Annotated in this window: 54 protein-coding genes, 1 tRNA gene and 1 pseudogene (2 of these 56 running past the window's edge); 21 read left to right on the top strand and 35 right to left on the bottom strand. The window is 55.0% G+C overall.

The genetic code is table 11. From position 1 onward, the window contains the following. Window positions 1–1,458: the 3' portion of an FtsX-like permease family protein gene (locus P1X16_RS09100; protein WP_277227732.1), read on the top strand. It extends 1,110 nt beyond the left edge of the window; only the last 1,458 of its 2,568 coding nucleotides appear in the window; the start codon falls outside the window, past its left edge; the stop codon is at window positions 1,456–1,458. Between the two features lie 95 nt (window positions 1,459–1,553). Here P1X16_RS09100 and P1X16_RS09095 read toward each other — a convergent pair whose 3' ends face one another. Continuing rightward, window positions 1,554–2,540 carry an aldo/keto reductase gene (locus tag P1X16_RS09095; protein ID WP_277227729.1) on the bottom strand — a complete coding sequence of 329 codons (987 nt, stop codon included), beginning with the start codon at window positions 2,538–2,540 and terminating at the stop codon, window positions 1,554–1,556. 268 nt (window positions 2,541–2,808) lie between these two features. Between P1X16_RS09095 and P1X16_RS09090 the strand changes: the two genes are divergently transcribed. Continuing rightward, window positions 2,809–3,363 carry an NUDIX hydrolase gene (locus P1X16_RS09090; RefSeq protein ID WP_277227726.1) on the top strand — a complete coding sequence of 185 codons (555 nt, stop codon included), beginning with the start codon at window positions 2,809–2,811 and terminating at the stop codon, window positions 3,361–3,363. A 406-nt stretch (window positions 3,364–3,769) separates the two neighbouring features. Further along, window positions 3,770–5,350 carry an alpha/beta hydrolase-fold protein gene (locus P1X16_RS09085; protein WP_277227723.1) on the top strand — a complete coding sequence of 527 codons (1,581 nt, stop codon included), beginning with the start codon at window positions 3,770–3,772 and terminating at the stop codon, window positions 5,348–5,350. Between the two features lie 25 nt (window positions 5,351–5,375). Here P1X16_RS09085 and P1X16_RS09080 read toward each other — a convergent pair whose 3' ends face one another. The 6 genes from P1X16_RS09080 to P1X16_RS09055 all read right to left on the bottom strand — a co-directional run bounded on the left by P1X16_RS09080 (window position 5,376) and on the right by P1X16_RS09055 (window position 13,577). Next, a complete protein-coding gene (locus P1X16_RS09080; protein ID WP_277227720.1) occupies window positions 5,376–5,951 on the bottom strand; it encodes a GNAT family N-acetyltransferase in 576 nt (191 codons plus the stop codon). A gap of 499 nt (window positions 5,952–6,450) precedes the next feature. After that, complete coding sequence (locus P1X16_RS09075; RefSeq protein WP_277227718.1) at window positions 6,451–7,911, bottom strand: hypothetical protein; 1,461 nt, start codon at window positions 7,909–7,911, stop codon at window positions 6,451–6,453. A gap of 76 nt (window positions 7,912–7,987) precedes the next feature. Then, window positions 7,988–10,558, bottom strand: a complete 2,571-nt coding sequence (locus tag P1X16_RS09070; RefSeq protein WP_277227715.1) for a carboxypeptidase-like regulatory domain-containing protein — start codon at window positions 10,556–10,558, stop codon at window positions 7,988–7,990. Then, window positions 10,558–11,265 carry a ribulose-phosphate 3-epimerase gene (rpe, locus tag P1X16_RS09065; RefSeq protein WP_277227713.1) on the bottom strand — a complete coding sequence of 236 codons (708 nt, stop codon included), beginning with the start codon at window positions 11,263–11,265 and terminating at the stop codon, window positions 10,558–10,560. The genes P1X16_RS09070 and rpe overlap by 1 nt, the downstream gene beginning before the upstream one ends. A 281-nt stretch (window positions 11,266–11,546) precedes the next feature. After that, entirely contained in the window at window positions 11,547–12,572 is a 1,026-nt protein-coding gene (locus tag P1X16_RS09060) for a putative sulfate exporter family transporter (protein ID WP_277227710.1), read from the bottom strand. A gap of 114 nt (window positions 12,573–12,686) precedes the next feature. Next, window positions 12,687–13,577: a LysR substrate-binding domain-containing protein gene (locus P1X16_RS09055; protein ID WP_277227708.1), complete on the bottom strand. Its 891-nt coding sequence runs from the start codon at window positions 13,575–13,577 to the stop codon at window positions 12,687–12,689. 200 nt (window positions 13,578–13,777) lie between these two features. On the opposite strand from P1X16_RS09055, the gene P1X16_RS09050 reads away from it, so the two are divergent. Continuing rightward, window positions 13,778–14,221 (top strand): GNAT family N-acetyltransferase, encoded by a 444-nt coding sequence (locus P1X16_RS09050; protein ID WP_277227705.1) that lies wholly within the window; start codon window positions 13,778–13,780, stop codon window positions 14,219–14,221. Window positions 14,222–14,313: 92 nt separating this feature from the next. Here the strand turns inward: P1X16_RS09050 and P1X16_RS09045 are convergent, their stop codons facing one another. The 4 genes from P1X16_RS09045 to mnmA form a co-directional block, all read right to left on the bottom strand. Continuing rightward, window positions 14,314–14,637 (bottom strand): hypothetical protein, encoded by a 324-nt coding sequence (locus P1X16_RS09045; protein ID WP_277227702.1) that lies wholly within the window; start codon window positions 14,635–14,637, stop codon window positions 14,314–14,316. 172 nt (window positions 14,638–14,809) lie between these two features. Continuing rightward, complete coding sequence (locus P1X16_RS09040) at window positions 14,810–16,507, bottom strand: S8 family serine peptidase (protein ID WP_277227699.1); 1,698 nt, start codon at window positions 16,505–16,507, stop codon at window positions 14,810–14,812. A 250-nt stretch (window positions 16,508–16,757) separates the two neighbouring features. Beyond that, window positions 16,758–17,513, bottom strand: a complete 756-nt coding sequence (locus P1X16_RS09035; RefSeq protein ID WP_277227697.1) for a hypothetical protein — start codon at window positions 17,511–17,513, stop codon at window positions 16,758–16,760. A gap of 11 nt (window positions 17,514–17,524) precedes the next feature. Further along, a complete protein-coding gene (mnmA, locus tag P1X16_RS09030; protein WP_277227694.1) occupies window positions 17,525–18,694 on the bottom strand; it encodes a tRNA 2-thiouridine(34) synthase MnmA in 1,170 nt (389 codons plus the stop codon). Window positions 18,695–18,824: 130 nt separating this feature from the next. Here mnmA and P1X16_RS09025 point away from each other — a divergent pair, with 130 nt between their 5' ends. Beyond that, window positions 18,825–19,508: a hypothetical protein gene (locus tag P1X16_RS09025; protein WP_277227691.1), complete on the top strand. Its 684-nt coding sequence runs from the start codon at window positions 18,825–18,827 to the stop codon at window positions 19,506–19,508. Window positions 19,509–19,565: 57 nt separating this feature from the next. Here P1X16_RS09025 and P1X16_RS09020 read toward each other — a convergent pair whose 3' ends face one another. The 10 genes from P1X16_RS09020 to P1X16_RS08975 all read right to left on the bottom strand — a co-directional run bounded on the left by P1X16_RS09020 (window position 19,566) and on the right by P1X16_RS08975 (window position 31,828). Continuing rightward, a complete protein-coding gene (locus P1X16_RS09020; RefSeq protein WP_277227688.1) occupies window positions 19,566–20,405 on the bottom strand; it encodes a maleylpyruvate isomerase family mycothiol-dependent enzyme in 840 nt (279 codons plus the stop codon). Between the two features lie 91 nt (window positions 20,406–20,496). Continuing rightward, window positions 20,497–21,159 (bottom strand): tRNA (guanosine(46)-N7)-methyltransferase TrmB, encoded by a 663-nt coding sequence (gene trmB / locus P1X16_RS09015; RefSeq protein WP_277227686.1) that lies wholly within the window; start codon window positions 21,157–21,159, stop codon window positions 20,497–20,499. A 108-nt stretch (window positions 21,160–21,267) separates the two neighbouring features. After that, window positions 21,268–22,569, bottom strand: a complete 1,302-nt coding sequence (locus tag P1X16_RS09010; RefSeq protein WP_277227683.1) for a folylpolyglutamate synthase/dihydrofolate synthase family protein — start codon at window positions 22,567–22,569, stop codon at window positions 21,268–21,270. 115 nt (window positions 22,570–22,684) lie between these two features. Next, on the bottom strand, window positions 22,685–23,602 hold the full coding sequence (locus P1X16_RS09005; RefSeq protein ID WP_277227681.1) for a hypothetical protein: 918 nt from the start codon (window positions 23,600–23,602) through the stop codon (window positions 22,685–22,687). Window positions 23,603–23,726: 124 nt separating this feature from the next. Further along, entirely contained in the window at window positions 23,727–24,143 is a 417-nt protein-coding gene (locus P1X16_RS09000) for a biopolymer transporter ExbD (protein ID WP_277227678.1), read from the bottom strand. Between the two features lie 90 nt (window positions 24,144–24,233). Continuing rightward, window positions 24,234–24,965, bottom strand: coding sequence for a MotA/TolQ/ExbB proton channel family protein (locus tag P1X16_RS08995; protein WP_277227675.1), 732 nt, complete (start codon window positions 24,963–24,965; stop codon window positions 24,234–24,236). A gap of 1 nt (window position 24,966) precedes the next feature. After that, the gene (locus P1X16_RS08990; RefSeq protein ID WP_277227672.1) at window positions 24,967–26,190 is read right to left on the bottom strand and encodes an SPOR domain-containing protein; all 1,224 of its coding nucleotides are present in this window, start codon (window positions 26,188–26,190) and stop codon (window positions 24,967–24,969) included. Between the two features lie 88 nt (window positions 26,191–26,278). Continuing rightward, window positions 26,279–28,012 (bottom strand): hypothetical protein, encoded by a 1,734-nt coding sequence (locus P1X16_RS08985; RefSeq protein ID WP_277227669.1) that lies wholly within the window; start codon window positions 28,010–28,012, stop codon window positions 26,279–26,281. 102 nt (window positions 28,013–28,114) lie between these two features. Continuing rightward, window positions 28,115–31,327 carry a tetratricopeptide repeat protein gene (locus tag P1X16_RS08980; RefSeq protein ID WP_277227666.1) on the bottom strand — a complete coding sequence of 1,071 codons (3,213 nt, stop codon included), beginning with the start codon at window positions 31,325–31,327 and terminating at the stop codon, window positions 28,115–28,117. 237 nt (window positions 31,328–31,564) lie between these two features. Beyond that, window positions 31,565–31,828 (bottom strand): hypothetical protein, encoded by a 264-nt coding sequence (locus P1X16_RS08975; protein ID WP_277227663.1) that lies wholly within the window; start codon window positions 31,826–31,828, stop codon window positions 31,565–31,567. Between the two features lie 132 nt (window positions 31,829–31,960). On the opposite strand from P1X16_RS08975, the gene P1X16_RS08970 reads away from it, so the two are divergent. Beyond that, window positions 31,961–32,602: an NUDIX hydrolase gene (locus P1X16_RS08970; protein WP_277227660.1), complete on the top strand. Its 642-nt coding sequence runs from the start codon at window positions 31,961–31,963 to the stop codon at window positions 32,600–32,602. 25 nt (window positions 32,603–32,627) lie between these two features. Here P1X16_RS08970 and P1X16_RS08965 read toward each other — a convergent pair whose 3' ends face one another. Next, window positions 32,628–33,050, bottom strand: a complete 423-nt coding sequence (locus P1X16_RS08965) for a BLUF domain-containing protein (protein ID WP_277227657.1) — start codon at window positions 33,048–33,050, stop codon at window positions 32,628–32,630. Window positions 33,051–33,294: 244 nt separating this feature from the next. On the opposite strand from P1X16_RS08965, the gene P1X16_RS08960 reads away from it, so the two are divergent. Beyond that, entirely contained in the window at window positions 33,295–33,759 is a 465-nt protein-coding gene (locus tag P1X16_RS08960) for a hypothetical protein (protein ID WP_277227654.1), read from the top strand. Between the two features lie 71 nt (window positions 33,760–33,830). Here P1X16_RS08960 and P1X16_RS08955 read toward each other — a convergent pair whose 3' ends face one another. Both P1X16_RS08955 and holA read right to left on the bottom strand, forming a co-directional pair. After that, window positions 33,831–34,079 (bottom strand): hypothetical protein, encoded by a 249-nt coding sequence (locus tag P1X16_RS08955; protein WP_277227652.1) that lies wholly within the window; start codon window positions 34,077–34,079, stop codon window positions 33,831–33,833. A gap of 498 nt (window positions 34,080–34,577) precedes the next feature. Next, complete coding sequence (gene holA / locus P1X16_RS08950; protein ID WP_277227650.1) at window positions 34,578–35,654, bottom strand: DNA polymerase III subunit delta; 1,077 nt, start codon at window positions 35,652–35,654, stop codon at window positions 34,578–34,580. Window positions 35,655–35,888: 234 nt separating this feature from the next. On the opposite strand from holA, the gene tyrS reads away from it, so the two are divergent. Beyond that, on the top strand, window positions 35,889–37,163 hold the full coding sequence (tyrS, locus tag P1X16_RS08945) for a tyrosine--tRNA ligase (RefSeq protein WP_277227647.1): 1,275 nt from the start codon (window positions 35,889–35,891) through the stop codon (window positions 37,161–37,163). 203 nt (window positions 37,164–37,366) lie between these two features. Here the strand turns inward: tyrS and P1X16_RS31320 are convergent. Both P1X16_RS31320 and P1X16_RS08935 read right to left on the bottom strand, forming a co-directional pair. Next, window positions 37,367–37,537 (bottom strand): annotated as a pseudogene (locus P1X16_RS31320) (histone H1); the annotation flags it as partial. Between the two features lie 240 nt (window positions 37,538–37,777). After that, a complete protein-coding gene (locus P1X16_RS08935; protein WP_277227641.1) occupies window positions 37,778–39,028 on the bottom strand; it encodes an aminotransferase class I/II-fold pyridoxal phosphate-dependent enzyme in 1,251 nt (416 codons plus the stop codon). 266 nt (window positions 39,029–39,294) lie between these two features. Here P1X16_RS08935 and accC point away from each other — a divergent pair, with 266 nt between their 5' ends. Further along, window positions 39,295–40,803, top strand: coding sequence for an acetyl-CoA carboxylase biotin carboxylase subunit (gene accC, locus P1X16_RS08930; RefSeq protein WP_277227638.1), 1,509 nt, complete (start codon window positions 39,295–39,297; stop codon window positions 40,801–40,803). Between the two features lie 80 nt (window positions 40,804–40,883). On the opposite strand, the gene bshB1 is transcribed toward accC, so the two are convergent. From bshB1 to P1X16_RS08890, 8 genes are all read right to left on the bottom strand, one after another. Then, a complete protein-coding gene (gene bshB1 / locus P1X16_RS08925; protein WP_277227634.1) occupies window positions 40,884–41,603 on the bottom strand; it encodes a bacillithiol biosynthesis deacetylase BshB1 in 720 nt (239 codons plus the stop codon). A gap of 101 nt (window positions 41,604–41,704) precedes the next feature. After that, window positions 41,705–42,829 carry a M23 family metallopeptidase gene (locus P1X16_RS08920; RefSeq protein WP_277227631.1) on the bottom strand — a complete coding sequence of 375 codons (1,125 nt, stop codon included), beginning with the start codon at window positions 42,827–42,829 and terminating at the stop codon, window positions 41,705–41,707. Between the two features lie 126 nt (window positions 42,830–42,955). Then, a complete protein-coding gene (trxB, locus tag P1X16_RS08915; protein ID WP_277227628.1) occupies window positions 42,956–43,903 on the bottom strand; it encodes a thioredoxin-disulfide reductase in 948 nt (315 codons plus the stop codon). A 233-nt stretch (window positions 43,904–44,136) separates the two neighbouring features. Beyond that, a complete protein-coding gene (locus tag P1X16_RS08910; RefSeq protein ID WP_022823752.1) occupies window positions 44,137–45,000 on the bottom strand; it encodes a sigma-70 family RNA polymerase sigma factor in 864 nt (287 codons plus the stop codon). Window positions 45,001–45,113: 113 nt separating this feature from the next. Beyond that, window positions 45,114–47,276, bottom strand: a complete 2,163-nt coding sequence (gene pnp, locus P1X16_RS08905; RefSeq protein WP_277229519.1) for a polyribonucleotide nucleotidyltransferase — start codon at window positions 47,274–47,276, stop codon at window positions 45,114–45,116. A 186-nt stretch (window positions 47,277–47,462) separates the two neighbouring features. Continuing rightward, window positions 47,463–47,738, bottom strand: coding sequence for a 30S ribosomal protein S15 (gene rpsO, locus P1X16_RS08900; protein ID WP_277227608.1), 276 nt, complete (start codon window positions 47,736–47,738; stop codon window positions 47,463–47,465). A 189-nt stretch (window positions 47,739–47,927) separates the two neighbouring features. Further along, a complete protein-coding gene (locus P1X16_RS08895) occupies window positions 47,928–49,361 on the bottom strand; it encodes an LptF/LptG family permease (protein WP_277227606.1) in 1,434 nt (477 codons plus the stop codon). 110 nt (window positions 49,362–49,471) lie between these two features. Then, window positions 49,472–49,885: an START-like domain-containing protein gene (locus tag P1X16_RS08890; RefSeq protein ID WP_277227603.1), complete on the bottom strand. Its 414-nt coding sequence runs from the start codon at window positions 49,883–49,885 to the stop codon at window positions 49,472–49,474. 134 nt (window positions 49,886–50,019) lie between these two features. Between P1X16_RS08890 and P1X16_RS08885 the strand changes: the two genes are divergently transcribed. Next, a tRNA-Met gene (locus P1X16_RS08885) sits at window positions 50,020–50,093 on the top strand. Window positions 50,094–50,372: 279 nt separating this feature from the next. Next, window positions 50,373–50,609, top strand: a complete 237-nt coding sequence (locus P1X16_RS08880; RefSeq protein WP_277227601.1) for a hypothetical protein — start codon at window positions 50,373–50,375, stop codon at window positions 50,607–50,609. Between the two features lie 176 nt (window positions 50,610–50,785). Here the strand turns inward: P1X16_RS08880 and P1X16_RS08875 are convergent, their stop codons facing one another. After that, a complete protein-coding gene (locus P1X16_RS08875; RefSeq protein WP_277227599.1) occupies window positions 50,786–50,974 on the bottom strand; it encodes a hypothetical protein in 189 nt (62 codons plus the stop codon). Between the two features lie 91 nt (window positions 50,975–51,065). On the opposite strand from P1X16_RS08875, the gene P1X16_RS08870 reads away from it, so the two are divergent. The 10 genes from P1X16_RS08870 to P1X16_RS08825 all read left to right on the top strand — a co-directional run. Further along, window positions 51,066–51,383, top strand: a complete 318-nt coding sequence (locus P1X16_RS08870; RefSeq protein WP_277227597.1) for a hypothetical protein — start codon at window positions 51,066–51,068, stop codon at window positions 51,381–51,383. 21 nt (window positions 51,384–51,404) lie between these two features. Further along, window positions 51,405–51,668 (top strand): hypothetical protein, encoded by a 264-nt coding sequence (locus tag P1X16_RS08865; protein ID WP_277227595.1) that lies wholly within the window; start codon window positions 51,405–51,407, stop codon window positions 51,666–51,668. Window positions 51,669–51,682: 14 nt separating this feature from the next. Next, window positions 51,683–51,940: a hypothetical protein gene (locus tag P1X16_RS08860; RefSeq protein WP_277227593.1), complete on the top strand. Its 258-nt coding sequence runs from the start codon at window positions 51,683–51,685 to the stop codon at window positions 51,938–51,940. 86 nt (window positions 51,941–52,026) lie between these two features. After that, entirely contained in the window at window positions 52,027–52,443 is a 417-nt protein-coding gene (locus P1X16_RS08855) for a hypothetical protein (RefSeq protein ID WP_277227592.1), read from the top strand. Window positions 52,444–52,524: 81 nt separating this feature from the next. Continuing rightward, complete coding sequence (locus P1X16_RS08850; RefSeq protein ID WP_277227590.1) at window positions 52,525–54,096, top strand: T9SS type A sorting domain-containing protein; 1,572 nt, start codon at window positions 52,525–52,527, stop codon at window positions 54,094–54,096. Window positions 54,097–54,688: 592 nt separating this feature from the next. Then, entirely contained in the window at window positions 54,689–55,060 is a 372-nt protein-coding gene (locus P1X16_RS08845; RefSeq protein WP_277227589.1) for a hypothetical protein, read from the top strand. Window positions 55,061–55,088: 28 nt separating this feature from the next. Further along, window positions 55,089–55,412: a hypothetical protein gene (locus P1X16_RS08840; protein WP_277227587.1), complete on the top strand. Its 324-nt coding sequence runs from the start codon at window positions 55,089–55,091 to the stop codon at window positions 55,410–55,412. Window positions 55,413–55,889: 477 nt separating this feature from the next. After that, entirely contained in the window at window positions 55,890–56,288 is a 399-nt protein-coding gene (locus P1X16_RS08835; protein ID WP_277227586.1) for a hypothetical protein, read from the top strand. A gap of 154 nt (window positions 56,289–56,442) precedes the next feature. Then, a complete protein-coding gene (locus P1X16_RS08830; protein WP_277227584.1) occupies window positions 56,443–56,961 on the top strand; it encodes a hypothetical protein in 519 nt (172 codons plus the stop codon). A gap of 14 nt (window positions 56,962–56,975) precedes the next feature. After that, a protein-coding gene (locus P1X16_RS08825; RefSeq protein WP_277227582.1) for a patatin-like phospholipase family protein crosses the window boundary here: on the top strand, window positions 56,976–57,671 show its 5' portion. Its footprint extends 312 nt past the window's final position; only the first 696 of its 1,008 coding nucleotides appear in the window; its start codon is at window positions 56,976–56,978; its stop codon lies beyond the right edge, outside the window.

The raw sequence follows: 57,671 nt of genomic DNA, 5'->3' as shown, positions 1-57,671 counted from the left end.
CTGACGGGCGTGCTCGTGGCCGTGCTGTTTGCCCTGCTGCCGCTGCTCAGCATCCGGCGGGTGTCGCCGCTGCGCACCCTACGAGCGGCTTACGAGGAAGACACCGCCAAACCCGACCCGCTGCGCATCGTGGTGTACGGCTTAATTATCGTCTTTATTACGGGCTTTGCCTACCTGCAAACCCGCGAATGGAAGCAGGCGCTCGGCTTTGCGGGTGGGCTGCTGGTCACGTTTTTCGTGTTGGCGGGCTTAGGCCAAGGCTTGCGCTTATTGGTAAGGCGCTACTACCCTACTTCCTGGAGCTACGTGTGGCGGCAGGGCCTGGCCAACTTGTATCGGCCCAACAACCAAACGTTGCTGCTCACCGTCTCGATTGGGCTGGGGGTGTTCTTGATGGCCACGCTCTCGTTGCTGCAAGGCTTGCTGCTGAGCCGCGTGCAGGTATCGGCCAGCGACGGGCAGCCCAACATGGTGCTCTTCGATATTCAGCCCGAACAGCGGGCAGGCGTCGCGCAAGTGCTTACCAGCCGCCGCTTGCCCATTCTGCAGCAAGTGCCCGTCGTGACGATGCGGCTCGCGGCCATCAACGGTCAATCCACGGCCGAACTCAAAAAGGACACGACCAGCGGCCGCAGCCGCGGTGGGCTCACCCGTGAATACCGCGTTACGTACCGCAACAAGCTTATTAGCTCGGAAAAGCTCGACCAAGGCCTTGCGCCTTATCTGCCACCCGACGGCACGCCCCGGATTTCGGTGGACTCCGACTTTCTGCGCCGCCTGCAAGTCAAGCTCGGCGATACGCTTACCTTCAACGTGCAGGGCGCGCCGCTCAACACCATCATCGGCGGCACCCGCACCGTGGACTGGACCCGGGTGCAAACCAATTTCCAGATTGTTTTCCCGGCCGGCGTGTTGGAACCTGCCCCGCAGTTTGTGGTTTTGATGACGCGCGTGCCCGACAACAACGTGCTGGCCGCGGTGCAGCGAGAACTGGTACTGAAGTTTCCCAACGTCTCGGCCATCGACCTCGGGTTGGTCTTGCAAACGCTGGACGACATTCTCAGCAAAATCTCGTTCGTTATCCGCTTTATGGCCTTCTTCAGCATTGCCACGGGGCTGGTGGTGGTAGTCAGCTCCGTGATAGTGAGCCGCTACCAACGGGTGCAGGAAAGCGTACTGCTCCGCACGCTCGGGGCCAGCCGGCGCCAGATTCTGCGCATCACGCTGGTAGAATATGCCTTGCTTGGACTGCTGGCCGCGGTGGCAGGCCTGGTACTGGCCGTGGGCGCCGCCTGGGTACTGGCCTTCTTCTTGTTTGAAGTGCCGTTCTTACCCACAATGGGTCCGCTGCTCGTCTTGGCCGTTGTCACTACCACTCTAACGGCCCTCATCGGCCTCTTCAACAGCCGCGACGTGCTGACGCGCCCGCCTTTGGAAGTGTTGCGCGGCGAGGCCTAATCTTTAACACACCTAAAAGAGCCAGCCCCGGTTTGATTTGAATCCGTAACGATTCAGATCAAACCGGGGCTGGCTCTTTTAGCTATTGCCGTGGCTTACCAGATCTGGTGCACCTGCGGCTTGATTTTGCGGTCGTAGATGGCTTGTACTTGCTGCATTTGCTCGTTGGAAAGGGCGGGCAGCTCGGCCGCTTGCAAGTTAGAGGTGAGTTGCTCGGGCTTGGAGGCGCCGGGAATTACGCAGCTCACTTCCTTAAACATCAGCACCCACCGCAACGCCACGGGCGCTAGGTTGGGCTGGTCGGGGAATAGCTGCTTGATTTCCTCCACGGCTTCCAGGCCAGTATTATAGTCGACGCCCGAGAAGGTTTCGCCTTTGTCGAAGGCTTCGCCCTGGCGGTTGAAGTTGCGGTGGTCTTCCGGGGCGAAGCTGGTGTCGGCCGAAAACTTACCGGTCAGCAGTCCGCTGGCCAGCGGCACCCGCACAATCAGGCCCACGTCGCGGCGCTGGGCTTCTTTGAACAGCAACTCTGTGGGCCGCTGGCGGAACATGTTGAAGATGAGCTGCAGCGTGGTGACGTTGGGGTACTCAATGGCTTTGAGGCCTTCTTCTACTTTCTCCACGCTCACGCCGAGGTTCTGAATTTTGCCTTCCTCTTTGAGCCGGTCGAACACCTCGAAGATTTCCGGGCGGTAGTATACCTCGGTGGGCGGGCAGTGCAGCTGGATTAAATCCAAGGTTTCGAGCTGCATGTTGCGTAAGCTGGCTTCCACAAACTTGCGCATGGCCTCCGGCGTGTACGCTTCGTTGACGTGGGGCTGGAGCTGGCGCCCGCATTTGGTGGCCACGTAAATCTGCTCGGAACGGCTGCGCACCAGCCGGCCCACGGCCTTTTCGCTTTCGCCGTCGCCGTACACGTCGGCGGTGTCAATGAAGTTGATGCCACCATCGACGGCTGCATTCAGAATTTTATCGGCGTTAGGGTGGCTAAAGGGTTCGCCCCATTTGCCGCCCACCTGCCAGGTGCCTAAGCTGATTTCAGAAACGGAAAAGCCAGTTTTACCAAGTTTGCGATACTGCATATAGTAAGGAGAAGAGTGAAAAGCGAATCCCGCTGCGCCCCATGTGGCGCTTTCGGTGGAGCGAATGTATACGGCACTAATCGAAATTCGGAGCAGCCGGCCTGTCCGCAAAAAATGCTCGGGGTTTCAGTTGAACAGGAACCGCTGTTGAGAGGCTGCCTTCAACTCGCCGCGGCGCAGTGGAATTTCGGGCTACAGCGTCCGGCGGAGTGCACTATCCAAAGCCGATTCCCTTGCTACCTTGCCGCTTCCTCATTTCGACCTTTCCATGTCCAAAGAAATAAAGCCCTGGACCACGCTCAAATCCGAGCTGGTATTCAATCACCCCTGGTACAAGCTCCGCCGCGACCATGTGCAACTCCCCACGGGCCAGGAGCTCGACGACTACTTTGTGAGCGTGCGGGCCAACGTGGCCCTGGTGTTTCCCATCACCGACGATCAGCACGTTATCATGGTACGACAGTACAAGCACGGCATCGGTGAAATCCTGATTGAAGTGCCCGGCGGCGTGATAGACGAAGGCGAAACCTCTCCCCTCGACGCTGCCAAGCGTGAACTACTGGAAGAAACCGGCTACGTTTCCGACGAGATGGAGCAGCTCATAGATGTCAGCGACAACCCCACCAAGGATACCAACCGCATCTACTTCTTTCTGGCCCGTAACGCACGGCTTGTAGCCGCCCAGCACCTCGACGAAACCGAAAATATAGAAGTACTCCGCGTGCCCGTGGCGCAAGTGGAAGGCATGATTCTTAACGGTGAAATTCGCGTGTCGGGCTCTATTGCGCTGTGCTTGCTGGCTTTGCGCAAGCTAGGATACTAGCAATTACAAGCAAAAAGAGCGTGAACACAGCTGCCATTTAGCCTGCCTGTATCTGTTCATTGAAGCGTTATTGGCTTTCGAAGAGCAACCCCATTTATTGCGCGCACCAAGCCGCGCCGTAAACACCAGCCAGTCTACCGCTACAGGGAGTTCCTTGCAACCATCGGCTGGTTGTTGGGGCTCCTTTTTTTGTCGCCGCACCGAAGCTCTGGTTTTTGAGTTGCCTAACGCACCGCGCTACAAACCGGCTGGCCGTTTCGCCTCTATCTGCGCCTTGCTTATGACACCGAACCTACGCCTCCTGAATTGGTTTGTGCGTTTATGCCTTGTCCGCGTGCAACCGAAAACTTTGCTGCTGCTTCTACTAACAGGAGCGCCAAGTTTCACAAGCCAGGCCCAAACTCCGTTGACTGGCATAACGCTTGACTTGGACAGCAAAAAGCCGTTGCCCGACGTCACCATCCGGCTGAAACGTTCCGCTAAAAGCACTCGCTCGCTGGCCGATGGCTCTTTTTCGCTGCAATTGCCGCCGCCACCTCATCTAGACACCCTCGTTTTTTCTAGAATTGGCTACTCCGACTTGCAGGTTGCCCCCAACAGCCTCGCCTTTGGCAAGCCCCAGCATTTCTACCTGAAACCTAGACCCCTGGCGTTAAGCCCCGTCATGGTGACGACCAAAAAGTTGGTGGAAAAGAAATTCGGCATCACCAACCACAAAGCCTTACTTCATTTCACCGATGGCACAATGGCACCGGGCAAGCCATTTGAAATAGCTCAAGTAATCCGGCTCGGTTCGGCGGTGGCGACCCTAACTTCCGTGAATCTGTATCTGGCGGCTTCTCAACCCGATAGTGCTACCGTTACGGTACGCTTCTATGCCTTCGATGGCGACCAGCCTACCAAGGCAGAAGTAGCGAAGCCGGTGGTTCGGCGAGTTGCCATTGAGGAAGGATGGCTCAAACTTATTCTACCCAAACAGGCTATCCATGTGCAGGGTGACGTCGTCGTTGGCTTGGAATTCAGCCCAAGCAGTAACAGTCGTTATTCAATTCCTTATGAAATAAAACTCGGGGGAACCACCAAGAGCTTTGCCCGAAACAGCCGCGAAACAGATTGGCGCGTGCCACCGCATCATTACCGGCTCTACGTAACGGCCCTGGTTCCGAACAGTACCCGCGCCAGCCGCCCCGACGATTCCGAGAACCAGGAAACCGCGCCTTCCGCCCGCCTTTTTTCCAAGGCCGTGCAAGACTCGTTTTCTGTGTATGTGCAGCTCCCTAAAGGCTACGCCGCTCACAAGAAACGCCGGTACCCCGTCGTGCTTGTGCTCGATGCCAATGCCTACTTCGACATCGTACGCAGCGAAACTAAAAAGCTCAAGAGCGCAAGGCCCCCAATCCTGGTGGGCGTTGGCTACCAAGATGCGCTGCAAATGGATTCCTTGCGTCAGCGGGACTACCTGTACCCGGCTGCCCCACCCGCCGACAGCCTGCCGCTTTCCGGGGGCGGCATGAAGTTCTTGTCCTTCTTCCAGTCTGAGCTACTTCCCTACCTCGACCACAACTATCGAACCGATGCCAACAACCGCACCCTGATGGGGCATTCGTTTGGGGGCTACTTTGTGCTGTATGCCCTAGCAGAGGCACTTCAAACCGACACCTGCTATTTCACCCGTTATGTTGCGGCGAGTCCCTCCTTGTATTACGGCAACGAGTACTTACGCCGTGAATTTACCGCCGCGCACAAAGCTTCCGCCCACCCAAACGTGCAAACTCTTTACCTGACCATGGGTAGCCAGGAGCTAGACGGCAACAACGCAGAAAGTGCCGCCACCAAAGTTGCTTTCAATTCGTTTGTTGGAGTGCTGTCCGCTAGTCAACTGCCTGCCCTAAAGCTGCAGCAGACCATTTATCCCGGCTATACCCACATGGAAACGGCAGTTCCTTCCTTTATAGAGGGTTTAGAGGGACTATATCAGCAACCATAACCGGTGGGCTGCCGCAAGCCAAGCACTAGCCTAGCGTATCTGCCTCCTGCGGCCGGGCCAGGATGACAATGGGTTGTTCCTTGTACGTGGTGCGGGCTACTTCCTGGTAGCCGAATTTTTGAGCCACCCGCAGAGAAGGCACGTTGTCCGAGTCGATGATGCAGACCGTTTCCTTGGTCTGGAAATGGCGGTTGCCCCAGGCCAACACGGCCCGGACGGCCTCAGTGGCGTAGCCCATGCCATGCACGCGCGGCGCCAGTACCCACCCAATTTCGGGCACACCGCTAATGGAAGGCTTTATGTCCCGGTTGAAATCAGCGAAGCCCACCGAGCCGATGAACTTGCCAGTACTCTTTTCTTCCACTGCCCAGTACCCAAAGCCCATCAGCGTCCAGTGTCCCTGCTGCGTCAATATCCGCCGCCACGACTCCTCGCGCGAGATAGGTTGGCCGCCCAGGTAACGGTAGAATTTCGGGTCCCGGTGCATGGCCGCAAACTCAGCTAGATCGTCGGGCCGGTAGCCACGCAGTACCAGGCGCTCGGTTTCCAAAACCGGAGCTTGGGTTAGTGCGGGAGTTGGTTGAATCGAATGATTAAGCATGGCCCCAATATAGAGAAAGCCTTACATAAGACTGGCTTTAATTTCAAGCCACCTAGAAAAACTCTGCCTGCTTCCAACTTTAAAAAACAGCGTTTACTACCAGCAGGGCGCCTATCACCTCCTATAAACGCCCAGCAACACCATGACCAGGGACAGCACGACGACGAATACGCACATTCCCAATAAGGCTATCCATAATTGATAGACCCACCTACTCCGTGCGAATCTCTCGCTTAAGAAATATTCTGCCCTAAATATGACCACCAGGCCAATTATATAGATGAAGGGCAGAAAGAGCGTTGTAGCCAGCAAAAGCGCTATGCCCATAAGGGCCCCAAAGAAACGGGAGAGGCCCACAGCAGGTGGTTGATTTTCCATAAATATAAATTATGGAATATATAGCAACTACCAACCAATCTATGCCACTTATGCACTCAAGCTCAACCCTATAGACAAGCTTCGTTGAGGCCGCTCCACACTTCAAGTTGTAGGGTTCTGCTTAACACACCCGCCGGACGGCCAACGCTATATCCGTTACCAGGGAGGGCAGTTGTACTGTCAACAGGCCACTCGAATCTACCTGCTCGTGCAGTTGGCCTACTTCGCAGCAACCCAGTGTATCCCATAGATGCACGCGGTACGTGCCGGCTTCCAGCCCCGGAACTTGCAGCTGTACCCTCAGTGGCTCGGCGGTTTTAAGCAGTAGTTTGTCTTTGCCCCGCTTGTCCTGCCGCAACAGCCACACCACCGCCTGCTCGGCGTCGCCGCAGGCAAACCCAACGAATGCCGCCGTTGAGAGCTGAATTTCGTGGTTGAGGTTGCGGCGCCGAAACCGCGACCAGTCGATGAGGCTGGTGAAATCGGCTAGGCTGCGCTGCGCGCCCCGCATGCCGGGCGTTAAGACATGCGGGCAGCGGTTGGGCCAGCGCATGCCGCCACCTGCACCGCCCGAAGCCAGATGCGCCCACTGCATATGGCGGAAGTACTCCTCGTCGAACGGCACTGGCAGGGTGCGCTTCAGGTCCTTGAAGGCGTGAATCGGTCCGTGCTCACTATCGAAAAACGGCTTTGGCTGGTGCAAATGCGCCAGCGCCTCCCGCACAAGCGCGCCAGTACGAATAGCCGAATCAACCGTGTTTTTGGGGTGGTCGATGGTTTTGGCGTCGTAGAAATGGGTGGTGGCAAAATCCAGCATCGGGTGCCGGAAAATAACGTCGGCCACGGTCGGATGATCATAAAGCACGGGGCCAAACAACGATACCGTTTGAAGGTGCGCGCGACCGTAGCGCCGGGTTTCCACTTCCCGTAGGTGGCAACTTACTTCGCGCAGGAAATCGTGGAAAACGTGGGTGCTTTTTCCGGCGTGGCTGGGATGAATCTCGTTCCACAGGTCCCAGGCAAACAAAGCCCCACTGCCGCCCCACCGCTCGGCCGCAAAGGTGAGCCGCTGCTTGATGGCCTCCAACGTACGGGGGCACAATAACCACTGCGAGCGGCGGGCACAAGGTCCGCCATTTTGCTTGTTGTATGGGTGGTCCTTCCAACGGCTCCACATCCAAAACGTGTCGTAGGGCGTGAGCAGGATGCGTAAACCGTGCTTTTCGCAGAGCGCAAACAAGTCGTCCCAGAGCCGGACCATGTTGGGCTGAAAGTTGCCGGCCGGCCGCTCTATATAGCGGTTTTCGGTTTGGCAGTATTCCAGCATAAAGCGCAGACAAGTTACGCCGTGGGCCGCCAGCCAAACTAGGTGTTCTTCTACCGCGGCCATGTTCTTGCGCCGAAACAAGCCAGCAAACTCCGGCCAGTTAATAGCATCGTTCTGCCCGATGGGGGTCCAACTCTCGCCCGTATCGGTGACAAAGTAAGGTGCATCCGGCGCCACCTGAATCCAAGGCAACGACGCCTGCGCCGCAGATTCTGCTGGAATGCACACGTTGCTGGCAGCAGTAAGCAGCTGCATAGAGGGCAAGCTAATACGGCATGCAGTTACCCGTAGGTACTTGTCTACATGCCTCGATTAAGAATGCGTTTTCAAATCAGAACCGTGCAATAGCCCGCAAGTTCACCACGCGTTGCGACAGGTAGTTGGGCACCGAGTATGTGCGGCCATTCAGGTCCTGGATGTAGCTGTAGCCACCCACGTTGTTGGCGCCAAGTACATTGAGTATTTCCAAGCCAATCCAGAGGCTTTCCAACTGGCCAATGCGCCGTTCGCGCTTATTGCTTAAGGCTACTACTTTCGAGAACCCTAAGTCAGCGCGCTTGTAAGAACGGGTTTGGGCATCCGTGCCGCGCAGTTCGGGCAGGCCGGGCGGGCTAAACGGCAAGCCCGTGCCAAATACAATGTTCACGTAACCGCGCACCGAGGGATTGTTGGGCAAGTGGTCCTGAAAGAAAACACCCAAATTCACGCGCTGATCCTGCGGCCGGCGGATGTAGCCTTTGGCATCGCGCCCCACGATGTTGCCATCGTCATCATAGCGCGTTATGGAGTCGCCTTCGATGTTTTCGCGCGTGGTGAGCACGCCCAAGCTAAACCACGATTCGGCTCCGTTCACAAACTCGCCCCCGATGCGCGTATCAACGCCGGCCACGTAGGCGGTGGCGTTGTTTTTGGCAAAGTAGCGCAGCCGCACGTTGTCGATGTCGTAGGGCACTACGTCGGTGAGGTACTTCACGTACGCCTCGCCATTGAAGCGAAACGGCCGCCCCCACTGCTCGAACCGAATTTCGTTGCCTACAATAAAGTGCATGGAACGTTGCGCCCGCAGCTCCGGGTTCAGGCTGGCTTCAATCAGGAGCGGGCTGCCCGGCGTGGCGCGCGTGCCCTGCTGGTCGCGCAGCTCACGGTAGAAAGGCGGCTGGTAGTACAAGCCGGCCGCTACTTTATAGGAGCGGTTGGCGTGCTGACGCGGAACAAAGGAAAACTGCACCCGCGGGCTCACCACTAGCTGCTTGTTCACTGACCAGTAGTGCGCCCGCACCCCATACGTGAGCGTCCGCAACGAATCCAGCTCCAGGGTGTGCTGCGCGTAGCCCTGCGTGCGGGAACTGCTCAAATCCAGATCCGAAATCTGCCGGCTGCGGCGCCCATCGGGCACATAATCGGCCGAATCGGCGAAGCTGTACTCGTTGAGTGCGTCTTCAATCCGCTCCCGTCCTGTCTTAATTCCGAAGCGCACCGTGTGGCCGGCACTTGGCGTCCAGCGGGCGCGGGCTTCGGCGGTGGCAATGCGGGCGGTGAGGGCGTTGCGCGAGTGGTCGAACCGTGAACCTACGTCGCGCTGGCGTACGGCTTTGTTGAAGTCCGGCGAGTTGGGGTCCCGGTTGATTTCGGCCAAACTGTAGCTGGCTTCCACGTCGCGGTACTCTAGTTCGCGCGAGTACACCAGCCCCCCCAACAATTCAGTCTGGAACTTGTCGCTGAAGTTGTGCTTCAGGTTGAGGCCGCCCTGGTACATATCGTACTGCATCCGCTCCCGCCCATCGTACACGATGAATAACCGCGTAAACTGGTTGGTGGCGGTGCTGAAAGTGCTCTGGCCGGTTTCGGGCGTGAAACGGTAATCGTTGTGCGCGAAAGTAGTTAGCAGCCCAAGCGAGGTACGCTCGGGATAGTCTTTCGGACCCAGGTTCGCATTGAGGTAGACCTGCCCATCGTAGAACGTGGGGTTGTAGCCGCCTTGTTGCTGCTTGAGGGAACGCAGTACGTAGGTGGCATTTTTGTAGCGCACCCCGGCCAAGTAGCTCAGGCGCTTGTTGGGCGAAGTAGCTTCCACGTGCAGGGCGCCTCCCACCAAACTCGCCGTAGCGGAAGCCCCGAACTTGGCGGGCTGCTTGTAGGCAATATTGAGCACCGACGAGAGCTTGTCGCCGAACTGCGGCTGCCAGCCGCCAGTCGAAAACTCCACCTTGCTTACCAAATCGGGGTTGATAAAGCTCAACCCCTCCTGCTGCGCCGCCGTGACCAGAAACGGCCGGTATATCTCGATACCATTGACGTACACCAGGTTTTCGTCGTAGTTGCCACCGCGCACCGAGTACGTGCTGGTTAGCTCGTTGGTGGACGTAACGCCGGGCAAGGTTTTGAGAATGGCGTTGAAGTCGCCGAACGGCGACGGGAGCACCTTGGCCGTACGCGGGTCGAGCTTGATCATGCTGACTTGCTCGCGGGTATCGGCTTCGTCGTTGCGGCCCCGCACCGTGACGTTGCTCAGGGCCCGCGCGTCACTTTGCAGCGTCAGGCGTAGTTCGCGCTGGTCATCGGTGAGCGTCAGAGGTACGCGCAGCGGCTTGAAGCGCAACCCACGCACCACCAGCACCGCCGGGCGGCCCGTCCGGGTCACATTCAGGGTAAAGCGGCCCTCGCTATCGGTGGAGGTACCGCCGGGTTGGCCTTCCACGCCCACTCCTACTAATTCTACGGGCTGTCCATCGGCGTCGCGCACAATCCCGCTGATGGTAATGCGCGTTTGCTGGGCCACCGCCGAGGTCGGAGCCACTACTACAAGCGCGAGGGGCGCCAGCCCAACCAGCGGCACCGCTCGCAACAAGTTCAAACACAGAGGCCGCACCAACCAGCCCATAGCAGCGGAAAAGTGGGGCATTAGCTCGGCTCCTGTTCTTCCAGATTAACTCCTGCTGCAAGCTGCGCCCGCATATCGGCCAAGGTAGCCACGGGGTCCGGCGAGTTGAACACAAAAGAGCCCGCTACCAGCACGTCGGCACCCGCTTCCACCAGGGCCAACGCATTATCTTGGTTGACGCCGCCATCAATTTCAATGAGCGCCGCCGAACCACTGTCAATCAGCAGCTCTTTCAGGGCCGCCACTTTGCGCAGGGTGTTCGGAATAAATGATTGGCCTCCGAAGCCGGGATTTACCGACATCACCAAGACCAGGTCGAGGTCGGCAGCAATATCTTCGAGCAGCCACACCGGCGTGTGCGGATTCAGGGCCACCCCGGCCTGGCAGCCCAGCGCCTTGATTTGCTCGACTACGCGGTGCAAATGCGTGCAGGCCTCGTAGTGCACCGTAATGGTGTGCGCCCCGGCGTCGCGCACGGCCGAGAGGTAATTTTGCGGGTCTTCGATCATCAAATGCACGTCGAGCGGTTGCTTGGCGTGGCGGTGAATGGCTTGGAGTACCGGAATCCCGAACGAGATATTGGGCACGAAGCGGCCATCCATGATGTCGCAGTGCAACCAATCGGCGGCACTGCCAGCCAGTCGCTCGGTTTCAAATTGAAGATTAGCGAAGTCGGCAGCAAGCAAAGACGGAGCCAGCAACGGCGCCCGGCGGCGAGTAGAAGTCATACCGCGAAGGTACAGAGTATGAGAGTAACGGCGTAATGGCGCAACAGAACTATTAGTGAGTATCTCTACTGACGTGCGGTAAGCTGGACCTAAACGTTCGACTTCCCTATTACTTGTCTGTCCCTAATGTTAAATAATTGTCATTCCGACTCAAGAGGAATCCAAGTAAAGCCGTTGAACAACTTCGTTCGGATTCCTCCTGCGTCGGAATGACAGCTATCCTCCCTATCAGGTAGCCTTCTTGTAGCGTGTTAGCTAACCTAAAATCCGCAGTGCAACCGCTATACCGCGTGCAGAATCACGTACAGCGAAGCTGTGGAAATCAGCAGCCAGAGCAGCAGGCCCAGCACGTAGGGACGCACACCCACTGAGCGTACCACCTTAACCGACAAACCCGCCCCAATAAAGAACAACGTCACTGTCAGGCCGATTTTGGCCAACTGTACCAGCACTGGCCCCAGCGGCTTGGCTACGGGCACGAAGGTATTGACGAGCATGGCGCCAACGAAGCCGAGGATGAAGTAAGGAATCTTAACCTTTACGCCTTGCTGTTTGAAGAATAGGGCGGTGCCTATTGACACCGGAATAATCCAGAGGGCGCGGGCTAGCTTCACGGTAGTGGCTACTTGCAGGGCTTGGTCGCCGTAGGCTGCCGCAGCCCCTACCACCGAACTGGTATCGTGGATGGCAATGGCGCACCAGAGGCCGAACTGGTTTTGCGTCATGGCTAGAGCGTGCCCGATGGGCGGGAAAGCGAATAGCGCCAACGCGTTGAGCACGAACACAGTACCTAATGCCACCGACATTTCCGCGTCTTTGGCCCGCAGTACCGGCCCCACGGCCGCAATGGCGGAGCCCCCGCAAATAGCAGTACCACACGAAATCAAATGCACCACGTGTCGGCCGAGCCCTAGCCACTTACCAATAAAGTACCCTAGCAGCAAGGTCCCGAAGATGGATACCACGGTAAACAGAACACCTTCTTTTCCGGCCTCTACCGCTGCTTGCGCGTTCATGCCAAAGCCAAGCCCAACAACCGAGAACTGCAGTAGTTTTTGGGTCAGGCGGCGCGTGTGAATTGGGAAAGGATTACCCAACGTTTGGGCTAGTAGTAACCCAAGCGCCAACGCCACTGGCGGTGAAGCCCACGGCGTCAAGCAAAAGACAAAGAACAAGGCAAACACCCCTTGCCGCAGGGTTAGTTCGTGCCCAAATAGTAGATGAGGTGTGTGAAAACGGCGAAGAAAGCCGGAGGGTAAAGCTTCCGCAGTAGGTGCGGTGGGAAGCTTGGAATCGGTGGCGGGCATGAGAGCAGGCAGTGAAGTAGCTGCTCAAATGTACGCCAGCGTATACTTGCTTGATAACCAAAAATTGTTATCGACTATAACAATAGGTTATAGCAATTCCAATCTTCCTAACGCTCAAGCAGCTCGGTACGGCACACCCTTCAACTGCCGGGCCTCGGTGAGTAAATGTTGAAGCACTGCCGACCGATCATCGTGCCGCCACACCATAAATACCGGTGCTTGATGGGGTAATTCTATAAATCGGAGCCCTTGCATTGGGCTCCCGGCGTAGGACATTGGCAGCACCGATATACCCAAGCCAGCCGCTACTAAATTTAAAATGGTGGCCCCGAAGTCGGAGGCAATGGTGAGCTGCGGCTGAAAACCGTACTTGGCAAACAACTGCCCGAGAGCCCGCACGTAAGGCGAGTCACCGTTGAGGGCCGGCAACACAAACCGCTCTTCTCGCAGGTCAGCCAGGGATGTAAACGTTTCCTCTTTGCTCCAATGATGCTCGGGTACTACTAGAGCCAATGGCTCCAGGAAAAGCTGCTCGGAGGCCAAAGCCGGGCTTTCCGCCGGATGCCGCCACACCCCCAAGTCCACTTGGTAGGTTAGCAGGCGCTGCTCCGACTCGGTGGCAATTACTTCGATTAGCTCGACCTGCACCAGTGGATAGCGCGCTGTAAAGGCCTTGAGCAGTTTGGGCAACCAGGCGTAAGCTACCGCCCCAATGTGCCCAATGCGCAAACTACCAACTTCACCCGCGCTAATCTGCTGCGCGTGTCGTTGCACCGCTTCCACCTCGGGCAGCAACCGCTGCCACTCCTGTTGCATCAATTGCCCGGCCGCCGTCAGGCGCACGGAGCGCTGGTTCCGCTCGAACAGGCGAAAACCCACCTCACTTTCCAGACTCTGAATGTGGCGGCTCAGCGACGACTGCGTGATGTTGAGGTGTTCAGCCGTTTGCCAGAAGTGAAGCTTATCGGCTAAGCGTAGAAAGTAGCGGACCTGATCTAGATTCATTGATGCAGCTATTGCATTAAAAGTCCCAAAAATAACATTGATGTGCATCAATACACTGCCTAGTTTTGCGGGTACTCCAAGCTTACTCTCACCTCACTATGCTCTGTTCTTAGCTTCAAGGTATTGAAACAGGCTTTAGCTAGCCTGCTGTGCGCATTGCAAAGCTTAACACAGCCTCAACCCTACATTTCACCTTTTCCATGTTACACTTAACTCGAACCACCTCTGACGACCTCGACTTTAAAGGATTAGTACAGCTTCTCGATGCAGATTTGCGAATACGCGATGGCGCCGAGCATACCTTCTATGCTCAGTTCAACAAGATTGATTTGATAAAACACGCGGTAGTAGCTTATCGGAATGGTGAGCCAGTGGGGTGCGGGGCGTTCAAGGAATTCAGCGAGAAGCTAGTGGAGATAAAACGCATGTTTGTGCTGCCTGCCAATCGAGGCCAGGGAGTTGCGCAGGCAGTATTAGGCGAATTGGAACGCTGGGCACAAGAACTGCACTACTCCGGCTACGTGCTGGAAACCGGTAAGAAACAACCCGAAGCCATCCGGCTTTACGAAAAAAGCGGCTATAAGCGTATCCCAAATTATGGGCAGTACGCCAACGTAGAGAATAGCGTGTGCATGCAGAAATAGCTAAGACAGGACACGCCCCACAGAAAAAAGGCAGGTGCTGTACGTTTCCGTCAGCACCTGCCTTTTTTTTATTCAGCGCGTTATTTATACGCCTACTTGCTGTTTACTTCTTCTTTGCTCCAAGCTTTCCAATCGAGTTTACCATCCTCGGTCTTGCGGAGGAAGTAGGTTTGGTCGTCTTCCTGGCGCTTACCGAACGTAACGTCGGCGCGGCAATCCAAGCAGCGAAGCGAGGTATATTTGAATTTATCCTGCGCCACGCGGGCCGTCAGGTCGAGGTTATCGGAACCACAGATGCCGCACTTGGCTACATCGGGAAAGCTAAGCCGCTCGTATTCGGTTACCACCTCGTGGAGGTTGGCCCCTTGAACGGTAAAGTGAAACTGGCGACGCCCCAGGCGCTTCGAAATCATCATTTGTAGCATGCTACTAGTGTTTTGGGCTAAAAACCCGAGTTAAAAAAGAGTAGAATTCACCTCGTTGAATTCCTGGACAAGATACTAATATTTTTCGCCTTATACTAATATAGTTATCAATGTTATCCGTTTAGGTTTAGCATCTGCTAAGCGACTTTCAACGAAAACAGAACTATTGCCGCACAAACCGCACACTACGCTGCACTTTCGCGCCGGCTTGCACGTCGCAGTTGTAAACGCCCTTGGCAAGGGAAGCAGTAGGCAGGCGTACTTCCGAAGCAGCAGTAGCAGGAACCAGATGCTGAGCCACCAAAGCGCCGCGTGCATCATATAAACGCACTTGGAGCGGCAACGCCCGGAAAGCCGGCGTTAGCTGCAAGTACAACTCGTCACCGTTCGTCGGATTAGGGTACACGCTGAGGTGGTTGTTGGATGTAGCTCGGCTGTTGGTTGCTAACGGCATGCCTGGGTTGGCTAGGTTGTAAGCCAGCACAAAATTGGGGATGCCGTAGCCTCGCAAGTTGTCGGGGGTAGTAAACTGCGAGCCAGAGCGCTGCAAAAAGTTGATAACCTGTTGCGCCGTAAGCGTGGGATTCGCCTGCCAGAAGCCTGCCACCATGCCCGCTAGAATAGGGCAGGAATACGAAGTACCGTTGCCGCGCCCCGGTTGCCCATTTACCCCTACTATGGCCGCTTGCAAGCCCTGCGTTGCTAGGTTGGGCTTTATACGGTTATCGGCGCTTGGCCCTTTGGAACTGAGGGCCGCATAGTTGCGCAAGGAATCGACAGCGCCAGCCGTTAGAATAGAATCTGCATCCGATGGCGCCAACAGGCTAGGGCCAGGACGCTGACCATCATTACCTATTGAATTAACGACTATCATACCCACCCGAGCCGCAACAGTAGCAGCCCGCGTGGAAATAGCCGTACGGCCGTTCAAGTTAGCGTACGAGTAGTTGGCATACGGGATATCGAAGGTGTTGTACCCCAGCGACGAACTAATAATATCAACACCCGCGGAGTCGGCTCGCTCAGCGGCCACCAACCAATTCACTTCTTCAATTGGGTTTTCTTTTTCATACTCCTCCGTTATGTAAAGCCGGTAGGTGGCCTTGGGAGCAGTGCCGATGAAAACACCCGTTTGATTGGCCGCGAGCGTGGAAAGTGTGTGGGCACCGTGGCTGTCGCGCACGTACACATTGGCGTTACGGTCTACGAAGTTGTAGGCGTCGGCAATGCGGCCATCCGTGCGCAACGAAGCAAACGGCGCCGACTGATTCACGCCCGGAAACCCGTCGTCGAACACGGCAATTTGCATGCCTTCGCCCCGAAAACCGGCATTGTGCATGGTCACGGCCCCAATCATATTGGCCTGCTGATACGCGGTGCCATATACTGGGTTGGCCGAAGGCCGCTGCTGGTTGGTTTCGGCGGGCACCTCAGTGTGTTTGGGCGGTGGAGCAGCGGCCGTTGTACGGTTCACGGTTTGGGTGCTGCGCACAAAAGGCAGGGCTTGGATTGTGGCTAGCGTGGCAGAATCGCAATTCACCACCACGGCATTAAACCAGCGCGAGGTATACCAGACGGTTGCGCCCGGCACGGCCTTCACTTGCGTAACGTAGCTGGGAGTCACGGGCAAGTCGCGGGGCAGCACGGGGATGCTCTGCCGGGTGCGGCGCGCAATAGCCCGCGCCGAAAGAAACGCTTGGGGCTGGCTTACGGAGAAAGGCGTGCCTGCTTTGTCCCGAAAATACACTAAATGCTTCCGTACTATGGCGGTAGTACCACTCGGATTGCTTTGCGCCAAAACCGGCGGTAAGGCCGTGGCCATAAGCAGCCCGGCAAGTGAAATAAAAGAAAGAAGCCGCATACAATGGACCGGTTGAAGACCTGCCGGAAGATACGGATTTAGTACCAAGCCGGGTGTAGTATCGCGCCTGAATCTGACGACGATAGCGCAGCACTATTTCTTGCTTGAGTCTACCCGCTTGGACGGTGCGGGGCCACCTCCTACCAACCGGCTTGAACATAATTAGGTCTACTGCTCACGCCCACCTGCCCTAAAACACAAACCCCACCACCTACTATTTAGGTGGTGGGGTTTTGTGCTGTTTCTGCTGCTATCGGCCTTTCTCCACTAGCACCTCAGTGCGCGTTATGCCTCTGTAAATTACACCCGGCACAGGCAGATCGGCTGTGCCGGGCTCAGTATAAATGAACCGGCGGCGGCTACGAAATACCGGCCCCTCTCCTAGCGCATACACCTGCCGTACTCGGAGGTAGTAAAAGGCGTTGATGTAGGTAGGGTCTTCCTTTTCGTCGGGCGTGGAAGTGGTTAGCGTTTTGGGATAGGTAACTACGCTGCTGCCTGAAGTAGCTGTGAAAGGCTTCTCGATATTGGTGTAGCGCAGATTTTCCTGTTTGATGTCGTTCATGTTGTTGAAGGCATTGGCATTCCAGAAACCTTCCCGAACCGGAAATATCAGCTCCACCCGGCGTACGTTGTTGCGCGTAACCAGTACGTTGCCCGCCGCCGGACTTACCACCAACACACTATCGTCCACCCATGGGTCAGTAGCCACGCTGCGGCGCGACCGAATCACCCGGAACGACTGACGGCCGGTTGCGTCCACATATTCCTCGGCCACCCGCTCCCGAAACTGGAACCGGTTGTACGATTTCACGTTGCGCGTCCAAATGGTGTCGGTTACGTTGTAGATCCGGAAGTCGCCTACCGCCAGTGGGTAGTAGTTGGTATCGGCAGGCACTATCGTTACCGATTCGTTTTTGCAACCCCCTACGGCTACTGCCAACAAAGCCGCAGCAAACCAGCTACGCGACGAATACCAACCTTCTACCAACTGATAGCGCAACATAAAAACTAGGATTATAGCGTGGCAATAACGGCCGAAGATACGGGAGTTTCGCCAATAGTATGCCGCTCAATCCAGCCGCCGCCCAACACATCCTGGCCGTCGTAGAACACGGCTGCCTGCCCAGGAGTCACGGCGTGTACGGGCTCCTCGAAGTAGACGTAGATTTTGTCGCCAATCTGCTCCAGGAAAGCCGGGGCGCCATCGTGGTTGTAGCGGATTTTAGTGGTACTTGGTACCAACCCGCGGCCTTCCAACGAGGCGTATTTGCCCATGTTCAACTGCCCCACCACCGTGCGGCTGCTAGCCAAATCGTCGAAATTGCCGAGCACTACCTCGTTGGTATCAGGCCGGATTTCGGTTACGTAAACCGGGAAACCTAGGGCCACACCCAGGCCTTTGCGCTGCCCGATGGTGTAGAACGGATAGCCCTCGTGCGTGCCCACAAACGTACCGTCGCGCAACACAAACCGGCCGCCCGCCACTCGCTCTTCCAATCCCGGTACCCGGCGCCGCAGGAAGCCGCGGTAGTCGTTGTCGGGGATAAAGCAGATTTCGTAGCTCTCGGGCTTGTTCACGAGTTCGGTGAAGCCGCGGCGGCGCGCCTCATCGTAGATTTCGGTTTTGCGCATGCCCCCTAGTGGGAACAGCGTGCGGCTCAAGCTCTCCTGGCTCACGCCCCAGAGCGCATAGCTTTGGTCTTTGTTTTCGTCGAGACCTTTGCTAACCACGTAGCGGCCGTCTTCAAAGCGCACGTTGGCGTAGTGGCCAGTGGCAATGAATTCGCAGCCCAGCTGGTCGGCCCGGCGCAGCAACGCGTCCCATTTGATGTGGGTATTGCAGAGCACGCACGGATTAGGCGTGCGGCCAGCCAAGTATTCGTCGGTGAAGTTGGAAATGACAAAGTCGCCGAACTCGTCCCGAATATCAATGATGTAGTGCGGAAAGCCTAGGTCCACGGCAATCTGGCGGGCATCGTTGATGCTGTCGAGCGAGCAGCAGCCGGTTTCTTTTTTCGAGCCTCCTGCCGAAGCGTAGTCCCAGGTTTTCATGGTCATCCCGACCACTTCGTAGCCTTGCTCGTGCAGGAGCACGGCCGCTACCGATGAATCAATACCGCCGCTCATCGCGACGAGGACGCGGCCCTTAGTAACGGGCGGCGTGGGAGATGCAAATTGCGTCATAAATAATAGCGCCCGTGGAGTCAAGGTCCGCGGCCACGTGGCAAAGATAACACATGGCGCCCGTTTGGGGTTTCCTCTGGCTCCCACAAACCGCCAACACAACGTTGCGACTGAGTAGGAATAGTTACTTTTGCGCTTCGCCAAGCGGGAGCTACTTGTTGCCGCCGACCCAACTTTTCTGCGTATGTCCTTGCTTACGTCCGTGCTGGTGCGCGGCATCAACAACCTCTCCGATGCGCGCTACTGCGCCGGCATGGGAGCCGACCGACTTAGCTTTCTCCTCGACCCCTCCCTTCCAGGATACCTCACGCCCGAAGCCGTACAGGAAATCAGTGGCTGGATAGCCGGCGTGGACTTGCTCGGCGAGTTCGATACTTTGCCTGCTGCTGCCATCAATGAGTTGGCGCAGCGCTGCAACCTGCAAGGCATTTTGCTTCACCGCCGCCGCACTCCCGACGAGCTGTCGAAGTTTAGCTTGCCTGTCCTCAAGCTTATCCGCTGGATTCCCGACATGCTGCCCGAAGATGTGGACACTCGCTTCCGCGACCAGCAAGCCCACACGTCGGGCTTCGTGCTGGCTCAAGCCCCGCCACAGCCGCTTTCGCCCAAGCAACTCACCCACCTCACTCAGCAGGCCCGCACCTATCCTATGTGGCTCGGCGCCGATTTCGCGACCAGCACCGGCAACTCTATTCGCCAGTTCGTTGAAACCGTCCGTCCCGCTGGCATTGTGCTAGAAGGTGGCGACGAAATCAAACCCGGCCTCCGCGACTTTTCGGAGATGGAAGCGGTGTTTGAAGAACTGGAAGCTTAGCTTCTAAAGAAGCCGACCTTCAGAATTGGAAGCGCGAAGTCCTTTTAGAGGCTTCGGCTACCCCATTATGGTAATCATACTATAAATTGGCTCTATCAGATATTGCTCGGCGCTGACCTCTACGTGGGCTTCCGCCAAGGTACGCGGCAAACTCTTCGTGAACAGTCGCCAGGCGACGGTGCCATCCAGCACGACGGTGGCGGCTACTTGCCCCACGTAGTGAGTGCCTAGCTCCCAGGTAGTGGCTTGTCGCCTTAGATACCAGGTGTCGCCGCTAGGGCCGGTTACAGTAAACTGTAGCACCGTACCGGGCTCAGCGGCAACCGCCCGATAATGATGCGGCAAGGCCCGCACGCAAGTACTTAGAAACGGGTGGTACAATTCCGGCGCCATAAGCGGGGCCTCCTGCCCTACTGCCTGCCGGATTTGCTGCTGATGATGCCACTTCTCGGTATAATCACGGGCCACGTGAAACCAGTTCGGCGATTGTTCCTCCCCAGCCCAAGCCACGGAAAATACCGCCGGCTCCATCGGCGGCAACGAAGCCATGTAGGTGTTATAGGCCGGTCCGCTAACTTCTAGTAGCCACGTAATAATCTGCGGGCTCAGCCGCTGCCCCACGGCTACCCACTCCTCGTTCAGCTGGTTGAGATAGCGCACAACATCGGCATAGGCCGGGCTGGCTGGCCCCGGTCCACCAAAATGCCCGTCCCGCAGTATCGACAAGGTACGCAGGGAGCCATCCAGTAAGTGCAGGGCTACATCACGCACGCGCCACTTCGGGGCCACCGTTTGTCGCTCCCAATCAGCTGGTGCCAAAGAGCGCAACAAGGCAATCAGGTGCTGGTCGAGCACCGGTAGCAAATGGGCGGTTTCTAGAACGGAAAGTGACTGCATACGCCTGGTCAGTGAATGGAAGAGATGATGCGTCGGCTATGAATTTTCACGGGTAAGAGCAGAAGTCTACTACCTCACCATTCGTAAAGCTTCACGTCAATTTAAACTGCACGTACTTAATAGGCACCCCCTGCGACCGGTACTTACTCTCGAAGTTGGTTTCAATGTCCTCGGCGTGCGGCAGCAGCTCGGGGGTGGCATAAAGATCCTTGGTGAAGGCTAGAATCGTGACGCCGGGCCGTTGTTGCAGAATTTCGAGCGTGTAGTCGAACAAGCCTTCGTTGTCGGTTTTGAGGTGTACCAGTCCTCCGGGTTGCAGAAGCTGCTGATACAGGTCGAGGTAGCGCGGCGCCGTGAGCCGGCGCTTGATGTCCCGGTCGCGGGGGCGCGGGTCGGGGAAGGTTATCCAGATTTCACTGAGTTCACCGGGCGCGAAGTGCTTCGGCAAGTCCAGGGCCCGGGTGCGGATAAAACCCACGTTGGTTAGCCCTAACGCTTCGGCGCGAGTACTACCCCGCCAAATTCGGTCCCCTTTAATATCGAGGCCCAAGAAATTACGCTCCGGATACCGGGACGCGAGTCCCACGGTATACTCGCCCTTCCCGCAGCCTACTTCCAGCGTAATAGCCTGGTTGTTCCGAAAGAACTCTTGGTGCCACCGGCCACTTAGTTGTTCGTAGGCAGGTTTGCCGGGCTCTACAATATCTGCTCGTTCTGCGTTTTCCGCGAAACGCTTTAGCTTAATTCGACTCACTGAATTTGTTGTTGGTTGATGGTGTATCCAGTTTTCGTTGCGTTTTCAAGCGGCCGCCTTTTCGTCTGGTTCGAGACAAGCCAATGAAAGCAAACAACGAAATCCGAGCTACAGGCCTTCTATTTCAGCCACTACAAAGGTACTGCCGCCAATGAATACCACATCCTCGGGACTAGCGGCGGCACGGGCGGCGGCTACAGCGGCGGCAACCGGTCCGTACACTTCTCCATGCAGGCCTGCGGCGGCGGCTAAGGTAGCTAGCTCCGTTGCCGCCATTGCCCGCGGAATGGCCGCTTGACAGAAGTAATAGGTAGCATCCGTTGGCAGCAGTTCGAGCATCTTCGACACATCCTTGTCGTTGACCACGCCCAACACGAAATGCAATTGCCGCCGAGGCAGCCGTGCAAGTTGGGCTATTACCAAGCGCAACCCGGCTTCATTGTGGCCCGTGTCGCATACCACCAGCGGGCGGCGGCCCAGGATGGTCCACCGGCCGCGGAAGCCGGTAAGCTGGCGCACGTTTCGTAAGCCTTCGCGCACTGCTGCTTCCGGCACCACAAACCCTTGGCGGCGCAGCTCATCCAGCACGGCCAGCACCCCCGGCAGGTTCAGTTGCTGATAGTCTCCTACCAAGCCTAGCTCCAGGTGCTGCAGTAGCGGTTGCCCGTCGTATGAAACAGACAAAACCTGAAACTCCTGGTCGGGCGCGGGCTGCGCTTCCAGCGTGGTGGTGTAGTGCTGGTCGGCAAAAAGCAACGGCGCGTGCTCAGTTGCAGCTTTCTGCTCGAACACCGCCTGCACTTCCGGCTGCGTTTGGCTGATGATAGCCGGAATGCTGGGCTTGATGATACCGGCTTTTTCGGCGGCAATCAGCGGCAGCGTGTTGCCCAACAGGTTCTGGTGGTCGAAGCTGATATTGGTGATAAGAGAAACCAGCGGGGTGATGATGTTGGTGGAATCCAGCCGCCCACCCAAGCCTACCTCCACCACTGCCACGTCCACTTGCTGCTCGGCGAAATACGAAAACGCCAAGGCTACGCACATCTCGAAAAAAGACGGCTGCAATTGCTCAAACATAGGCCGCCATTGCGCTACCCAAGCTACCAGATACTCAGGTGTCAGGTCCTGTCCGTTCACCTTGATTCGCTCCGTGAACTCACGCAAATGGGGCGACGTGTACAGCCCCACTTTATAGCCGGCCGCCTGCAACACCGCCGCCAGCAGATTAGAGCTGCTGCCTTTGCCGTTGGTACCTGCTACATGTACACTAGGAAACTTCCGGTCGGGATGCCCGGTGGCTTCGGCTAGCTTCTCGGTGGTCTCCAATCCGGGCTTGTAGCCTGCCGCGCCAACTCGCTGAAAGATGGGTAGTTGGCTGTAGAGGTATTCGAGGGTTTCAGCGTAATTCATAGCGAAGAAACTGATTAATAGCGGCCAGAAATAACAAGGTTAGCTACCAGCCTACAAAGCAAAGCCGCCGGCCGGAGAAATCCGACCGGCGGCCTTAAACTATTCTATGCGCTGATTAGCGTACGGTGAACCTGAAGGTATAGAAACCGGAGCCACCGCCTGCTGCCGAGTTCGTGCGGCGGAACTCCGCGTTTTCCAGTGCGTCGCGGCATACTTTCTCTTGCGCTGCCGACACGTTGCCAGATACTTTCGTCACGGCTTCCACTTCGCCGTCGGCGTTCACCTTGATGCGAAAACGTACGAAGCCCGAGTTGTTATCGAGTGCTGGGGCGCTAGGGCGGTTTACGAAGGCCCAGCCGCTCATTTCAAGGCCGCCGGAACCAGGGCTACTGCCGCTGCCGCCGCTACCGGGTTGGCCATACAGTGCCTTGGCGTCAAGCGAACCATTCGGGTCGCCTTGGTCGCCGACGGAGCCGGGCCGGTCGCCGTTGTTGTTGCCGGTGGGCGCGTTGCTGGTGCCATTCACACCGTTGCCACCCCCATTAGCGCTGCCTTTGGGCGTGTAGAGCGTGCGAGGACGCTCAACGGGCTTGGGCGCTTCGCGCACCTCTTCTTTAACCGGGGTTGGCTCGGTGCGCTCCACTTTCACGGGGGCGGGCTTGGTCACGGGTGGCGCCGTAACGGGGCTTTCCTCGGCGTCGCTGGTGATAATGCGCTCCTGTGCGGCCTGTTGCGGTGCGGGCGGTGATGCTGGAGTAGTTGGCTGAGGCGGGGTCGGCTTGGGGTCGGGGCTGGATGCGGGCGGGCGACTGTCTTCGCGGTTGCGAGAGTTATTGGCAATGGCCATACTTTGCACGTCGCCCGAACCCGCCTCATCAATGCCGTAGTTCAACTCTACTCCGTCGCCACCCAAGGCGTCGAGGGGCGGATCGGGCCCTTTGAACACGGTGAAGAAGAACACGGCCGCTAGCAGCGCGTGCAACAGCACCGTCCCGATAATGGCTTCTTTTCGGTGTTCTTCGCGGTATTCCATGCTTGACTTCGTTGCTTGTTTTCGCTTTTCAAGTTGTTCTTCGCTTGCTGACGAGATACTGCTTCTATTCTCTATTCAACAAACGAGATACCAACCACTATCGGCAAGCGAAAAACAGAGAAACTTACTTACCAGACGCTTGCTGCGCTTGCGTGGCCATCACCATTTTAATCTTGAGGCGGTTGCCGATTTCCAAAATATCCACCAGCTTCTGCACGTTCTGCGAAGCATCGACGCGCAGCACCACCGTAGGCAGATCCAGTTGCTGGTCGGCAATCAAGCTTTTCAATTCAGTCTCCAGGCCTTCGGCAGAAGTAGGCTTCTTGTTCACAAATACCGCCCCGGCCGCATCTACCGACACGGTTATGGGCTGCTTCATCACCTGCTTGCTGCTTTTCGCGTTGGGCAGCAGCAGCTTGATAACGTTGGGGTTCACCATCGTCGACACAATCAGGAAGAACAGCATCAGGAAGAACATGATGTCGTTCATCGAGCTGGTTTCGACGTGCGAGGAAAGCTTACGGCGCCGGCTTAAATTCATTGGAGTAGCGGGGTAGCAGAGTAACTGAGGAAGGCTTGTAAACGGAAGCAACCAATTACTCAGTTCCTCCGCTGCTCAGTTACCTCAACGTTAGTTGTCCTGAAGGATGTCCATAAACTCGATGGCCGAGTTTTCCATGCGGAACACGAGGCGCTCCACCATAATGCTAAGCCAGTGATACCCAATGTGGGCAATTATACCCACGATAAGACCAGTAGCGGAAGTCACCATCTTGGTGTACAAACCACCCGAGATTTGGGCAATACCAAAATCACCGGTGGCGCTGATGGCGTAGAATATTTTGATTACCCCGATAATGGTCCCCACGAAACCCAACATGGGCGCGATACCGGCAATAATACCGAGTATGCTAATATTTTTTTCGAGGCGGGCAATTTCCACTTTGCCTACGTTCTCAACGCTAGCCTCGATGTCTTTTAGGGGCAAGCCAATGCGGCGGATACCCTTTTCGATCATGCGGGCCAGTGGAGTGGCCGTCTGGGCACAAAGCATTTTGGCACCTTGCAAGTCGCCCTTCACCATCAGGTTGCGAATACCCGGCATAAACGACTCGGGCACTGCCGCGGCCTTTCGGATGGTGATGTAGCGCTCAATAATGATGTAGAGCGACACAAACGACAACAGAAAGAGCGGAATCATGATGCCGCCGCCCTTTACAATCAAGTCAATTAAGGAAAGGTCGGAAGCGGCCGCATTGGCCGAGGCATTGGCCGCAGTAGCGGAAGAATCAGCGGCGGCAGCACCTGCTGCGGGAGCACTGCCAACTTGCATCTGAAGCAGCAGGGAAAGCAAAAGCGTCATGCTAGTAGTTAAGAACCCAAAGAGTATTCCCCATCCGCTTGCGCAGAATAGAGGCTTGCCGATCAGCGGAGGTGCGGTCGGCGAAATCGGCAACGGAAAGCTTATACTGGCGACTGCCAGCGGGCGGAGTGATAACGCGCGCCGGGTGGCCTAACCGAACCAATGCCTGACGGCCTTTTTCGGCATTAATCATAGTGGTATAAGAGCCAGCAATAACATAGTAACGGCCCGTGCGGCTTTTAACAGTCGTGGCGGTCGTGCTGGCAGTTGCATTGGCAGCAGCGGCTTTTTCCCAACCAGGAGCTTTGGTAGCAGGCTTGGTAGGAGCATTTGCTTTTACCGGTTTGGGGGTAGCCTTCTGCCAGCCACTTGCGGCAACTGCAGGCGTAGCAGTTTTAGGTGCCACTGCTTTGGGTGCTACTGCCGGCTTAACGTTGGCAACTACTGCGGGTTTGGCAGCGGGTTTTTCTACCGGTTGGGCCGCCGCAAAGTTGTCGGCGGTAGCTAGGGCGGCTTGCTGCTGGCTAACTGCGGGCGCCACTTGCGCCACGGGCTGCTGAGCACGAATCTGCTGTTGTGGCTTTTGCTCTTCTATCCGCAACGCATCCGGCAAATAGCCCTGCTGGTCGGCGAACATGTAGTTGGCCGAGAACACCAATCCCACCATCACAACTGCCAGCGCCCCTTGGAGCAAGCGGGTAACACGCACAGAACGACCCACCGATAGTTGCGGCATGGCTGGCTGCCGTTCACGTGAGTGCATAGCGTCGGTAGCGCGCACCGGACGGGCTACTAGTTCGGGCAAACCGAAGCTGGCATTGAGCAGATTATCTGTACCATTATACTCGAACTCCAGCCCTCGGCCTACCGACCGCCGGAATACCCCAATACCTGGCAATTCGGTGCGCTGACTGGTTTCTAGTTCTTGCTGCATCCGCGCTACGGCTTCGCGCACCATCTGGCGCGCCTGGGCCGTGCTTAGGTTGAGCTTTGCACTTAGCGCATCCACCAGCAAGCCATCGTTGCGGGTCAGCGACTGGTTGAATGCAACGCGTTTGGCTGGGGGGGCCAGCGTATGCCGCACCGGATGAATCCGGGCGGGTGCGTAGTCGGCAATCAGGCCGCCAAAATCAGGAATAATGACACAGTCATGGTCCCGGAGCAGGGTGCGGATATGAGTGGATAGCGGCAAGGTGTAGTGGGTTTGGTTAATGGGGCTTAACACGAAGTTGGTGTGCTTGCTGTTTGACTAGATAAAACCGGGTTACCAATTGTGTATTCAGGCAGCAGGCACTGTCAGCTGTGTATTAATCTTAGAAGTCGTATGTCGCGCCGAGCAGCACGTTAGCTCCTTTCACTGGATAGTTCAAGAACCGTTCATACTGACCGCCAATCAGGTTGTTACCCATAGCAAAGATGGACAGTTTTTCCATAATCCGGTAATCACCGCGCAGGTTCAGGTCCACCACCGAATCGGTACGGCGTGGCACTTTGCGGTATCCGACAGCGGCCGTGCCCATGTCGTAGCTAGTGCCGTAGCTTGAACTGTAGGTGTACAACTCCGCTCCTAGTAGCAACTTGTCGTACAAGTTATGCGTGGCAAACAATACCGACTGGAAAGCCGGCCGGTGGTACGGCTGAGCCAGCGTTTTCACGTTGTAGCCGTTGTAATCAAGCTTCAAGCCTACCCGAGTTTTTTCGGCGGCGTTGTAAATAACTTCCCCATGCGCGTTGAATAGCTGGGTGGCTTTCTTGTCATACACCAAATTGAATTTGGTTGAATCACCACGATACAGGCCACCAATTACGCCCGGTACTATATACCCCGCGTTTTCATAGAAATACAAGGTGCGGTCGTTGCTGAGCGTTACGCGGGCATTCACTTCCAAGGAACGGACCGGGGTGGCATTGAAGCCGACGAACAGCGTGGGGCCGCGGCGGGTGTCCGATACGCGCTGGTTGGGGGCCAGCCAAGGATTTTCGGTGGTGAGGTCATACATTGTTACACGCTGCACAGCACCTCCCAAGCCCGCGAAAGCCACAAACTTGTCTTCCGTGACGGTGTAAGCCAAACGAATGGCCGGATACACATTGAGCTGCTGGGCCTGCCGGATGGTGTCTCCGGTGTAGCCAAGCGTAGCGCCCACCGATACCGCCAGCCGATTCAGGTTGGCTTCAAAGGCCGGTGTTATCTGGAAGTAAGGCCGACTGTACTTCAGCGAATCCTCGAACGAAATATAAGAAAAGTCGCCATTAACGGTCACGCGGCTGGTTTCGCTGAGCACGTAGGCGGAGCGCAACTCGGCGTAGATGTTGTTTTCCTTGGCCTTGAACCGGTCGTTCCAGTGGCGGTAGCCTACCCCAAGATCGTACTGGAACTGAGCATCGGCGGCGCGGTTGCGGGCGTACACTTTCGCGCCAACCCGGGTGAACGTTTGCTTTAGATTATCGGCTTCGGGCAGCACGGCTACGTTGCGGTTGTAGCCGTAGAAGTTGTACCGCTCGCGCCCTAGCTCTAGCTTTCCCCCGAGGGCCGTAGTGCCGCTATATGTCTCGCCATGCAGGTCGAAGCTGGTGCGGCTTTGGCCGGAATTGTCTTTATCAACCGGGCCGCGGCCCGAAGCCAGATGGTTTAAGTCGAGACCATACGAAGCCGAATTGCTACGGGTGTTGTGCAGGTGCACCCGACCAAGAAAGGTGGCGTAGTTGCCAACCCCGGCCTTCACGTAGTTGCCAGTCTGCAGGGCTGGCTCTTCCTGCCGGATAGTGAGCACGCGCACCGAAGGGTTGAGCAGGTCGGCAGGCAACCGAAAATCTGGATAGGTGTAGTTCACCTTGGTGCCCGTTTTACCAGGTGCTTCCACTTTGATTTTTTCGAAGTTGCGAGCAGCTTCGGGCAGCTGGTTCACCCGTTCCTTTACAATCTCGATTTCAGCTTCTTCGATCTTGCCGCGGTTAGTAGGACGCGTGGTTTGCGCCTGCACCACCACCGGTACGGTGGTTAGCAAGCCGGCCAGCGCCAGTAGTTTCGACGGGGTAAACGTCATAGTTGGAATTTTAAATTCAGTGCAGGCACCGGTTCAAACAAACCGCAGCAAGCATGTAGTATTCAGCTGTTTATTTTCTTAAAAAAAGCAAGCACTCTACTCCTATTCCTCTTGCCCAACGGGCCCATCGGTCCGATTAGTTGTTGTGTCGGTGGGCACTTCGGTGGAGGGCACTAGAGAACTACGACTTGCAGCTTTGCCTTTGGTAGCAGGCGAAGTTTTGGTGGTACCGGGCTTGGCTGGAGTGGTCTTGGCTGGTGCCTTGGTACCACCGGCAGCCGGGGTTTCGGTGGGCAATGCGGCAAGGCGTTGCTTGGCACCGTCTATGATTTCCGCCACCGGGAATTTGTTGTCGATGATGGAATTGAGTGTGGCCCGGGCCTGGAAAGTTTCGCCCTGCGCAGCGTAGATGTCGGCAATCAGCAGGAAGCCCCGGCCTTGCCACAGTTCGTAGTTGGAGGCGTTGGTTTTGTAGGCGGCATCTAGCGCCTCCGGGTACTTCTTCTGCTGATACAAGATATCGGCCACTAGGTAGAGCGCCTCGGCTCCATTTTCGTCGGCCGCGGCTGTGGTGGCCGCGGTGTTGAGCTCGGTTATAGCTTGGTCGAGGTTGCCGGCTTTGAAGCTGGCTTTGCCTAGGTAGAGGAGCGCGGCGTTGGTGGCAGCTGGCGAGGCAGCCTGCGTTTGCAACTCTGTGGCTACCCGGCGGGTGCCTTCGTAGTCGGCACTCTCGTAGTAGCTCTTCATCAACCCCAACCCTGCGTTAGCCACTTCGCGCTTGTTTTGCGACACTTCGCGCAGGCGGCTGTAGTACTTGATGGCTTCGGAATAGTTCTTGTTTTCAAACTCCAGCTCCGCCACCCGGCCCACGGCGCGGTTCACAAACTCAGACTTTCCTTCTTCTACTACTGCTTTCAGCTTGGGTAGCGCCTCGGTTTTCTTGCCGGTTTTCAACAACGCATCGGCTAGGAAATAACGGCCATCAGCAGCCAGCGTATTGTCGGGGTACTGCTTCAAGTAAGACTCCAGACGAGGAATTGCTTGTGCGTATTTCTCAGCTAGGTACAAGGACTTGGCTGCTTCAAATTCCACACTCTCCGTAGCCTTGTTATCGGGGTTCTGCTGCTTGAATTGGGCCAGATACTGGTCGAACTCTTCGGTACGCCCAAGGGCCGACAAACTCTCCTGCAAGTTGTAGATGGCGCTACTCGCCGCCTTGGTGCGGGGGTAAGCACTTAGCACTTGCTTGAAATCCGCCACAGCCTTTTCGTGCTGCTCCAGGTTGGCATAGGCTACACCTCGCTTCTGCAACGCCTGCGGCATCAGGGTGGAGTTGGGCCGGTTGGTAATCAGCTTGCTGAAGCCATCGGCGGCTTGCTGGAAGTTACCGGCCTCGTAGTCGAGTTGGGCCTGCTGGTACACGGCATCGTCGGCGTAGCGCGAGTTGGGTGTAGTTTTCAGCAGGGTGCTCAGGGTGCTAGTAGCTTCGTCGCGACGGCCCATCAACCCGAGGGTCACGCTTTTTTGGTAGTAGGCGTAATCTTTATCGGAGGCGTTGGCCGCAATTACTTTGTTGTAGAGGTCGAGGGCCTGCTGGTAATTTTTAGCTACGTAGTAGGTATCGGCTAAGCGCAGCGTTACGTCGTAGTAGTTGGGGTCGGCGGGCTTGGCAACCGGGTCGTTGAGCCAAGCCTGAAACTGCGGCCGGGCCCGGTCGTACTGCTGAGTGTTGTAGTAGGCGTAGCCAAGGCCGTACCGCGCTTTCTGTTCGAAGTCTTTTTCGCTGGCAGTTACGCCACCCTGCCGGGCTGCGCGGGCGGCGGCAGTGTAGGCCGTAATAGCAGGCTGGTACTGCTGCCCAACGCTGTAGATTTCGCCTTTCAACACCTGGGCGGCGGCGCGCAACGCGTCGTCCTCGGGGTACTTCAGACTCTTGTCGAGCAACGGCAGGGCATCGGAGTAGCGGGCGTTGTTGTAGAGCGTAGCCGCTTGCAAGTACGCGACGCGCTGGTAAGTGGCGTTCAACTTGGAGCTCCGGTCGTCGAGGTTGTCGAGGTAATTGAGGGCCTGCGCGTAGTCCGACGAATTAAGGAAACTCTCGCTCAGGATATCATCGGCAACTGCCTGGTTTTTCGAGCGGGGAAACTTCTTGTTGAAGTCTTTGAGGGCCGCTATTACTTCGGGCGTATTGCCTAGCTCGTATTGAATCTGGGCGTACTTCAGCGCGGCATTTTCACTGATGGTGCGGTCGTAGCCGAGCTTACGGGCCGCGTCGAACGAGTTCGAGGCGAGTTGTTTCTGGTTGGTTTGCAGATAACTCAACCCCAAGTGGTAGGCCGCGTTTTGCCCCAGCGAGTCGCGGCGGGCAGCTACGTTCTTCAGGCTGCCAATAGCGCCCTTGAAGTCGCCTTGCTTATAGTTGGCGTACCCGATTTTGTATTGCACCGCCGGCTCTATCTTCTTGCGCCCAGCTGCATACTTGTTGAAATACGTGGCAGCGGTTTTGAAATCTTTCTTCTGATAATACGCATCGCCTACCAGCAGTTGAATTTCGTCGGCGCTTTGCGGAGGCGGAGTTTGGGCCAGGGCTTTGGTGCCGTAGTCAATCAGGCCGTCGAAGTCGCCTTCCTTGTAGTAGATCTGGCTCATGACGGCCGGCACCACTGGTTGGTAGGCATCGTTTTGCTCGGCCACAGCCAAATCCTTCCGGGCCCCCGCGAAGTCGCCGGCACGGTAGGCCAGGTAACCAGCGTAGTAGGAACTAGCGTAGCGAAACTCGTGCTGCCCCTGCTTGTTGCGGTCGAACTGCAGTTTGGCCTTGTCAAACTCTTTCTGAGCGAAATAGCTGTAGCCAAGCTTGAACTCGGATTCGGCGCGCTGCTCGCCCGAGAGGTTGTCGGCGCCTACTCGCTGCAGATAATCGGTGGCATTGGCGTAATCTTTCTTGTCGAAGTAGAATTTTCCTAGCTCGAAAAAAGCTACAGCGGCCTTGGGATGGGCCGGGTTCTGAGCAGCAAAAGCAAGAATTCTATCCTCGGCATCGGGATGAAACAAGTACAGGCCAGCCACGGCATAATAATATTCCGCGTCGATAGTACGACCAGCGGCTAACTCGCCGCTGCGGCGTTGGGTAAGCTCGGTGTAGCGCTGAAAAGCCTGCTGAGCGGCGCCATACTTGCCCCGGTCGAAGAGTTCGAGGCCTTCTTGAAAGTGGCGCTCGTCGTTGGCGAACACCTGAGTTTGCTGAGCCTGGGCGGCTAGCGGGGCAGTGGCGCTGAGGGTGGCGGCCAGCGCAATCCGGGGTATAAACTTCATTGCTCGGCGTTACGGGAAGCGGCCTGTTGGGCCGGAATAGCCAAAAGTAGCGAAAAGTTCGGCCGGGTTGCCGCCAGAAAGGCCTTTTCGCTAGCGTAACGCCATAATAGGTCGGTTTGGTGTAAATCTAATGTAGCTCCACAGTTTATTGTTTAACAATTCGCCGGCGAGCATGAGCTTATTATCGACTGGTACGAGACGAATGGCAAAAGCAGATGAAAGCGATGCTTCGACTCCTTATTCCTTACGCATCAGAGTTACCTCGTCACGGGTAAAATCGATGCGGCTCTTATCCACGGGCCCGCGGCACACCAACACCCGCGGGGGCGCTAGTTTGCCCTTGCGACCCGCCTCAATCTGCGCTTCGCCCGTTACGTCCAGCGTAGCTATAGTTTCGCCATTCACTTGCAATTCCCACGGGCCAGGCTTCACAGGGCCTTCGAGGTGGCCAACAAGAAAGGTTTCTTGCGGGGATATGGCAATAATATTGAGAAGTTGCATGTAGTGGATGATTGGCTTTCGATGAACACTCAAAAACGACAGTATTTTGTCTGTACGTCGCCAAGATAGAAAGTTACCCCTACCAAACCTGCCAGCTTCTAACTTGCGGCCTTGCTCCTAACTAGCCAGCCCATGACTGCTACAACACTTCTCCACCATGCTCAACGCCTGCAAGCCCTGGCGCAAGCGGGCCTCGCCTACACGCAAAACGCCTACGACGTCGAACGGTACGAAGAGATTCGCGCTATCAGCGTGCAGCTACTGCAGGAACTGTCTGCCAATGACGAGCCACTAGAGAAGCTCACGCGGCTGTTTGCTTCCGAAACCGGTTACCAGACGCCTAAAGTGGATGTGCGGGCCGTACTGTTTCGGGGCACCGAGGAAATCTTGCTGGTGCAGGAAAAGGTGGACGCCAACAATTGGTCGTTGCCGGGTGGCTGGGCCGACGTGGGCTATACGCCCTTTGAAGTAGCCGTAAAGGAAGCCCACGAAGAAACGGGCTACCACGTACTGGCCCGTCGCCTGCTGGCGTTATTCGACAAAAAGAACCATCCACACCCGCCCCAGCCCTGGTACGTGTACAAGGCATTTGTGCTCTGCGAAATCACGGGTGGCACACTACTCACCGAAACTCCCGAAACTGCGGGCGGGAGTTGGTTTCGGGAAGAAGAAATTGCTGGCTTATCCTTATCTGTTGATCGGGTAACGGCGTCGCAGCTCACTACACTGTTTCAGTTTGCCCGTCAGCCAGAACTGCCTACCCTGTGTGATTAAGGGAAATCCGGCCTAGCAAGTCCACTTACTTTTCTGGTGGAAGCATATACTGGTGCATCAGCTTCAACAGCATCACATCGGCAGCGCTCAGGCCTTGCGGGGCCGGATTCAAGGTGGCTGGCGGCTGATACCCCTCAACCTCTGCAAATGCATCGGCTTCAACCGGCTGAAACGCCATAGCCCATTCAGCAAAGCTGCGCGCACTAATCGGCTTGTCAGCTAACTTGAAAATACTTGTGTGACGAGAATCTTGCTCAATTTTGCTGTACAGCGCATGTACGGCATCCACTTCTCCTTCTAAGAGTTGCATGAATTGCCCCTCATGATAAAGCAGCACACCTGTAACCCCATACTGTTCGTTGCGCGAACGAGCCTTGGCAAGTAAATCCTGTAGTTCAGTATCAGAAAACGGATAAGTGGCAGTGCTGCTATAGATGAGGTGATGCATATCAAGAAGAAACTAGACAACTACTTGTTTGTCGAACTACCTACGTCAGCTATAAACCTGAACTACAACTGAGGAGTTCCGCTGCACAAAGCGGGCACACGTTCGGCCAAACAATGATTTACCTAAGTTCTTCTCTACGTCGGAATAGGGCGTAAGGATAAAATAACGGCTTTATAGAAGAATACACCAACCATAGAACGCTATTACTAGTAGCCCAAGCGAGAAGGTTAACCAACAGTGACGGATGATTATTTTCGAGAATGCAGCAGGCAGTTTGAGCGAAAACAAAACAGGTAACTACCTCCGTCTTGACTGGCAAGACGGTTACCCATCCGATGAAAGTATTAAGGGGCTGTTGGAAGAGGTGCTACTAGCCTTGCAGCATCGGCAATGGCGTAAGATACTATTTCACCAAAACGGCCGGGGCACCCTGAGCGTCGCTATATCCGCATGGGTGTCAATAGACTGGCTTCCGCGCGCTGTGCAGGCTGGCTATTTCTACGGAGCTATTATCCTCTCCCGCGACATGTTCACTAGGCTGGATACAACTGCTGTCGGCAACGAATACAGCCTACGCCAGCCTCTACCGATCTATGAGTATTTCGAACAAGAAGGTGAAGCCGTAACGTGGCTCTTGGCGGCGCAAATCCCCGAACGTGCACTAAAACAGCAAAAGCTAAAGCGGCATACCAAGAAAGATAAATCTTAGCACACTAGTAGAGGCCAACAAATGGTTAGTTGGCTTCCATTACCCATGAGTTACTTACAACACAGAGTGTACTAGAAATTTCCCGCTGAATTAGAGGGAAGGTAGCTATAAGCAGCCTGAATCAAAGCTGCGGCTCCCACTTCAGGACGCTGCACCAAAAGCTGTTGACAGCCTATTTGCAGGCGCAAAATCTGAACAGGCGTTAAATGAGAGTTCTGCTCGTAATGCGCTTCTACTAGCTGCGACAGTAAAACGGCAGCCGTAGAGAATTTTTCTTCGTGCAAGGCGGCACGGAATGCTACTTCGGTCTCGGTCATCATATGGTTTTACCGAGGCTTTTGCAATAAACATACCAGATCATTTATCGCGAGCAACCAACCTTGCTTGTTTGATACGCTATAGCCGTATCAAAGCGCTGTATGCAGGTGCTAGCTGAAGCTGTACTATTTCAGCAACAAGCACACAGCATAACCTACAGCTTAAGCTGCCAATCCCAACTGGGGCATCTGCGGACTCGCAACAGTAGAAACCCCGGTCTTGGTAAGCAGTAGGGCCAGTGCTACAAGTGGAAGCGATGATGCTTGGATTGCAACTGGAGCGAGGCTAGAAATAGGTTGGATTAACTGCATAATAGTAGATGCTATAGTTTGGCATCACAAACATAAATGCGATAAAAGCCTATAAAAAGGTAATGTTCGCTTTAGCTGTGACTAGTATAAATCGGATATTTTTTAGGCTTCAACTGCACGCGTTTTTCGTCGCTGACACTCAATAAATTGCAACAATCTACTAGTCAACACCTTGTATTGATAGTTAATTTACCCTCCTATCACAGCTTGTAGCGGCACAGGATGCAATATTAGCCATACAAGCTCCCGCATAATCTCCCCGTCCGTCATCGAACCACTGTCAATACCTTTGCTTTGCGCGTCGGCGCGGCGGATGAGGTGCACAATAGCACGGGTCCGCTCGAAGGGAAATACCTTGAGGCCGGTCTGGTAATCCTTGCGGGCAAAGGCGCTACGCAAATTCAAACGGTTCCAATCGGCTTCGGTGGGATTAGGCAGTTGGTGCAACGCTAGTAGCCGCGAGAAATAGTTGAAGAGCAGCGTTAGATTCGGGATGAGCGGATTGGCCTTCGGGTTAGCTTCGAAATAAAGTAAGATGCGGTTGGCCTTCAGCACGTCGCGGCGGATAAGGGCGCTTTGCAGTTCGAAGATGTTGTACTCCTTGCTAATGCCCACCATACGCTGCACCAAGTCCTCGTCGATAGGCTGGTTGGGCGCTAGGTTAAGCACCATCTTGTCGACCTCATTGGTCAGGCGCCCAAGCTCCGCTCCTATATATTCGGAGAGCATAGCCGTAGCCTGCGGCGTGATGTTGCGCTGCTTGCTACGGACGTAGCCCGTGAGCCAGCCCGCCACTTGGTTGTCGTAGAGCTTTTTGCTGGTCATGAGTACCGTGCCGGCCGGGCTAGGCTCCTTCTTGTCGCCTGTGAGCAACTTGCCTAGCTTCTTGCGCGCGTCCAGCACTTTGTGCTTGTAGCAAAACACCAGCACAGTGCTTTGCAGAGGATTTTTCAGGTATGCCTCCAAAAACGGCCACGATTTTTCGGCCTCCAAATCCACTATAGCCTGCGCCTCTTTTACTAGCACCACCGACCGTTCGGCCATCATGGGGAAGCGCTTGGCTTGCCCCAAGATGGTGGCTACATCGGCATCCTTGCCGTAGAGTACCACTTGGTTGAACCCTTTCTCGTGCTCCTGCAACACGCTTTTTTCTAGCATGTCGGCTACCAAGTCAATGAAATAAGGCTCCTCGCCTTGCAGGAAATAAACGGGCGCAAACTGCCGCTGCTGGAGTTGCTTGAGGACCTCGTCGGCGGAAAGAGTCAATTGAAGCAGGAAGTAAGATGAAGCAATTAAGAACTAGAGTGTGCGCTACTACTAATTCTTCGACCACAAAGGTACGGCCTGCCTCTTACCTTTGCGGACTGCTTAACGAGAATTGAGTGGCGCGCCGAACAATCCTGGTCTGGTCGGTGCTGCCACCCTCTTCTTTCATCTTAGTTCCTACTTCTTAATACCGAACTGACGTTGGATTTACTTTCCGAACTCCGCTGGCGTGGAATGCTCCACGATGCCATGCCCGGCACCGCCGAACACTTAACGGCCCAACAGCCCGTTTCGGGCTATATCGGCTTCGACCCCACTGGCGTGTCGCTGCACATTGGCAGCTTGGCTACTATTATGTTGCTGGTGCACTTGCAGCGGGCTGGGCATCGGCCGGTAGCCCTGGTAGGTGGCGCTACTGGTATGATTGGCGACCCAACGGGCAAATCAGCCGAGCGGAATCTGCTGGACGAGGATACGCTGCGGCGCAATCAAGAGGGCATCAAGGCGCAACTCGAGAAGTTTCTGGACTTCACGCCCGGACCCACGGCGGCGGTGGTCGTCAACAACTACGACTGGTTCAAGAAGTTCAACTTCCTAGAGTTTCTGCGCGAGGTAGGTAAGCATATCACCGTAAACTATATGATGGCCAAAGACTCGGTGAAGCGGCGCTTAGGTACCGATGCCGATGGCACCGAGCAGCGCGCCGACGGCCTCTCGTTCACCGAGTTTAGCTACCAACTGCTACAGGGCTACGACTTCCTCCACCTCTACCGCACCCTCAACTGCACGCTGCAAATGGGCGGCTCCGATCAGTGGGGCAACATCACCACCGGCACCGAACTGATTCGGCGCTTGGCTGGCAGTGAAGCGCGTGCCTACGCCCTTACGACGCCGCTCATCACCAAGGCCGACGGCTCGAAATTTGGTAAGACAGAAGGTGGCAACGTGTGGCTCGACCCTACCATGACCTCGCCGTATCAGTTCTACCAGTTTTTCCTTAACGCCACCGACGCCGACGTTCCGCGCCTGATTCGAGTATTCACGCTGCTTTCGCAGCAAGAAATCGAGGCCTTGGAAGCCGAACATGCACAAGCTCCGCATTTACGGACGCTTCAGAAGGCGCTAGCCAAAGACGTGACGATTCGGGTGCACTCCGAGGAAGCCTACGAAGCGGCACTGGCTGCTTCACAAGTATTGTTTGGCGGTGGCGATCTGAGTAGCCTCGACGAGCAGACCTTGCTAGATGTGTTTGCTGGTGTACCACAGGCAGAAATACCTCGTACTTCGCTTACGAATCTAAACGTGGTAACGCTGCTCAGTGAAACCTCTAATTCTGTTATCTTCCCTTCAAAAGGTGAAGCAAAAAGAATGATTCAAGGCGGCGGCGTGATCTTGAACCGCGTGAAGGTTACCGTTGACCAACTAGCTTCCGATATTCCACTTTTGCTAGACAAGTATTATGTCGCTCAGAAAGGGAGGCGGAATTATTTCCTAATTAAGCTAGTATAGCTCAACAGCAGCAGCTGTCATAAAAAAGGCCCTGCCGGTATTCGGCAGGGCCTTTTGCGTTACAAACGCTACGCAGGACGCAGCATTCGTTTAGCTTAAACTTACTTCTTCTTAGCTGGAGCGGCTTTCTTGGCAGCAGCAGGAGCAGCAGCCTTCTTAGCAGCGGGAGCAGCCTTAGCATCAGCAGCCGGAGCGGCAGCAGCGCTGTTCTTGGCGTTCTGTACTTCCGTACGGATGCTCTGCGCTAGGTTCTTTAGTTCCTGCATGCCCTTCCGAACGCGCGTACCAGCGGCAGAGTTTTTCTTGTCATAGAATTTCTCGAAGTCGCTTTCCAGGCCCAGTACGAGGTCCTTGAGTTGGCTAAAATTGCTCATGTTTGATGGGGTTGAGAGGAATGAAACAATGGGTTTGTTGGGGCCTAATATACAGGGATTTCAAATACAAGCAACAGCTCAACTTTTTTTTCAAAACGGCCTAGGCCGCTTGAGAGGCACATTTTTGCGCTCGTTAGTTATATTCTAACTTCTCCTACACCTCTCACCATACCACTATAGTACAATAAAAAGAGGCCGGAACCCTTGCGGATTTCCGGCCTCTAACGATTTTAGCAATTACTATGCTTGAAGCCCTTCTGGCACCTCTGCTTTGGAATACAGACCTTTGTTGAGCTTTTCTGCCACCATTTCGAAGGCCTTGATAGTTTGCGCCACATCATCGAGCGTGTGAACTGCCGTTGGGATCAGACGCAGCATAATCACGCCTTTTGGCACCACCGGATAAACCACGATAGAGCAGAAAATACCGTAATTCTCGCGTAAATCGAAGGTTATTTGGGTAGCATCAGGGATTTGGCCTTGCAGCAACACTGGCGTTACCGGCGACTGGGTGGTGCCGATATTGAAGCCTTTCTCGCGCAAACCGCTTTGCAAGGCCCGTACTACGGTCCAGAGGTTGTCTTTCAACTCCGGACGAGTCCGTAGTAGCTCCAAACGCTTGATTGCGCCCACTACAAGCGGCATAGGCAAGCTTTTGGCGAAAATCTGGCTACGCATATTATAGCGCAAATATTCAATTACGTTCTCAGGGCCTGCTACGAAGGCTCCAATGCTTGCCATAGACTTCGCAAACGTCGAAAAATAAAGGTCTATGCCGTCTTGCACGCCCTGTTCTTCGCCTGTTCCGGCCCCTGTAGTGCCCATTGTACCGAAGCCGTGGGCATCGTCAACAAACAAACGGAACTCGTATTTCTGCTTTAGCTCGATGACACCGCGCAGGTCGCCCTGGTTGCCCGACATGCCAAACACCCCCTCCGTAATAACGAGAATGCCACCACCGGTTTCGTCGGTGATGCGCTTGGCCCGCTGGAGTTGCTTTTCCAAGCTGGCCATATCGTTGTGTGGGTACACAAACCGCTTGCCTTGGTGCAGGCGTACCCCATCAATGATGCAAGCGTGCGACTCGGCGTCGTACACAATCACGTCGTGGCGGTTCACCATGGCGTCGATGATGCTTACTACGCCCTGGTAGCCAAAATTGAGGAGCATGCAGTCGGGCTTCTGGACGAAGTCGGCCAACTCGCTTTCCAACTGCTCGTGCAGGTTGGAGTTACCAGACATCATGCGGGCTCCCATCGGCAGGGCCATACCGTAATCGGCAGCCCCATCGGCATCAGCTTTGCGCACTTCTGGGTGGTTAGCCAACCCTAAGTAGTTGTTCAGGCTCCAGGTAAGTACCTCCTTGCCGCGAAAAATCATGCGGGGCTTGATTTCGCCTTCCAGTTTGGGAAAAGTAAAATAGCCGTGCGCGTAATGCGAGTGGCTGCCCAGGGGGCCGCGGTTCGCGGCAATCTTTTCGAAAAGATCCACGAGGGAACAGGTTAAAAGTGAAAAAGAAAACGAAAAGTTAAGATTGCACTTAACCCTCGGATAATGTACAAAGTTATGGCAATCTGGTAAAACTAGCCCTCTGAAGAATGGCTTTCAACCCGTATTCCTCTTCTATTAATCAACTTAGACGTTTTACGGAGCCACCGGAAAGGCGTTTCTTTGAACGATAAACGGCTCTGCTTACAATAGCGTCTACTTATTGAAGCACTTCGTGCTTTTTCTTTTCTGCCTCTCCCACCTCTCTCATGACAAAAATCACCAAGCTGCTCGTTGCCAACCGGGGCGAAATAGCGTTGCGCGTGTTGCGCTCAGCCCGTGAAATGGGCATCCAAACGGTAGCCATTTACTCTGAAGCCGACCGCAACGCTCTGCACGTACGCTACGCCGATGAAGCCGTATGCGTGGGTCCTCCCGCTTCGGCCCAAAGCTATTTGCGCGGCGACAAGATACTGGAAGTATGCCGGCAACTAGGCGTTGACGCCATTCACCCGGGCTATGGCTTCTTAAGCGAAAATGCGGAGTTTGCTCGCATGGTCACCGAGGCCGGTCTGATATTCGTGGGGCCTTCGCCCGAGGCTATGAACATTATGGGCGACAAGCTGTCGGCCAAACAGGCGGTGAAAGCCTACAACATCCCCCTGGTGCCCGGCACCGACGAAGCCATTAGCGACGTGGAGGAAGCCAAACGCATAGCTTCAGAAGTTGGCTTCCCTATCTTGATTAAGGCCTCAGCTGGCGGCGGCGGCAAGGGCATGCGCATCGTGAACAGCGCCACCGAATTTGAGGAGCAGATGCAGCTGGCGGTATCAGAAGCGACGTCGGCGTTTGGCGACGGTTCGGTGTTCATAGAGAAGTTCGTGACCGGTCCCCGCCATATTGAAATCCAAGTACTCGGCGACGAGCACGGCAACATTGTGCATCTATTCGAGCGGGAGTGCAGCATTCAGCGCCGCCACCAGAAAGTTATTGAGGAAGCGCCTTCTTCGGTGCTCACGCCCGAATTGCGCGCCGCTATGGGCAAGTGCGCCGTCGATGTGGCCCGTGCCTGCGACTACACCGGCGCCGGCACGGTAGAATTCTTGCTGGATGAGAACAAGAACTTCTACTTCCTGGAGATGAACACCCGCCTCCAAGTAGAGCACCCCGTTACGGAACAGATTACGGGCCTCGACTTGGTGAAAGAGCAAATTAAAGTGGCACAGGGCGAGCCGCTGCGCTTCTCGCAAGATGACCTCACTATTACCGGCCACGCCCTAGAGTTGCGCGTGTACGCCGAGGACCCGCAGAACAACTTCCTGCCCGATATCGGCACGCTCACCACCTATGTGCGCCCTCAAGGCCCCGGCGTCCGCGTCGACGATGGTTTCGAGCAAGGCATGGAAATTCCGATCTACTATGACCCCATGATTGCCAAGCTGGTTACGTTTGGCAAAGACCGTGAGGAAGCTATAGCCCGCATGCTTCGCGCCATTGCCGAGTATCAAATTACCGGCATCGAAACTACCCTGGCTTTTGGTCGCTACGTGCTCGAACATCCAGCTTTCGTAAGCGGTAACTTCGACACCAACTTTATCCGCGACCATTTCCCGGCTGACGCCCTCAAGCCAGCCCAACCAGACGAAGACATAGCGAAAGTAGCCGCTGTGCTCGGGGCGATGCTCATGACCAACAAGAAACCGGCAGTGGTAGCTTCCCCGGATGCGCCGGCTGCTACCGGCTCGGCGTGGAAGCGGAACCGGTTAGGCGTGCGGTAGGGAAACCTGCGACAAAAGAAAAGCCCGGCTGCGTTAGCCGGGCTTTTCTTTTGTTTTTAGTGTTATTAACACCAAAATCATCAAATAAAATCGGTGACTTGTCGCACGCCCAAGGTCCGCTCACGGGTAAATCCTTCGCCAAACTCCACCCCTATTAAGTGGCCAAATTCGCGGGCACGCGCCTCCATAAATCTGCCAAATTCTTGGCTTGATAGATAAGTAGCCGGCTCAGTGCTGTTGGGGTTAAAGAACTGTGTTTGGTAGGCCTGAATCGACTCCCACTTCTTGTCCCAATGCGCTGTGATATCCACCACGAAATCGGCTGGAATCTGCCGGTCCTGGATGTAGTGGTATACATGCTTAGGCCGCCAAGGAGCCTGAGGCTGGCCGTCGTGGTCTAGCGTCTCTATCATGCGCAAGCCAGCTAGAAAGCACGATTCCGAAACCAATTGCGAACTGCGGCCGTGGTCGGGGTGCCGGTCGTGGATGGCGTTGCAGAGCACTACGTCAGGCTGGTACCGGCGGATGGCCGCAATGACCGGCAGTTGGTGTTCCCGGTCGTTGCGGAAAAAGCCATCGGCCAAGCCCAGGTTTTCGCGGCTACTCAAGCCTAAAACGAGGCTGGCCGCCTCGGCTTCTTGCGCCCGAATGGCCGGGGTACCACGCGTGCCCAACTCACCACGCGTTAGATCGACTACTCCCACCTTCTTACCTGCCGCCACGGCGGTTGCCAGCGTGCCCGAAGCCGACATTTCCACGTCGTCAGGATGCGCTCCAATGGCCAAGATATCTAGTTTCATGTGCTCGAATTAGTAAAAGGCGGAATAAGAGAATGGTTGGCGGCTCATCAACACAACGTGTTTTGAACGACCAACCATTCTCTTATTCCGCCACAAAGCTACTATTTAACTCGCAACGAGCGGCCGATACGCAGAACGGCTGTGCCCCCGTTTAGCCGCCGGAGCTGCGCCTGAGACACGCCATATTTATCGGCAATTTCAGACAATGTATCCCCGCTACGGACCTTGTGCGTAACTACTCGCCTCGCGGCTGTGGGGCGGCCCCGGCTGCTACTGCCCGACGAGGCGCCCGGTACACTACCACCGCGGTATTTCAGGGACTTGCTGTAATAGCTGAACAGCGCCGACGTAATTTGAAAATTGTCTTTGATAAGCCGATAATCTGGAAAGTCGTACATCCGCTCCGGATCAATCGGGTTGCCTTCGTAGCGAACCTCGAAGTGCAAGTGCGAACCAGTGCTGCGGCCCGTGCTACCGCCGTAACCAATCAACTGACCGGCTTTCACAAACGTGCCTGGGGCTACAAGTGCCTTCTGTAGGTGCCCATACAGCGTCTCGATTCCGTTGTAGTGGCGTACCAGCAAGTAGTTACCATAGCCAGAGCCGTCCCACTTGCTTATGCGCACTACGCCGTCAAAAGCGGCTTTCACCGAGTCGCCTGTTTCTAGGTCCAGGTCCACACCATAGTGCCACCTATAGCCGCGAAATCCAAAGTCCGACGTCATAGGCGTTTTTACGAGCGGCATTTTGGCGTAGCGCTGCTTTTCGGGCTCCGTCAGTTTTAGGTTCAAGGTGTCGCGGATGCGGCGACCATCCACCCGATAGGGGTTGATGTTGTGCGTGTCCCAAATAGCATAGTAGCCGGCTACCTGAATCCAGGACGAGTCTATTTTCACTTCCTCTTTCACTTCCACGATGCGCTGCTCACCCTCGTTCAACGATGAGGTATCCTCGCTGACAATGGAAAGCTTTTTGGCTGGGTTAAAGAAGATGGACTTGGCCGCGTCGGAAGCATCGTCGGGCAATTCCTCGGTTTCAATCAGGATGGTCGTGTCGGGGCGTACGTACTTGATGGTAGGCGACTTGAGGCGAAAAAAGTCGCTCCGCTTGGTAGGGGCACCCGCTTTAGCTTTCGGGTTGGGCACCGGACGACGCTGGGCCTGCAAGTGGCCGGGCAAGCCAAGAAACAGCCCGATCAATAGCAGTGGCAGCAACCAGTGTTTCAAAAAATTCAGCAAGAGCAAAAAGATGAGATGGTGAAATAGAGAGTCGGTGAAACAGAGAAATGGTGAGTGTGCAGTTCTAGTTGCGCACAGAACGTCACTCACCACTTCTCTATTTTCCTACTTCACTTAATGGTCGCCGAGAGCGGCCAGATAACGCTCCGCATCCAAGGCAGCCATGCAGCCCGAACCGGCCGCCGTAATGGCTTGGCGGTAGGTGTAATCTTGTACGTCGCCGCAGGCAAACACGCCATCCACATTGGTTTTAGCGGTGCCAGGCAGCGTTTTCAAGTAGCCTTGCTCGTCGTGGTGCAAATAGGGCTGAAATATTTTGGAATTAGGCTCGTGGCCGATAGCCACGAAGAATCCTTCTACATTCAGGTCGCGCGTTTCATGCGTTAGCGTATTTTTTACGCGGGCACCTACTACGCCGTGCTCCCCTAAGATTTCTTCGGTAACGGTATTCCATAACACCTCAATCTTGGGATTGTCGATGACGCGCTTCTGCATGATCTTAGAGGCCCGCATCTCCCCTTTCCGTACAATCATGTACACCTTGCTGCACAAGTTGGCCAGATACGTGGCTTCTTCAGCCGCAGTGTCGCCGGCACCAACAATGGCAACATCCTTGCCCCGGTAGAAGAACCCGTCGCAGACGGCGCAGGCGGAAACACCCATTCCATTGAGGCGCATTTCGGAAGGCAAGCCCAGCCACTTAGCGGAAGCACCAGTGGCAATAATCACGGTGTCAGCCGTAAGCTCCACCTTCTCGTCAATTGTCACTTTATGAGGATGACCCGAGAAGTCTACAGCCGTAGCAATGCCATAGCGAATATCGGTGCCGAAACGGGTAGACTGCTTTCTCAGGTCTTCCATCATTTCGGGGCCCATCACGCCGTCCGGGTAACCAGGAAAGTTTTCAACGTCGTTGGTAATAGTAAGCTGGCCGCCAGGCTGCAAACCCTGATACATTACGGGCGCTAGGTTGGCGCGGGCAGCATATATAGCAGCTGTATAGCCCGCCGGGCCCGAGCCGATAATCAGACACTTTATGTGTTCTGGGGTGTTATTCTCCATGAGAGTGAAGTGGCGCACGCTTATGCTTGCGCCGTAAGATGATGAGTTTGGCTAGCAAAGGTAAGTGACTAGAAGAAAGTGGCACTCTGCCCTGTCGAGCAGTTGCCGCTCCATCCTATAACACATCGAGCTAACACTAAATTTCACGCCGACCACGAAGCATAATCCGCTTCGTTTCGCAACAAAAAACCCCAACTCTAGGGCCGGGGTTTTTGGTCGGTGGGGTAAAATTTTTACCCCAGGTATGGCTTCAGCGCTTTGGAACGCGAAGTATGACGCAAACGACGGATTGCTTTTTCTTTGATCTGACGAACCCGCTCGCGGGTGAGGTTAAACTTCTCGCCAATTTCTTCCAGCGTGAGCGAATGCTCGCCGTTAAGGCCGAAATAGAGCGTAATTACGTCGGCTTCGCGCTTCGTGAGCGTGCTGAGTGCGCGCTGCACTTCCTTGCGAAGCGAGTCGTTCATTAGACCCGTGTCCGGCGACTCTTCGTCCTCGTTTTCGAGTACGTCGAGCAGACGGTTTTCCTCGCCTTGCACGAATGGAGCATCAACGGATACGTGACGACCCGAAATTTTCAGGGTGTCCACTACTTCCGAAGTAGTCAGTTCCAGTACTTCGGCAATTTCTTCGGGCGAGGGCTCCCGCTCGAATTTCTGCTCTAGCTCCGAAAACGACTTGCTGATCTTGTTGAGCGAACCTACCCGGTTCAACGGCAGACGCACAATGCGCGACTGCTCGGCCAAAGCCTGAAGGATCGACTGACGAATCCACCAAACGGCGTAAGAAATAAATTTAAATCCGCGGGTCTCGTCGAAACGCTTCGCAGCTTTGATCAAGCCAAGGTTCCCCTCGTTAATCAAGTCGCCCAGCGACAAACCCTGATTCTGATATTGCTTAGCTACCGATACCACGAAACGCAGGTTGGCTTTAGTAAGCTTTTCCAGCGCTTGCTGGTCACCTTCCTTGATGCGTTGCGCCAGCGTCACCTCCTCGTCGGGAGTGAGCAGATCCACTTTACCAATTTCCTGGAGATATTTATCCAGCGACTGGCTTTCGCGATTGGTAATCTGCTTGCTGATTTTTAACTGTCTCATTGCGGGCGCGAGAAGTATGTATTTCTGAAATAAATGAGCATCTGAAAACCCTTTCTGCGGGTATCAATTAATTGCTAGCAACGTACTGATACCCGCGAAAGTTCGACGGTTTGTTATTGAACTGTACCGTTCTGTTCGGTCGCCCGTTCTGGCTTCGGGAGAAGCACCTTGCGCGACAAACGGTACTTGCCCGTTTTCTTGTCGATGTCGAGCAATTTCACGTCTATCTCCTGGCCTACTTCCAGCACGCCTTCAAGAGCCGACAGACGCTCGTGCGATACTTCCGAGATGTGCAGCAGACCATCTTTGCCTGGCATAATCTCCACGAAAGCACCATAGGGCTGAATGCTGCGCACTTTGCCTTTGTAGGTTTCGCCCACTTCTGGCGTGGCCGCAATGGCCTGAATCCGGCTGATAGCAGCCTGCATGTCTTCCTTGTTGGAAGCGTAGATGCTCACGTGGCCTTTCTCGTCCTTCTCTTCGATGATAACCGTGGCATTGGTATCCTTCTGAATCTGCTGGATAACCTTGCCGCCAGGCCCGATAACGGCCCCGATATACTCTTTATCGATGAGCATCTTGTGCGAGCGGGGCGTATGAGGCTTCAAGTCGGCCGCCGGGGTGTTGATGGTTTTGGCCATCTCACCGAGGATGTGCAACCGGCCTTCGCGGGCCTGATGCAAAGCAGCCGTCATGATTTCGTTGCTCAAGCCCTGGATTTTGATGTCCATCTGGCAAGCAACAATCCCTTTCTCGGTGCCCGTTACTTTGAAGTCCATGTCGCCGAGGTGGTCCTCGTCGCCTAGAATGTCGCTCAATACAGCGTAGTCGCCAGTTTCCTTGTCTTGCACCAAGCCCATAGCAATGCCCGAAACGGCCGCACGAACTTTAACACCAGCATCCATAAGTGCCAGCGAGCCGGCGCATACTGTAGCCATCGACGAAGAGCCGTTCGACTCTAGGATGTCCGACACAATGCGGATAGTGTAGGGGTTTTCTTCTTCAGCAGGCAATACCCGCTTCAACGAGCGCATAGCCAAGTTGCCGTGGCCAACTTCGCGGCGGCCAGGGCCCCGGTTTGGTTTCACTTCGCCGGTCGAGAAGGCCGGGAAGTTGTAGTGCAGCATAAACTTGCTGTAACCTGACTGCATAGCCGAGTCAATGATCTGCTCGTCCAGCTTGGTACCCAACGCTACCGTAGTCAACGATTGGGTTTCGCCACGGGTGAACAACGACGAACCGTGAGCACCGGGCAGGTAGTTGACCTCCGACCAAATTGGACGGATTTCCGTGAGTTGACGACCATCGAGGCGCGTGCGCTCCTTGATCATCATGTCGCGGATTGCTTTCTTCTCAGCCGAGCCGTAATAACGGCCAAACATTTTCTGGTCAAGCTCCGGGTTTTCAGCCAGCAACTCCTCTAGCAATGGCTTCTTAATAGCCCCGAAAGACTCTTTGCGGCCGGCTTTGCTGGTGTTGCCTGACTTAGCAACCTCGTAAGCCTTCTGATAGACAGCTTCAGTGATACGCTGCTTCAGTTCCTCGTTTTCTTCGTACTTCGGATACTCGCGCTTTACGTGCGACTTCTCAATTTCGGCAGCCAGTTCGCTTTGTACGCGCACCTGCTCCTTTATTGCTTCGTGCGCGTAGGCAATGGCTTCTACCATTTCCTCTTCGCTCACTTCGTTCATTTCGCCTTCCACCATGGCCACCGAATCGGCGGTAGCTCCTACAATCAGGTCGATATCAGCGCGGGCAATGTCAGCCGTCTTAGGATTGATTTGCAGCTTACCGTCGATACGGGCAACCCGTACTTCTGAAATAGGACCGGCAAAAGGAATATCGGAAACCGACAGGGCAGCCGAAGCGGCCAAAGCGGCCAGTGCATCGGGTTGCACTTCTTTGTCGGCCGAAATCAACGTAACGAGTACTTGTACTTCGTAGTGATAGTCTTTAGGGAACATGGGGCGCAGAATGCGGTCTACGAGGCGGCTCACCAAAATCTCGTAGTCGGAAATGCGGCCCTCACGGCGCTGAAACGAACCGGGGATCTTACCAGCACCACCAAATTTTTCCTGGTAATCAACGGATAGTGGCAGGAAATCCACGTCGCCGCGCGAACTCGGCTGCGATACCACCGTAGCCAGCAGCATGGCATCGCCGAGGCGCACCACAACGGCGCCGTCGGCAAACTTGGCCAGTTTGCCAGTTTCAATGGAAATCTGCCGGCCATCCGGCAGAGTAATGTGTTTGGTAACCGCGTTGTAGTTGGGCATCATCTATTTGCTTGGAAGCGACAGCGGGCGAGCAGCCGAAAAAACAGGGCCTGCAACGGCCCTACTTTGCTCTAAGGAATATACTTTGGAATATAACAGCGAGGGCAAGGAAAAGGTACCCAACCGATATAAAAAAGAGCAGGGAACCTTTCGTTGCGGAAAGGCTCCCTGCTCCAGCGGGGCGGGTTACTTACGAATACCCAGCTCCTTGATGATGGCACGGTAGCGGTTGATGTCGCGGTGCTGGAGGTAATCCAACATCCGGCGGCGCTTACCAACAAGTTTCAACAGACCCAAACGGGTCGAGAAGTCCTTCTTGTTAACCTTCAAATGCTCCGTGAGGTGCGTGATGCGGTGCGTGAACAGCGCGATTTGAGCTTCGGCCGAACCGGTGTCGGAGGCCACTTTTTGCAGGCTATTTTTTTCGAAAATGGCCTGCTTTGCTTCGGTAGTGAGTTTCATCGGCAGATAGGTTTCCCCGTCTTGGATATAAAAATGAAAAGAAAATATCACCCCGCACCTCGGGGTGGCCGCAAAGGTACGAAAAATAGTTACTGCTTGCTCGTTTTCACCAACAAGTTACAGGTATGCAGTTGCATGAAAGCAAGTGGAACAACTTTCTGTGATTAGAAAGTTGCCCCACTTGCTTGTTTATATGCTCCGCTTATAGCCTCGGAAAGGCCAGCGAATCTTGGCGGGCAGCTTATCCCACAGGTTCCATTCCCACAGGCCAGCATCGTTGCGAGCTTGGTAGAGGAAGAAAAGGCCAAAAGGCAATAGAATCATAGTAGACATCCACATGCCAAACCCTACCGACATTACTCCTTCCCGGCCATACTTCTCACCGATAATCGAGAAGATATAATAGATGATGAAGAAGAGAATGGACACCAGAATAGGAACGCCCAGACCACCTTTTTTGATGATGGCTCCTAATGGCGCCCCAATCAGAAACATCAGCAGGATGGCAAACGACTGCACGTATTTGCGGTATACTTCGATGCGGTAGTTGCTAGATTCCTTAGCCAGATTCGCTAGTCGCTCGCCGGTGCTACCAGCAAAGGCGCGCACGTTGCGGGCTCGGTTGGTAGCTTGTTCGAGCGTACTTACGCTTACTACAGGCAGTTTAGTAGCCGGCACCTGCAACTGCTCCACCCGCCGGTTGGCAGCTCGGCCAGTAGTATCGAAGCGCAAATACGTGTAATAAGGCGACACCATGCGTGGTACTAGGCGCTGCTCGGATCGTAACCGATTTTGTAGAGAATCGATAAAGTGTTCGAGCTGGCTCACGTTCTTCATCATCTTGTTGTCAGAGAAGAGCTCTTCTTTGGTACGGTTGAGGTCGAAAGAAGCCAGCGGGAACGTAATCATATTGCGGCTAAAGGCCTGCCGAATAAAGCTAGCCCCCGCGCGGTTATTAGCATCAGGCTGCTCTACGTAGCTTTGACCCCGGAACAACTCCAGGCTTAGGTACTCCCCTCCGAAACGGGTAAACATGCGGCCCGAATCAGCTAAAATTACCCGCATTGTGCCTGAGCCTTGCGTATGGTCATAAATCATGACCCCCATCAGGATGTCGCCATCTTCGCCGAGCTTGTCGTTGACTTTGATGGTATAACCCGGAATACCGTTGTAGAATACGCCCGGCCGAATATCAAGCGCCAACTTCTGCTGGCGCAAATCCCAAAGCAAGCTATAGGCCTTCAGGTTGGCCCGGGGCACAATGGCATTGTTGAACCAGAATGCAAATCCAGCCAGCAGCAAACTCGTCAGCAGGACGGGCCGCAAAATGCGCGTAAGCGAAATTCCAGAAGTTTTGATAGCCGTCAGCTCGTGATGCTCGCCGAGTGTGCCAAATGTCATCAGAGACGAAAGCAACACGGCGAGCGGCAACGCAACCGGCACCATCAGCACACTGAAGAAGAACAGCAGCTGACCGATAATATCGAAGCCTAAATCTTTGCCAACTAGGTCATCGAGGTACTTAAGCATGTATTGGGTAAGCAGAATAAATTCCACTACCGCAAACGTGAGTAGAAATGGACCGGCAAAAGCCCGTAGGATCAACTTATCGAGTTTTTTCATGCTTACGCTACCAATGGTCCCGACGTGGGATCATTCCTTGAAAGAGCCGCGGGACAACGAAGATACTACGTGTTTCGCGTGTGCTCAGTGTTCGTAAGCGAAAACCGCAATTAGCCCCCTACCTGTTCCCGAAGTTTCTGGGCAAGTCCTTCCCACATTTCCTGAAGCTCCTCTTCGTCGGTTTCTTCTGAATAATCCATTACCCGCAGGTACACCTCCTGAGTTAGTTGCGATTCCTCTAAGCTAAAGTCCAAAAAATTTGCATCGGGCGTAGGGCGCTTGTTCCCATCAAGAAATACGAACCGTACGGAGCGGTTGGTGCGATGCGAATTCATTTCAGCGTAGTGGGGCTGATTGTCCCAAATGAAATTAAAGCGGTGGTCCTCATCAATTCTCACGTCCTGACAAAACCATTGTGACAAGCCAGAAGCGGAAGCCAAGTAGGGATACAGAATCTTCGGAGACGCATTAATAGGAAACTCCACCGTGAAGCGGTGTTTGCGACGGGTAGCGGAAAGGGGCATAACAGAACAAACTAAAACCAATTTTACCGACACCCCGAGGAATGTCGGACAGGAGCAATATACACGGCTTTTTTTTCAACGTGGCGCTTGCACAGAAACAAATATAGTTGCTACCTTTGCGGCACCAAAAACCCGGCGGGGTAGCTCAGTTGGTTAGAGCACAGGATTCATAACCCTGAGGTCACGAGTTCAACTCTCGTCCCCGCTACAAGAAAATGCCTCTCTATTCCAGGGAGGCATTTTTCGTTTTCTCAGGGGACACTTTAGGGGACAGCGCATTCTTTATCCTGCTCTTAGCGCCCAGTTCCCTCCTCCACTTCTACTGCTATAGGGAGTGCTTTGAGAACGTCAAGCTCTAATGCTACATAGGGCTCGCAAACAAGCTTTAGGCATCGAGAACGAGATTATCTATCCATAGAGCGTAAGGAATGGCCGTATTTTTGCTGACCTATTATCTATCTGTATCGCTTATACCATCCTTATGCATATGCTCGCTTCCCCTACCCTCGATGCTGCTATTACCAACCGCTACCACCTTTTTACAACGCTTGTCGGCGTGGTTGCGAATCGGCACCAAGCGTATCTCAACGAGCACGCCCTTCCGATTGACTTCTGCTATACGCTGGAGTTGAATGAGGGCAAGGCACGGATTGAAATTGAGCGGTGGGTGCCATTGAATCTTAGCAGCGAATTATATCAATGCTTTGCCAAAAGCTTTAAGTAAGAAGTAAGCGCTGGCATCTGCTAGAGCTTAGATATGAAGCTTCCCAGGCTTAATTTACTTAGGCTTGCGCGGTCAAGGCGGGCTTATCACCGCCAATAATATCTCCTTTACTCTACTATCTATTCCTGTTGCTCCTAGCCTGACGCTGCAGCCGGGTGGCTGGTAGGCCGAATTGACTACGTATAGGAAAACGGCAAAGCACGCGCTTTGCCGATGAAGCGGCCGTCCTCAACTATCTCCACTCGCTGGACTGGGAAGTACTGCGCCAAGGTGTGAAAGAAAACAGACGCTTCTACTTGCTCAAACACCGCACTTCCTAGCAGCGCGTGCGGCTGCGAGGCTAACCCGTGATAAAGTAGGGACAATTCTAGGTGCTAGAGTGGCTACTAACACAAGCACATTGCCTATCTGAAGTATTTGAATTAACTTAAATATTACCACACTTAGCTATTTTATATGGTTCTTACGGCTACCCTTCGCCGCGTGGCCTTGCGCTTGCAAGGTCAAAGCAGCACCTTCTACTCTCCTGCCAATCAACAGTATCTACTAAGAACCGTGTCGGCGACCCTCACGGCGCTGTTTCCGTTCTATCCCGACCAGCTCTCGCCCCGCGAGCACGACCTGCTGTGCCACCTGGCCTTGCTCGAGCAACAACTGGCCGTGTTGCCGCCGCAGGCGCACGCCGAGCTGGCCACCTGGCAAGCGCTGCACCGCTCGCTCCAGGCGCACGTCACGGCGGCCTTACCGGAGCCCGTCCTGGTGGCTGCTTTCTAGCACTGAGCTTTTTCCAGTTCCATGCCCGCTTCCCATAACACGTTCTGCGCGTTGCCGCTGCGCCAGCAGATGCACTTGGTGTGGACCGACGGCACGTTTATGGCCGCCCGTCGCCTCCCCGATCAAGTCGTCGCCCTCTACTGCCTCTACGACTTCTTCTGCGAGGTCTGCTACGACCACGCCATGGAGTACGTGCTGCGCACCCACTCCTTTTCCACCACGCCGACCTTCGACGACTACGCCGACCCCATTACGTTAAACGACCTGCTGGATCTGGAATCGTAAGCGCAAAGCCGCTTGTGCCCCGCACAGCACCTGGTCCCGACCAGCACGCCCTGCGGAAGATTCTTGCCGGCACCATCACCGAACTACAGGCAATTTATCCCGACGAGCTACCCTATCCGCACCGGGTGCAGTTGCTGCACCACCGGAGTTTGCTGGAAGAAGTATTCAAAGCCCAGCGCGAGCAAACCTCGCCTAAGTGGCCACACCTGCACGATTCGCTGCTCGCCTCCATTGCCGCCACCCTCAACAACGAAGCAACCGCGCGCTCGTAAGCTAAACAGTTGCTTGCTCTTGTTTCTTGCGCGCCCGACGCTGCAACCAAGTGGCGGCGAACAGGCTATCTTTTCTACCCTGCGCTATGACCACCGAACTGTCTGACCTCACGGGTCGAGTGTATGCCACGCTTGAATACGATGCCGCGAACAAGTGGGTGGCCTGCACGTGGCTAGGGGCCCAAAGCAAGATGAACGTGTTGCAAGGCTCGAACGCCTGCATTGCGCTGCTCCAGCTACACGCTTGTAGCTGTTTGCTCAACGATAGTCGCCAGCTCATCGGGATCTGGAGCGCTAAAGCGACGGATCTGCTCGTTGCGCACTGGGCCCCGCGGGTCATCGAGGCCGGCTTAACGCACGTAGCCACGGTCGCCTACCCCGATTCGACGGCGGCCCTCTACGCCGAGTTCATGGAGCTCAACCTGGAGGGCCGTCTGCACATGCGCCTTTTTCATCACCTCGCCCCGGCCCAGCAGTGGTTACAAACTTGCCAGGCCTGCTAATAACCGCTCTGCGTATAATCTAGTGTGACACTAGCAAAGCTGGTGCAGGCGATCTGCTATATTTGATTTTTCCTTTACTATATGACAAAACAAGTACTTTCTTTATTACTTGCCTCGGGCTTACTACTCACGGAACTGCCGCATTTTGCCAATGCTCAAACGGCTCCTATTAAACAATGGGATAAAACGTTTGGGGGTAGTGGCGGAGACGAAGCTAAAAGCTTGCAGCAAACCCGTGATGGGGGCTATATTCTAGGCGGTTTTTCCAACTCCCCTGTTAGCGGTGACAAAACGCAAGCCAGCCAGGGCCTGGAAGATTACTGGGTCGTGAAAGTGGATGTGAATGGTACCAAACAATGGGACCGTACCTTCGGCGGTAGGAGCATCGACGTATTGTTGGAGGTAGAGCAAACCAGCGATGGGGGCTATATCTTGGGCGGCTCGTCCAATTCTCCCATCAGCGGGGATAAAACGCAAGCCAATCAAAGGGAGTCTGACTATTGGGTGGTCAAGCTCGATGCCAACGGCATAAAACAATGGGACCGCACCTTTGGCGGCCTTTTGAACGATCAGCTCTCTAGTGTACGAGCCACCCCGGATGGCGGCTGTATTCTAGGAGGCACGTCCTTTTCGTTTCCGGCTGGCGACAAGACTTTGTCCGACTACTGGATAGTCAAAGTAGATGCCAGTGGGAACAAGCAATGGGACCATACCTTTGGGGGGCAACTCATTGAAACCCTGTATGACGTACAGCAAATCCGTGATGGGGGCTATATCCTAGGCGGCGATTCATTTTCGCCTAGCAGCGGGGATAAAACGCAAGCCAATCAAGGCGTATCGGACTACTGGGTCGTGAAAGTGGACGCGAATGGTGTTAAACAATGGGACCGCACCTTTGGCGGCAGCAATACGGATCGCTTGCGCGCCCTGCAGCAAACCAGTGACGGGGGCTACTTACTAGCGGGCTATTCAAACTCCCCCTTAAGCGGCGACAAGACCCAAGCGAATCCAGGCGGTCTTAATTGCTGGCTACTTAAACTAACGGCTGATGGCACCAAAGTCTGGGATAAGACCCTTGGTGGCGCCACAGTAGATTATGCGTATGCTGTCAAGCAAGCTAGTGACGGCGGCTACGTCGTTTGCGCTCTTTCTAACTCTCCCATGAGCGGCGACAAAACCCAGCCTAGCCAGGGAGATTATGACTACTGGCTTTTTAAGGTGGATGCCAACGGCACCAAGCTTTGGGACCGCACTATCGGGGGCAGCGGCACTGATTTAGTGGACGCCTTAGCTTTTACCAGCGACGGAGGCTTTCTGCTAAGCGGCCATTCCACCTCGGGCATCAACGGCGACAAAAGCCAAGCCAGCCAAGGCTTCTCTGACTACTGGCTGGTCAAGCTCGGCGCGGCTCCTCTGGCCAGTTCATCGGCTAAATCTGCTGCTCCCCTGACGGTCTCTCCCAACCCGACCAGCAGCCAACTCACCCTGCACGGCCCTGCTGGCACGCCCTACCAGCTGCTCAACCAGCTCGGCCAGGTGGTGCGCTCGGGAAAGATATCCGCCCAGCCGCTCGACGTGCAGGCCCTGCCCGCCGGCCTCTACCTGCTGCGCGATGCCACTAGCGGCCGCACCAGCAAGCTCGTCAAAGAGTAAGCCGATGGCCGGATTTGTTTCTGGCCAGAGAACCAATCTTTTTTGTCACAATTTTATCACAAATCTCCTCTAAAATTGCCTGCTTTCGGCAGTAAAATATGCCTATACTGCACAGAAATAGGCCTGCTGCGGAGTGGTCACTAATTCAACTCTCGTCCCCGCTACAAGAAAATGTCTCTCTATTCCAGGGAGGCATTTTTCGTTTTTATTAAGGACATATCAGGAGTCAGCATATTACATAGATGCTGCAATACTAATCGTTTAGTCTCCACACTCTATCTTTACTGTAGTGCTTCAGTGGCTTTGAACAGCCTAACTCTTGAACACTCGTCTATCCTTATAACTCTTCTGCTTATTGCTCAAGCTATGCATACACATCGTCTGCAGAGCATTACGTTCCACTATTCTTCACTACTTATCTTACAATGTAGTCTCACTATGATTTCGCGAATAGTGGACCACTTGCAGCTGAATTAAGCTAGGCTAAATCAGTTACGGGTCTCCCATCGATAAAATCTGGGACTTACCCGACACTCATAGTCTACTATCTTATTCCCTAAATTTAGCTTGCTTTTACTTTAACCTCCTATCTATGCATGCAACTCTACTGTTCCAGCTCCGGCAAAATCTAGAGCGCCTGTACGCGCAGCCTATTCCCATCGACAAAGCTGCCGACCAGCTCGCTCTACGTATGATGCTGGCCTCGACTATTCGTCATTTACGCGCCCTGCACGCTTATACACCGGTGTCATTGCAAGACACCCTGCGACTGCGACGTGTCACCCTACTAGAACAAGAATCGCAGGCATTGGCCCCTCCCGGCAAAGTGGCTCTAGGCACGTGGAACCTGCTGCACACCTACCTCAAAGAGACAATTGAAGCCGCCTTAAGCGATGCCGCTGAAAGTTACTTTCACGCCGAGAGAAGCGAGTTGCTGCGGGCCGAAGAGCACCAGCTGCGCTGAGCACCCGATGCCGTATTTCTCCCTCCTAATGAATCCTGTTATTCCACAACTCCAGCAGACACAGCAGCGGCTGCTGAAGCTGCGGAATACCACCACGTATGCTATTGAAGATCAGCACGCGCTGCGAGAAATGTTGGTCACCACCATTCTGGAGCTGCAGGCCCTCTACTTCGATACCGTCTCCTCGACTCAACGCATCCGCGTGCTTCATTATCTGAGCGTACTCGAAGAAGAAATACCCTTGTATGCTTCTTCGCCTGACGTTTCCGCCTTGAACTGGCAGCATCTGCACGAGTCGATCCTTGCCTCAATTGAATCCACGCTATACACACAAGTCAGCGATGCGCCGTGACGCTCGCCGCTGCTTACATGACCTTATTCTTAACTATAGCTACATTTTGGGGCTGATCCTACTCGGGCATTAGTGACGACAAAACTCAGCTTGGTTAGAATGGCTATGACTATTGGCCAGTCAGTTTCGGCTCCGCTCCCTTAGCCAGCTCATCCCCAACCGCTACTGCAATAACTCTAACTGCTTTCCCATTCCGGCTACCACTTCCTTCACTCTGAGCGGGCCTCGCGCAAGACCTTACCCAGCTGCTAAATCAGCTTGGTAAGGTCTTGCGCGAGGCCCGCGTCAACGCCCAGCCGTTGGATGTGCAGGCTCTGCCAGCAGGCCTCTACCTGCTCCGCGACGAGGCTAACGGCCGCACGATCAAAATCGTCAAGGAGTAATTCCAATTTTATAGATCTGCCTCTTCCCAGTTACTGCTGAGTGAACTGTCCAAGTAACTACTTAGCACTATCCTCGCTACTTCTTTGATTCGTCATGAAATACTTCTTCCCACTCTTCTTGCTAAGCGGTGCCTTGCTTACGACAGCTTGTGACAAGGAGGATCCCGAGCCCACCCTACTCGGCCGCTGGAACGCGGAAAGCACCACGGGCTATAACTACTCGGCAACCGGACAGTTTATTGATCAGCAAACAATAGAAGAAAAACGCTTTTACTTGCTCGTAACCATAGATTCGCTCCGCTACCGCGACATTCGAGATGGCAGTTCTTGGGGGAGTGCCGTCTACACCCGCCAGGGCAACACCATTAAGTATGGTAATGCCGAGGCGACCATTACTGAGCTGACGGACCACAGCCTTACCCTGCGCTTCAAAAACGTAAACAAGGTCCCGAACACGCCCTACCAGGAAGTAGCTGACCATTACGTTCGCTAAACCATTCGCCAATTTTCAGCCCGGCGGGAATCGTTGAATCCCGTATAAGCGGTTTAGCAGTTCTGATAGGTTTGCTTAGCAGGCTGGCCCGGCCTATTAGTTGTTAGCTTCCTTCGGTGGGAACTCACCAGTACTTATAGAGAGTAAGATTAAGATGGCGAAGCACGTGCTGGGGGTTTTATGGGCTTTTATTATTGCGCATAGCGTTGTAGCGCAGGAAATGCCGAAGGGTGCTACCGCGCTATCGGTAGAAATTGGGCAAGGGTTTGCGCGCCCGCGGGGCGGCCCAGAGCTGTACTTAGCTACCGGGCAGCTCGCTTGGCAGAGAACTATTGTGCCGGAGCAATTACGGGCTGGTCTGGTGGGCGGCATTTTTCACCCAGGCTACCAAATCGGTGGCTTGGCAGGTGGGCGCGTCACGCTCAAGGTTTTCCAATTACCGTCGGTGCTGCTGAGCAAAGCAGGCCATGTGCACGTACTGGTGGAGTATCTGCCGGCGGTGTACACAGCCTCCACTCACTGGCGGCAATGGGTGGGCGGGGGCATCGGGGTAGAAACCAGTAATCTGCTAGGCGTGGTCGTCAAGCTTCATCGTGACGTTCGCACGCCTACTACGTATGGGCAATTGGCACTTACCTACAATTTGTTACACAAGTCGCCTCCCGATTTGTAAGCGCGCAAAACAGCATGGCAAAAACTGCTTTAGTAGTGAGTGGCGGCGGTTCCAAGGGGGCCTTTGCCGTTGGGGCGTTGCAGTACATCAATCAGCACGTGCAGCCCCTCACTAGCTTCGACTTATACTGCGGTACTAGTACGGGCTCCCTCATCGTGCCCTTGGCTGCTTGTGGCGAAATAGCCTTGCTAGAGCAGATGTATACCACCCTCCGGCAAGATGAGCTGGTTAAGCTTGGCGCCATTGGCAACCTCGTAACGGGTATCTCGCTGCACGACGCAACGCCCCTGAAAAACCAAATTGACACGGTACTTACCCAGGCTCGTTACGACCAACTACAAGCTAAGGCTACCCAGTTGTTTCTGGCTACCGTGTGCTTGCAGACGGAGCGGCTGGTCTACTGGAGCACCCGGGCGGCGGCCGCTACTCCGCACTATGATGTAGAGCGGATCCAAAACGCAACCGATCTGCGACGGGCTATGTTGGCCTCGTGCTGCCAACCCGTGTTTATGCAGCCAGTAGAAGTGCGAAAAGGCGCCGTACCGGTGCGCCAGTACGTAGATGGAGGAGTACGAGAGGCCACGCCTCTGCAAGCGGCTATTGATCAGGGGGCCGAAACGATTTATGCCATTACGCTTAATCCCGAGCAGACACCGGCCGATAATACCACGAAAACAAGCGCTATTCAAGTTCTGGAACGCACCATCGAT

The sequence above is a fragment of the Hymenobacter sp. YC55 genome, assembly GCF_029433095.1.
Taxonomy (GTDB): domain Bacteria; phylum Bacteroidota; class Bacteroidia; order Cytophagales; family Hymenobacteraceae; genus Hymenobacter.
This window is presented reverse-complemented; position numbering and strand designations above follow the sequence as displayed.

Coding starts and splice junctions, on each gene's coding strand:
- P1X16_RS09095 (WP_277227729.1), bottom strand. CDS start 2,540: ATGCAGTATCGCAAACTTGGTAAAACTGGCTTTTCCGTTTCTGAAATC.
- P1X16_RS09090 (WP_277227726.1), top strand. CDS start 2,809: ATGTCCAAAGAAATAAAGCCCTGGACCACGCTCAAATCCGAGCTGGTA.
- P1X16_RS09080 (WP_277227720.1), bottom strand. CDS start 5,951: ATGCTTAATCATTCGATTCAACCAACTCCCGCACTAACCCAAGCTCCG.
- P1X16_RS09075 (WP_277227718.1), bottom strand. CDS start 7,911: ATGCAGCTGCTTACTGCTGCCAGCAACGTGTGCATTCCAGCAGAATCT.
- P1X16_RS09070 (WP_277227715.1), bottom strand. CDS start 10,558: ATGCCCCACTTTTCCGCTGCTATGGGCTGGTTGGTGCGGCCTCTGTGT.
- rpe (WP_277227713.1), bottom strand. CDS start 11,265: ATGACTTCTACTCGCCGCCGGGCGCCGTTGCTGGCTCCGTCTTTGCTT.
- P1X16_RS09060 (WP_277227710.1), bottom strand. CDS start 12,572: ATGCCCGCCACCGATTCCAAGCTTCCCACCGCACCTACTGCGGAAGCT.
- P1X16_RS09055 (WP_277227708.1), bottom strand. CDS start 13,577: ATGAATCTAGATCAGGTCCGCTACTTTCTACGCTTAGCCGATAAGCTT.
- P1X16_RS09050 (WP_277227705.1), top strand. CDS start 13,778: ATGTTACACTTAACTCGAACCACCTCTGACGACCTCGACTTTAAAGGA.
- P1X16_RS09045 (WP_277227702.1), bottom strand. CDS start 14,637: ATGATGATTTCGAAGCGCCTGGGGCGTCGCCAGTTTCACTTTACCGTT.
- P1X16_RS09040 (WP_277227699.1), bottom strand. CDS start 16,507: ATGCGGCTTCTTTCTTTTATTTCACTTGCCGGGCTGCTTATGGCCACG.
- P1X16_RS09035 (WP_277227697.1), bottom strand. CDS start 17,513: ATGTTGCGCTATCAGTTGGTAGAAGGTTGGTATTCGTCGCGTAGCTGG.
- mnmA (WP_277227694.1), bottom strand. CDS start 18,694: ATGACGCAATTTGCATCTCCCACGCCGCCCGTTACTAAGGGCCGCGTC.
- P1X16_RS09020 (WP_277227688.1), bottom strand. CDS start 20,405: ATGCAGTCACTTTCCGTTCTAGAAACCGCCCATTTGCTACCGGTGCTC.
- P1X16_RS09010 (WP_277227683.1), bottom strand. CDS start 22,569: ATGAATTACGCTGAAACCCTCGAATACCTCTACAGCCAACTACCCATC.
- P1X16_RS09005 (WP_277227681.1), bottom strand. CDS start 23,602: ATGGAATACCGCGAAGAACACCGAAAAGAAGCCATTATCGGGACGGTG.
- P1X16_RS09000 (WP_277227678.1), bottom strand. CDS start 24,143: ATGAATTTAAGCCGGCGCCGTAAGCTTTCCTCGCACGTCGAAACCAGC.
- P1X16_RS08995 (WP_277227675.1), bottom strand. CDS start 24,965: ATGACGCTTTTGCTTTCCCTGCTGCTTCAGATGCAAGTTGGCAGTGCT.
- P1X16_RS08985 (WP_277227669.1), bottom strand. CDS start 28,012: ATGACGTTTACCCCGTCGAAACTACTGGCGCTGGCCGGCTTGCTAACC.
- P1X16_RS08980 (WP_277227666.1), bottom strand. CDS start 31,327: ATGAAGTTTATACCCCGGATTGCGCTGGCCGCCACCCTCAGCGCCACT.
- P1X16_RS08975 (WP_277227663.1), bottom strand. CDS start 31,828: ATGCAACTTCTCAATATTATTGCCATATCCCCGCAAGAAACCTTTCTT.
- P1X16_RS08970 (WP_277227660.1), top strand. CDS start 31,961: ATGACTGCTACAACACTTCTCCACCATGCTCAACGCCTGCAAGCCCTG.
- P1X16_RS08965 (WP_277227657.1), bottom strand. CDS start 33,050: ATGCATCACCTCATCTATAGCAGCACTGCCACTTATCCGTTTTCTGAT.
- P1X16_RS08960 (WP_277227654.1), top strand. CDS start 33,295: ATGATTATTTTCGAGAATGCAGCAGGCAGTTTGAGCGAAAACAAAACA.
- P1X16_RS08955 (WP_277227652.1), bottom strand. CDS start 34,079: ATGATGACCGAGACCGAAGTAGCATTCCGTGCCGCCTTGCACGAAGAA.
- tyrS (WP_277227647.1), top strand. CDS start 35,889: ATGCTCCACGATGCCATGCCCGGCACCGCCGAACACTTAACGGCCCAA.
- accC (WP_277227638.1), top strand. CDS start 39,295: ATGACAAAAATCACCAAGCTGCTCGTTGCCAACCGGGGCGAAATAGCG.
- bshB1 (WP_277227634.1), bottom strand. CDS start 41,603: ATGAAACTAGATATCTTGGCCATTGGAGCGCATCCTGACGACGTGGAA.
- trxB (WP_277227628.1), bottom strand. CDS start 43,903: ATGGAGAATAACACCCCAGAACACATAAAGTGTCTGATTATCGGCTCG.
- P1X16_RS08910 (WP_022823752.1), bottom strand. CDS start 45,000: ATGAGACAGTTAAAAATCAGCAAGCAGATTACCAATCGCGAAAGCCAG.
- pnp (WP_277229519.1), bottom strand. CDS start 47,276: ATGCCCAACTACAACGCGGTTACCAAACACATTACTCTGCCGGATGGC.
- rpsO (WP_277227608.1), bottom strand. CDS start 47,738: ATGAAACTCACTACCGAAGCAAAGCAGGCCATTTTCGAAAAAAATAGC.
- P1X16_RS08895 (WP_277227606.1), bottom strand. CDS start 49,361: ATGAAAAAACTCGATAAGTTGATCCTACGGGCTTTTGCCGGTCCATTT.
- P1X16_RS08890 (WP_277227603.1), bottom strand. CDS start 49,885: ATGCCCCTTTCCGCTACCCGTCGCAAACACCGCTTCACGGTGGAGTTT.
- P1X16_RS08880 (WP_277227601.1), top strand. CDS start 50,373: ATGCTCGCTTCCCCTACCCTCGATGCTGCTATTACCAACCGCTACCAC.
- P1X16_RS08870 (WP_277227597.1), top strand. CDS start 51,066: ATGGTTCTTACGGCTACCCTTCGCCGCGTGGCCTTGCGCTTGCAAGGT.
- P1X16_RS08865 (WP_277227595.1), top strand. CDS start 51,405: ATGCCCGCTTCCCATAACACGTTCTGCGCGTTGCCGCTGCGCCAGCAG.
- P1X16_RS08855 (WP_277227592.1), top strand. CDS start 52,027: ATGACCACCGAACTGTCTGACCTCACGGGTCGAGTGTATGCCACGCTT.
- P1X16_RS08850 (WP_277227590.1), top strand. CDS start 52,525: ATGACAAAACAAGTACTTTCTTTATTACTTGCCTCGGGCTTACTACTC.
- P1X16_RS08845 (WP_277227589.1), top strand. CDS start 54,689: ATGCATGCAACTCTACTGTTCCAGCTCCGGCAAAATCTAGAGCGCCTG.
- P1X16_RS08840 (WP_277227587.1), top strand. CDS start 55,089: ATGAATCCTGTTATTCCACAACTCCAGCAGACACAGCAGCGGCTGCTG.
- P1X16_RS08835 (WP_277227586.1), top strand. CDS start 55,890: ATGAAATACTTCTTCCCACTCTTCTTGCTAAGCGGTGCCTTGCTTACG.
- P1X16_RS08830 (WP_277227584.1), top strand. CDS start 56,443: ATGGCGAAGCACGTGCTGGGGGTTTTATGGGCTTTTATTATTGCGCAT.